The sequence below is a fragment of the Myxococcus sp. RHSTA-1-4 genome (genome assembly GCF_020037125.1).
Lineage (GTDB): Bacteria > Myxococcota > Myxococcia > Myxococcales > Myxococcaceae > Myxococcus.
In genome coordinates, this window is sequence record NZ_JAIQDG010000001.1 from 631,116 (window position 1) to 688,786 (window position 57,671).

Consider the following 57,671-nt stretch of genomic DNA (forward strand, 5'->3'; position numbering starts at 1 on the left):
GTTTGTTACGACCATGAAGCGCTGGAGGCGAGGAAGGAACACAAGCCGAAAAACAGCGCCGTAGATATGGCAACCGCCATGGGCATCGAGCTCTTGTCGGAAGAACAATATCGAGAATTGCAGACCCTGGACAGCTTCGATACGAAGACGTCGAGCTGGGTGAAAACGCCTTCCAATATCAGAAAGCTCGGCGGCGCTGTCTTTTGTGACCGCCGTTACGACCGTGTCTTTACGTATCACAACGGTGCCGAGTCTTACTATGCCGCCAGGGCGTTCCGTGGCTTGCTGAAGGTCTAGATTCGCTCCGCGCGGTCACCTCCGCTCCCCCTGCTGGACGCGGCGGGCCCCCTGCATGCTGGAGAAGGGCTCCACGAGGTTTCCCTCTGGATTCCGAGCCCTTCTCTTGGCGAGGAGTCCGGGACGTGAACCTGCTGTCCCTGACGCTCGCGCGTCACTCCTCGCGCGCCCGCCTCCGCCGGAGCGCCAGGGCGGCGAGCGCCAGCCACGCGAGCGGCGCCACCGGGGCCGCGCCGCAGCCGCAGCCGCTCTCGTCCTCCACGCCCATCGGCCCACCCGCTCCGGCATCCAGCCCGCCCGTCCCGGCGTCCGGCTGGAACAGCTCGCAGCTCCCATTCCCAACGCACACCGTCACCTCCGCCTGCGACTGCCGTCCCGCCGTGTCCACCACGACGAACCGGACCCGGTGCCCGCCCGGCGCCAGCCCCGTGGTGTCCCAGCGGTTGTGCTCACCACCGAAGTGGAAGTGATTGTCCGAGCGCGTGTCCGTGTATTGCAGCTCCCCGTCCACGTAGAACTCGGCGCGGGTGCAGCCCACGTCGTCCACGCAGTCGCCGAAGAACTCCGCCATCGTCCCCGACACGCGCTCCCCATCCTCTGGGCGCGTGAGGATGGCACGCGGCGGCGCATCCGCCTTCGTGGTGAGGGTGAAGGTCTGCGTCGCGTCCGGCGGGTTGCCGTTGGCCGCCACCACGCTCACCTCCGCCGAGCCCTCCACCGTGGGCGCCCAGGTGATGACGCCGGTGGCCGCGTTGATGCTCATGCCCTCCGGCACCGTGCCCACCAGCGAGTACGTGGGCGCCGGCCGGCCGCGCGCCTCCACGTCGTAGCCATACGGCGCCCCCACCACCGCGGTGGTGACAGCCGTGGAGATGATGGAGGGAGCCAGCGGCTCGTCATCCGCCTCGGTGGCCAGCACCGAGCGCGCGTCCAGGCCCGCGGCGGCCACGGTGATGGTGGCGGTGCCGTCCGCGCTGTCCGCGTCCGACGCGGCCCGCAGCGTCACGGCCCGCGGCGTGTTCCAGCTCACGGAGGTGAACTGGAGTGAGGCCCCGTCCTGCACGGTGATGTCACCATCCCCCTGCGTGCGCGCCACGGTGACGGTGACGTTGCCCGAGGGCCGCTGCGACAGCGACACGTCGAACGCGGCGGTGCCATTCTCGGGGACCACCACGTTGGAGGAGGACAGCACCAGCCTCGGGGTGTTGTCGTCGATGGTGGTGGCCACCACCTCCTCGGTGTCCAGCCCCTCCGCCGTCACCAGGAAGGTAGCAACGTCAGGAGCCGAGTCCGCGTCCAACGCCGCCGCGAGCGTCACCCCTTGCGGCACGCTCCAGTCCGCCGGAGTGAAGGTGAGCGACTCGCTGGAGACGACCAGGTCCTCGGAGCCGCCCAGGGCGCGTACCACGCGGACGGTGACGGGCGCGGTGGGGGCCCCGGACAGCCGCACGGTGAAGGCGGCGCGCCCGCCCTCCACCACGCGCAGGTGGCCCCCGGACACCACCAGCTTCCGCCCGGGCTGCGCCGGGGTGATGCGGCGCAGGACTCCGCCGGTGACGCCGATGGTGTAGAGCGCTCCATCCGGCCCCACGGACACGTCCACGTTGGCGCTGAAGCCCGTGCCCCACTCGTCCACCGTGGCCACCGAGTTGTCCGCCGCCAGCGTGACGCGCGTCACCTGTCCGGAGTTGTAGTCCCCGAAGAAGAAGTTGCCGCGGTACTCCGGGCCGAAGAGCGTGGAGTCAAAGAAGGTGCCCCCGGTGATGGAGCCGCCCAGCGCCTGCGTCGTCGCGGTGCCTCCGCCACTCGTCGCGTCCGGCAGTGCCGGCTGCGCCACGGTGAAGGTGGTGAGGCTGGGGACACTGGCGACGACCGGAGCCCCGTTGAAGCTCGTGTCCGTCACGCCGCTGAGGGTGAGCCGCTCCCCCTTCCGGAAGCCGTGCTCCGCGGTGGTGGTGAAGGTAGCGACACCACCTGAGCGCACCGCCCCGTTCGCGGCGATGGTGCGCGTGTCCACGCCGTTGGTGACGTACTTGACCACGGGCGTGATGAAGCCGGCGGGCTGATTGTTCTCGTAGCGGTTGTACCCGGCGTGGTTCCCCTTCCCCACCACGAAGATCTGCTCGTAGCTGGTGCCCACCGTGTTCACCCACAGCGCCCCGGTGGACGGCTGGAATGTGAGGGTGAACGGATTGCGGAAGCCCCTCGCCCAGATGTACTCGTTGTTGGGGCCGACTCCGTCGTTGTACGGGTTGTCGTTGGCGGGCGTGCCGTCCAGGTTGGCGCGCCCCACCTTGGCCGCGAGCGACGTCAGGTCCGCGTTCACCCCGGTGCCGTTACCCAGGTCGCCAATGGCCCAGTAGAGCTTCCCATCCGGCCCGAAGCCGAGCCCTCCGCCATCATGGTTCTGCCCCACCGTGGGCAGCCCGGAGATGACCACGGTGCGCGCGCTGCCCACGCTGTTGGCGTCCGTGTAGCGGACGATGCGCTGCTCGGAGGCGGAGACGGTGACGAAGACGTAGACGTAACGGTTGGCCACGTAGTTCGGGTCGAACGCGATGCCGATGAGGCCGCACTCGCTGTTCGTATGGACGGAGGGCTCCGTCGCGAACACCCGCGTCACCAGCGTGCCCCCCTGCTGCGTCTCCGGGACGCCATCCTTCAGCGACACGATGCGTATCTGACCGTTCTTCAGGGTGATGAACAGGCGGCCCGAGCCATCCGGCGCCCAGGCCATGCCCGTGGCCAGATTCAGCGCGCTGGAGGTGTAGCTCGTCTCCACGAACCCGGTGGGCACCGCTGCCCATACCGCCGTGGATGACAGCAGGAGCGAAGTCAGCAGGAGCGTACGCATAGGAACGGAGAAGCTAGCGCACCTGGAGCGTGGCTTCTGTCCGTCAACTGTCCGCGGCCACGAAGCTGTAACACTGTGACAGCACCAAACCCGGGGCCGGCTACCAGTCGCTCCGGGTGACGCGATACATCACCGCGTCACTGGCAGGGCAGGCGAAGAGCCGCTGGAAGGCACCGGACTGCCCGAGGAGGAGCCGCTCGGCGGGACTGTCCCTGCGCACGCTCACCCAGCGGGGCCGGAGGGCGCGGAGCTTGCGAAGGTAGGCGGCGGAGTCACCCTGGTGGCTGACGTACTCCACGCGGTTGCGCAAATCCCACGTCCAATACTCCCCGAGGAAGCTGGTGGAGCTGTCATAGGCCACCACGTCCCCGGGCTTCAGCTCCTGCTCCCGCAGGCGCACCGCCTCGCCCGGCCACAGCCAGTTCATCCGGGCGCGCAGCCGGTCATCGTCGCTGACTCCCGCCACCTCGGGCCGGCCCAGGGTGGGCAGCACCTGGTAGCCCACACTCGCCTTGGCGTAGGACGCCACGGAGAGGAAGGCCGCGGCGGCCGCCAGCAGCGTCTGGAGATAGGGCGTGCGGAGCTGGCGGTGCAGCACGGCGAGCGCCACCAGCCCCGCGGCGGGAAGTCCCAGCGTGAAGCGTCCCCACCACGCCGCGGGCACCAGCACCGCGAGCCCGGCGAGCAGCAGCAGCGATAGCCGGAGGAAGCGCTCCCGGAAGACACCACAGAGCCCCACCCACAGCAGCGCGGGCAGCAGCAGGTAGGGGAAGAGCCAGCCGAAGGCGCGCTCGCGCACGTCCGGCCAGTAGAGCCCCTCGGGCGCGAACCAGTTGCTCACCATCTTCGAGAAGGCGCCCTCCTCGCGGAAGAAGGCTGGAGTGCCGAGCTTCTCCACGGCGATGGGGCCCGCCAGCTCGCGCCCCAGCACCCTCATGCGCGCGGGCCACAGCGGATTGCCCGTGCGCGCCAGGTTCTCCACGTAGGTGGGCGCGCCCAGCCACACCAGCAGCACCACCGCGAGCGCCGTCTGCCCCAGCCGCCTCCGGCGCATCGCCGGCTCCCCCTTGAGGGCGAGCAACAGGCGCACGAGCAGCACCGGCGAGAGGAGCGCGAGATGGAACAGGCCCGTCACCTTGGTGCCCGCATACAGCCCGAGCGCCAGCAGCGTGAGGGCGCGCGCGGCGGGGCTCCAGGGCCGCTCGGTGAGGAAATAGAAGGCGGTGATGAAGAGGGCCCCGGCCGCGACGTCGGCGTGCGTGGTGTGGAGTTGCAGGGCCACCGCCGGCAGAGCCACCCACATCGCGCCCAGCGAGGCAGCCAGCGCCGCGCTCGCGCAGGCCCGGCGGCACAGCGCGGCCACAGCGAAGGCGCCGAGCAACGCGAAGGGAAGCTGCGACACGTCCTCCAGGCGCGTGTCCCTCGGAAGGAGCACGTTCCAGACGGACAGCAACTCCACGGCCTCGGGGTAGCCGTTGACGTACCAGATGGAGGTCTCCACCCAGAGGACGGAGCCCGTCTGCACCGCGTAGTTCGTCTTCGGCGTGTGGTACCAGACGACGTCCCATGCCCAGCTCGGGAAGCACCACGCGATGAGGCCGGAGACGAGCAGCCCCCAGACCGCCGGGAGCAGCGCCCAGGCGGCCAGCTCCCGGCGCTGGTGGATGTCCTTCAGCAGCCGCCAGGGCGCACCCAGGTCGGCACGAAGCTGAGAGCGCAGCCTCGCGACTCCGGCGCGTCGCACCGCCCACGCCAGCATCGCGCCGTGCAGCACCAGCCCCGCCAGGGCGAGGTGAAGCCGGGTGAGCTGCCCGATGAGCCCCAGCCCCTGCACGCAGGTGACGAGGCTCGCCGCGAAGAAGAGGAGCGCGGCCATCCAGCGCTCCAGGGTGGAGCGCTCACGCAGCAGCGCGGCGGAGAGGGCCCAGGCAGCCCCGGCCGCCAGCAGCGTCTCGAATGTCCAGAGCGCCCAGCCCATGTGAGGGGCGCCCTACCAGGTGACGAACCCCTCCAGGTACAGCGCCGCCTGCCCGGCGATGCTCACGCGCGAGCCACGCTCCTCGCAGCGCAGCTCCCCGCCGCGCGCGGACACCTGCCGTGCCAGCAGCGATGGCCGGCCCAGCCGCTTCGCCCAGTACGGAACCAGCGAGCAATGCGCGGAGCCCGTCACCGGGTCCTCCGGCACGCCCGCGCGCGGCGCGAAGAAGCGCGACACGAAGTCCGAGTCCTTCCCCTGCGCCGTCGGCACCACCGCGAAGGTATCCAGCGCCGCCAGCCGCGCCATGTCCGGCCGCAGCGCGCGCACCTGCTCCTCCGAGTCGAACACGGCCACCAGGTCCCTCGATGCGAGTGTCTCGCGAGGGGCCGCGCCCAGCGCCTCCACCAGCCCGGCGGGCACCGGGCACGGCGAGGGCGGCCGCGAGGGGAAGTCCATCGCCAGCCACCCGTCCGCCGCCTGCGTCACCACCAGCGGCCCGGAGCGCGAGGCGAACTCCACCCGCTCCAGCCCCACCTCCCAGCGGTTGAAGAGCACCCACGCGGCGGCGAGCGTGGCGTGGCCGCACAGGTCCACCTCCTGCGCCGGAGTGAACCAGCGCAGCCGGAAGCCTTCCGCCTCGCGGACGAAGAAGGCCGTCTCGGAGAGGTTGTTCTCCAGGGCGATGGCCTGCATGTCCGCGTCCGGCAGCCATGCGTCCAGCGGGCACACCGCGGCGGGGTTGCCGCCGAAGACGCGGGAAGTGAAGGCATCCACCTGGAAGAGGGGCAGGCGCATGGGACGTCCTTTCATTCACCGCCCCGCCGGCTCAGCCGGTGGCGGACAGGGTCTGCTCGTACAAGGAGCGTACCCGAGAGGACAGTGCCGCCGGGTCGGGGCCGAATGTCTCCGGCGGAAGCGGCGGCAGCACCCGCACCCGGATGGAGGCGCGCGGGCCCATCCACGGGCCGTCGCCCTCGAGCAACTGCGTCGTGCCCTCCACCACCACCGGCACCACCGGCACGTGCTCCTCCAGCGCGAGCTGGAAGGCGCCCCGCTTGAAGGGCAGCAGCTGGCCTCCCTTGGAGTAGGTGCCCTCCGGGAAGATGAGCACCGGCATGCCCCGGCGCAGCCACCGCCGGCACGGGTCCATCAACTGATGCAGGGCGGTGGAGGAGCCTCGGACGATGGGCACGTACGCCAGCAGCGTCATCATCCACCCCACGATGGGCAGGGAGAACAGCGACGCCTTGGCCACGAACTTGTACTGATAGCCCAGGCCCATGACGGCGAGGATGTCCATGGCGGACTGGTGATTGACGACCAGCACGCACGGCCCCTTCGGCAGCAGCTCGCGGCCCTCGATGCGCGTGCGCCAGCCGGGGGACAGGTGCAGCCAGAGCCAGTGACACCAGCCGCACACCAGCGTGTGCAGCATCCGCCGGTCCCGGTCGAACGGGTACGTGACGGCGAGCAGCAGCGCCCCCAGCGTGAAGAGCACGGGGGCGGTGAGCAGGAAGACGAGCCAGAACCAGAGTGTGACGGCGTACTTCATGTCGGGGCGGACTGGCATAGCACCTTCCCGGGCCTCCGTGCGCGGCGCTCGCCTCCCTCCCGGGTTCCGAACAGTGCACGTGGAGAAGTCACGCTCGGGTGTTCCCTCGGCGGCCGGGTGGAGGGGCGCTGGCGGCCATTGCCGGGAAAGCCTCCCGATGCCCTCCGCGCGCCTCCAAATCCGAAGTGAAGCGGCACGACGTCCCACGCTACTCTCCGCGCCTGCCGGGGCAGTAGGCGCCCAAGTCGCTGGATGAAAGGTCGTGGCATGCGTTTCCGCACCTGCGTCGCGCTTCTGCTCGTCCTCCCGGCCTGCGCCACGACGGAGCCGCACAAGCAGATGGCCCTTCCATGGACACCCCTGGTCGCGCCAAAGCCCCTCGCCCCCGTTCTTCCGGCACCGGTCGGCCTGACGCCGCCCGCCCCCGTCATGGTGGACCCCAACGCACAGCCACGGCAGGAGCCGGCAACGCAGCCACAGGGGGATGGTTCGCGGCGAGGCCCGCCGGCTCCAGTGACTTCGGGGCGCCGCCGCCCGGAGTGTGCGCCCATCCCGAAGCCCCATCTCGGCGGTGACGCCCTGCATGACTGGTGCGCTGATACGTTTCCGCCGAACCACTACCCAGGCATGGACGTGCTCGTTGACGGGAAGCGCTTCGACGCGCTTCAGGTCGGCGTCCCCGTGCTGTGGGAGATCAAGACCGACCGCTTCGACACGTACAATGCGTTCCTTCGAAATCAGGTGGTCATCAAACAACTGGATGAACTCCAACGCGAACGTGAGCTTGCGGAGGCATGTGGATATGGCTTCGTCGTCGGCGTGAGCAGCGCCGCGCACAGAACTGCCTTGCTGAAGCTGGACCCCACCCTCGATATCGTCGTCACGGGGTGCTGAATGGTGGACGCACGAAACTCTCTTATCCTCACCGTCTATGCGCCTGCGCTTATGGGCAATGACGGACGCACCCTTGCTGCCGTCCGCGGCCTGGAGCAGGCACTTCCCGGCGTGTGCATGGGATGGAGGATTTCCGACGAGGGGCAGCCCATCGCATTGCCACGACGCGACGAGTGGCTTGCTGAGGCTGCGACACGTGGGAAGTTCCCAATGCTATGCAATGGTGACGAGCGCGCTCCGGTGACGATCGCCGGGTTGCCGAGACCCGCCCGTCTGAGCCCGAACGGAGAGTCGCAGTTTGAAATCCATGCGGAGTTGCCGCTGGACGCGACCGTTATCGCGGCGGCAGCGGATGTGCTCGAAGTCCTCGGGGAGGGCGCACACGCGTTCTGGGGACGAGCCACGCCAGGCGGCGCCGCGTTGGAGATCGCGGAGCAGACGAGCCCTACTCTGGGGGGGCCACCTCGTCCGCCCAGGGGGTTGCCAGCGCTCAAACTCTTCAAGGACATCCGCGCGCCGGAGACTCCCTACTACCTCGGGTGGCTGAACTACTGGTCGGCCACCACCGCACGGGCCATCGGATTCCCGGACCCTACGCGCGACGCGGAGCTCCTCTCACGAGCGCGGCGCACGGCAACGGGAGGCTGGATCGTCCGGCTCACGGAGGCGCCGCTCGACCTCGACAACCCCGCCCACCTCGACGCGCTCCTGCGCGCCTATGAACGCTTCCCGGAGATTGGCGGGCGCGCTGCGCCTTGAGGCCCGCGCCGTTGTTGGTGTTCACGGCGTAGTGGACGCTTCAGGTAATGCCTGTTTGTAGCGATGGCCTTCCCGGAGCGAATCCGCTGAGGAGCAGACGCGTCCCCCGGGGCTCAGCCCGCGGCTCCAGGCTCGAAGCGCGCGAGGAAGACCTTGTACTGCAGCGAGACGAAGTGCGGACGCGGCGCCACCAATCCAGCCCGGGCGAGCATCGCGAACAGGGCGCCATCGGACTCGATGGGGCGCATCACCGCGAAGCGCTGGCGCCGGTGCTCCAGCTCGTCCGGGGGGATTCCATACGCCCGCCACCGCCGCAGCTCCACGTTCGTCAGCTCGGGGTCCTTGCCAACGCGACAACCCAGGACGAGGGGCGCTCCGGGCTTGAGCCGCCGGGTCACCTCTCGCAGCAGCTCGATGCGGGCCTCCTCTCCCTCCACATGGTGCAGGACCCCCATCATCTGCGCGCCATCGAACGGGGGGCAGGGAGGCAGGGTGTGCAGCTCGCCCACGTGCAGATGCGTGCGCGAGAGCAGTCCCTCGGCCTCCAGACGCTTGCGGGCGACGGCGAGCATGGCGACAGAGGGGTCCACACCCGTGAAGCGCCAGCCCGGCACGCCGAAGCGTGTGTAGGGCAGCTGCATGGCCTTCTTCGGGGGGCCAGGCTCCTCTGCGGAGCCTACACCGACCCGGGCACGTGGCGACGCGCCAGAGCAGCCCCTCTGTCTGGAGCCAGGCACCGCCCACGGGCCCGGGCCAGCAGCCGACCACCTCAGGGCAGCGTCTTGTACAGGTGGTTGTTCTGCTCGTTGGCCTCGAACACGTCGCCCGAGATGTCCACGGTGGCCCACATGCTCCCGGGCCAGCAGCCCGGCACACTGCAGGCGTCGCTTGCTGTCTGCGCGCACTCTCCGGGTGCCGGCACCGGAAGCGGCTGGTACGACGGCGTCTGGTACGGCCATCCCGTCGCGCGATTGATCAGCCGGACCTCGAAGCGCGTCGTGGACGTCCCCAGCCCCTGGTTGCAGTACGACACGACGTAGGTACTCCCCTGCCGCCAGACATCCGACACGACCAGGTCCGCCAGCGCGGTGGACGGCGTGAATCGGGCCACCGCGTCGTTGTTGACCTCGCTCCACTCGGAGATGACGTATGCGCCGTCCGCGGTGACGCGCACCTCGAGCGTGTCGACGCAGTTGCTTCCCACCGTCGAGCAGGGAATCCCGGGGGTCCAGGCGCAGGTTCCCTGGGCAGGCACCGCGAAGGTGTCCGCCGTCAGGTGCATCTGCCCCGTCGCGGTGTTGGTGAGTCGCATCGCGAAGGTGGACAAGGTGTCCGCGGTGCCATGGTTGCAGTACCTCGCATGCAGGTAGGCGCCGGTGCGGACGACCTCCTCCACCACCAGGTCTGGCAGGACGACGTGCTCGCGGAAGCTCACCGTCATCGTGTTGTTGTATTCGTAGGTCTCCGTCACGTTGCTCGTGTCATCCACCTGGGCCGTCAGCGTGACGAAGTCATTGCACGCGGCCCCCACCAGCCCGCAGCTGAAGCCGCCCGTCCAGATGCAGGTGCCCGGCGCCGGCACGGAATAGGGATACAGCGGGTTGCTCTGGAAGGACTGGCCGTTGAGCTCGTTCGTCAGCCGCACCGTGAAGGTGAGCTCCGAGCCGTAGGAGCTCCGGTTGCAGAACTTCACCTTGTAGGAGGTCGAGTCTCGCGAGAGCTCCTCCACCGTCAGGTCCGGCAGGAAGCCCCGGGTGGCCTGCTCCGCCTCGCCCACCCACGGCGACTCCGGCGCACCGTCCACCGCCCCGCAGCCCGCCTGGAACACCAGCGCCGCCCCCATCAGGAGCGCACGCATCGCCATCCAGGAACCCAGCCTGTCTTCGCTTCCAATGCGCATGTTTCCCCCTCGGAAAGTGGGCACACCCTAGCGCCGCGGACTGACATCTGGATGACAATGCAGCGGTGCTCACGACGACCGGAATCCGGCGCGATTTCCAAGAAATGTTTCATGAGATGTTTCACGACCACGGGCGACACGGACGCACGGAGAAGGCGATTTGACGTCAAGTGTGTCCCGCCTGGGGCAATGAGGGCATGCGGCCTGCCCTGGCTTCCCTCCCCCGAGGTCCATCCCGCTGGCTCGTGGGGCTGGGGACCTGGCTGTCCCTGGTGGCCTGTAGCGAAGGAAGCGCGCCCACCACTCCGCCGGAGGATGAGCCTGAGAACCCCCTGCCTCCGCCTCCCGAGGCCGTCACGTATCCGGAGTCGCTGCTCTGCCCCGAGTCTGCCGGTGCCGACGCCCGCTGTGGCACGCCCTACGTGCAGGCCAACGCGCTCCCCCAGGAGGCGCTGGCGGCGCGCATCGTCAACGAGCCCCGCATCGCCCGCCCCGTCCCCGGCGGTGAGGACGAGCTCAACGCGCTGCTGCCCGAGCGCTTCTTCGCGCTCCAGGACGAGGCGCGCAACCGCGCCCAGGCCGTGCAGGAGGCGGCACAGAAGCGCGACGACGCGGCGCTCGCGGAGAGCTTCGGCCGGCTGACGGAGACGTGCGTGAGCTGCCACTCCGTCTACACGAGCCACCGGAAGTAGCTCGACCGGCCGGAGCCCGAGGCAACCCAGACCGTGCGTCAAACTCCCTCATCGCCGTACGGCCCCTGCCCCCCCAGCGCGGGTTCGCCTCGCGCTGCGCCCCAAGCAGCCCCCTTCTCCGGCTTCACGGAGCTTCTCGCGACCAGCCGCCATGTGCGCGAATTTCCGGCGCGGCTCGCAGCATGCTCACCAGACCTGCGGTCAGCGTCAGCACGGCTCCGATGGCGAGGCCGATGCGCGGCGCAACGTCGATGGGGGTTCGCATGAACAGCAAGGCCATGACGACAGCGCCAGTCGTCTGGCCCGCCAGCCGCGCGGTGCCTTGCATGCCGCCCGCGGCGCCGCTCCGCGCGCGCGGCGCCGCGAGAAACATGTTGCGGTTGTTGGGCACCTGGAAGAGCCCGAAACCCGCGCCGCACAACACGACAAACGGGACCAGCGCGAGCGGTGTCCCGGGCAGCGGCCACAGCGCGGCCGCGGTGAGCCCGAGCGCGAGGCACAGACCGCCCGCCGCGCACAGCCAGGCAGTCGACACGCGGTTGGCGAGACGGCCCGCGATGGGCGCCACGATGGCCACGCTCAGCGGCCACGGAGTCATCATCAGCCCGGTGGTCAGGGCATCCTGGCCGAAGCCGTGCTGCAGGTAGAAAGGCAACGCCACCAGCGCCGATGCCTGCCCCGCGAAGCAAGCGGCCGAAGCGAGCACCGAGATGCGAAACGAGCGCGCGCGTAGCAGGTCGAGCGGGACCAAGGGGGCGTCCTTCGGCAGCTCGCGGCGGACCAGCGCCGTCACGGTCAGCGCGGAGGCGGCAAGCACCCCGGCGCCCAGCGCTGGCTTCGCCGGCATGAGCTCCGCGCCCACGAACAGCGAGCCGAAGGCGCCCGCATTCAGCGCCATGCTGATCGCGTCCGGCTCGCGCGCCGTGCCACGCACCTCGGGGAGTCCGCGCGTGGCGACCAGCACCGCCACCCCGATGGGGAGGTTGACGGCGAACAGCCAGGACCAGCTCGCGCCCGAAAGCAGCAGCGCGCCGACTGTAGGTCCCGCGGCGGAGGACAATGCCACGGTGAGCGCGTTCCATCCGATGGCGGCAGCGAGCTGCTCCTGCTGAACGACGAAGCGCAGAAGCGCGACGCCGAGCGCCATCACAGCCGCGCCACCGAGCCCCTGCACGAAACGCGCTGCCACCAGCCAGTGCAGCGAAGGCGCCAGCACACACAGCACGGACGCGCCTGTGAACAGCCCGACACCTGTCGTGAACACAGGGCGGTAACCGAGGCTCTCGCCGAGCGCGGCGCAAGGCAAGAGCGCCATGACCAGCCCGAGCTGATAGGCGGTGACGACGCGCACCGACACGCCGGGCGTCACCTGGAACGCGTGAGCGAGCGCGGGCAGCGCCACGTTGGCGGTGGCCGCGGAGAGCACCACGAGCACCATCGCCGCGAGCACGCACGCAATCGCGACCACGCGCCGCGGGCCTTGCAGCCCCGAAGCCGCATCGTCCGAGGCCTGCATCACCCTCATGGCGCCACCGTCCAGACGCCGTCCCGCTCGACGTAGCGAGTCACGCGTCGCGCGACCAGGTCCTCCTGCTTGAGGTCGCGCTCAGTGAAGCGGAACAGCAGCGCTGGACCGGTCACGCAGCGCGTGTCGTGAATATCTCCCGGCAAGAACAGCCGTGCTTGCCCAGCCCGCAGGAGCGTCTCGTCGCGTTTGACCAGCCGAATGCCCTCCGCGGCTTCGACGCGCGCGTACGTCGACATCGCGATCTCCCCGCATTGGAGGGCGTAGATCACCCATCCGCGCCCGTGATCATGCGGCGGGCGATAGAGCCCGGCGTGCTCCGTGTGGGCCTGGAGCACGAAGCCGTGCTTCGCATCGCGGTAGAGCTCCTTGGACGCTGGCGCTTCCTCTCGCAGCGCCGAGAGCCAGCGCTCCGTGGCGGGCGCCTTCACGAGTTCCTCCAAGTGACGGAGGCCGCTGGCGACCAGGTCGCTGGTGAGCGGTCCCCAGATGGACCGGGTCCGCTGGATGAAGAGTTCAAGGGCGTTGTCAGTCATGCGCTCTGCCTCCGGTTTGGCTCGGATCCACGTGATTCGAGCTTCGATGTCCAAGCTAGGGCGCACGCGTGGGTTGCGGAACGCGCAACGGTTGCAAGGTATCCGTGCGTTTGACGCCATGTCGCGCCGCGACCTCTGCTAGGCTCGTCGCATGGCGCTGCCCGACCTGAATCTGCTCGTGACGCTCGATGTACTGCTCGCGGAGGGCAGCGTCGCCGGCGCGGCGCGACGGCTACGCCTGAGCCCCTCGGCGATGAGCCGGGCGCTCTCGCGCTTGCGGGAGACCCTCGGCGACCCCTTGTTGGTGCGCGCCGGACGCGGCCTTGTGCCAACCCCGCGTGCACTCGAGCTTCGCGAGCGCGTCAGCCAGCTCGTGCAGAACGCCGAGGCGGTCCTGCGCCCTGCGGAGACGCTCGACCTCAAGCGATTGGTTCGCACCTTCACGCTGCGCACCAGCGAAGGCTTCGTGGAGAGCTTCGGTCCAGGCCTGATCGCGCGCAGCGGCGCAGAAGCGCCGGGCGTACAACTGCGCTTCGTGCCCAAGCCCGACAAGGACAGCACGTCTCTGCGCGACGGCACGGTCGATCTGGAGACGGGAGTCGTCGACAAGGACACGGGCCCCGAGCTCCGTACCCAGGTTCTGTTCCGCGATCGCTTCATCGGCGTCGTGCGCAGCGGACACGCGCTCAGTCGCGCAAGAATCACTCCGGCGAGCTACGCCGCTGGACGGCATGTCGTGTTCTCGCGGCGCGGCATCGCCAAGGGGCGCATCGACGAGACCCTGGCCACGCTCGGCGTCGCGCGCGAGGTGGTGACGATAGTCGGGGGGTTCGCCACCGCCATCGCGCTCGCGCGCGCGACCGAGCTCATCGCCACGGTGCCCGAACGTCATACGCAGAGTCTGCGTGCCGGCATGTTCAGCTTCGCGCTGCCGTTCGCGGCGCCCGAGCTCACCGTCTCGTTGCTTTGGCACCCGCGGCTGGACGCAGATCCTGCCCACCGCTGGCTGCGCGACTGCGTTCGCGACGTCGTCGCAACCGGCGGAGTGGCGCCACGTTCGCTCCAACGCTCCGGGGAGGCACGGCGCTCCTCGCGGACCAGGCGAAAGGGCTGAGCCACCCCCACCCGGCCTGCGCTACGCAGAGCAGCCCCTGGCGGCCGGCGGGACGTCCGGCACTCGCGGGTTGTTACTCCCTCTCTCTACTGAGCGTGCGCAAACTCCTGCGCCATCATCGGCGCCACCCGCCCGGAGCAGGTGCATGACAACGTGAAGGCCGCGGGCGTGAAGCTGGAGGCGGCGCTGCTGGGCCGCATCGACTCGGTGCTGTCCTCCTGCGCAACTCTGCCCAGTCCACTCGCGGTGTCCTCTCCTTCATCCGCTCCTTCCTGGCCGCTGCCTCAAACCCCGCGCTCCCCTCCTCCGCACCTGCTTGAGGGAACTCGATGGCCTTCGTGGCGTCGTTCAGCGCGAGGTACGGCGCGAGGGAGTAATAGCCGTCGGGAATCGCCTTGGGCACGGCTGCTCCTGGGTGTGGGCCCGCTCCATGCGGGGGGCGGGGGATTGCGCGCAACGGGCGTCTGGCTGCAAGGCCGTTCAGTCTCTCGCGGCAAGGAAATGACACCATGGCGCCCGGCACGGCAGCACGGCTCGCATGGCGTTGGTGGCTCGTTGGGGACGTGAACTCCGTTCGCGACCGCGCACATCGCACCCCTTCGCGGCGGGGGGCGCGAAGGAGTGCGTTGACCTGAAGGATTGCGCTGACACGCACCTACTCCGGGAGTAGCCTCCTGGCGGGTGGAGCGAACCGCGCATCTGCTCGCGAGGCACTCATGCAGCTCGGCCATTTGAATCCGGCACGCCTTCCCCCGGGGACAAGGGTGGGGCCTTGGCGCGTGCTGGAGCGGCGCGGGCTGGGGGCCCACGGAGCCGTCTACCGTGCCATCGGCGCGGAGGCACCCCGCGGCTTCGTGGCCCTCAAGCTGGCCCTGCACCCTCGCAACGCGCGCTTCGCGCGAGAGGTGGAGCTGCTCTCCCGCCTCCGTCATCCCAACGTCCCACGCCTCGTGGACCATGGCGTCTGGCAACAGTTCCCGTACTTCGCGATGGAGCTGGTGAACGGCGTGTCGCTGTATGACTGGGCGATGGAGCGCGTGCCCACCTCGCGGCAGGTGCTCCACGTCCTCGCCGGCCTCGCGCGGGCCCTGGAGGCGACACATTCAGCGGGCGGCGTTCACCGCGACGTGAAGGGCGACAACACGCTCGTCAGAGAGGCCGATGGCCGGGTCTTCCTCACCGACTTCAGCTCCGGGCACTACATCGGCGCCGCCACGCTGACGCAACCACCGTTTCCGCCCGGGACGCCGCCCTACCGTTCGCCGGAGGCGTGGCGCTCCGTGCAGTTGCCCATGCGCGAGCCCATCGTGCCCTACGCCCCCGGGCCGGCGGATGATGTCTTCGCGCTGGGCGTCACCGCGTTCCGGCTCGTGACGGGCGAGTACCCATTCCCGCCGGCTCCCGCGCCCCATGCCGGGCCCATGGAGGAAGGCGCGCCTCCGTCCGTGCGAGCGGTCAACGCCCGCTGCTGCGAGGAGTTGAGTGCGCTGGCGTCCCAGATGCTCGCCGTGAGTCCCGAGGCACGCGGAGGTGCGCGCGAGCTGGCCGAGGCGCTGGAGCACGCCGCGCGCGAGGCGGGGCCGGAGGCGGATGTGCCCCTCTTCATTCGGGAGGTGTCTCGGCCCGTGGAGGCCAGGGCCGCTCCTCGGCACGTCCAGCATCACGCTCCCAGTCGCTCCAGGTGGTCCTGGCTCACGGCGGCCAGCGTCGGAGGCGCGCTCGCGCTGGGAGCCGGGTGGATGCTGAGCACGCATCCTGGAGGGGAGGCCGAGACGATGCAGGCTTCGGCACCCGAGGAGTCCAGGGATGGCGGTACCGTCGCCGTCGGAGACTCGGTGCTGACGGCCCCGGTGCCTCTCAGCCGGGCCCCCTCTGCGTGGTCCACCATCGCCGTGGACCTGCCACCCAGGCCCCTCCCAGGACAGCGGCGGCCGGATGCCAACGGCCGCTGCCCCAGGAAGCCGCAGGTGCCCATCAACGGAGGCTGCTGGATCAAGCTGACCGTGGAGCTGAAGGACTGTGGCGAGGACACCTATGTGTACAAAGGAGCGTGTTACACGCCCGCCTTCCCTCCGGCGCGCCCACCCACCTCGAGTCCCACGGGTGGCCTTGAGGACGCCCCATAGTTGAGGGGACTGTTGCTCGAGCATCCGAAATCCGGAACACCCCTGCCCGACGGAACCGATTGTCAGTCCGCCACACCCGCGTGAGCTTGAGCCCACCGTCAACCAGGGGGGGATATGGCCACACGCGGCGAGGGGCGGCCGGGAAGAGCGGGGATGAGGTGGGTCGGAGTGCTGGGCGCGCTGCTGATCGCCTGTGAGCCGGCCCCCCAATGGGTTGGAGAAGCCGAGGAGCCGCTCGCCCCCTCCACCCAGACCGGAGAGCTTCGGAAGCCGGAGCCTCGGGAGGGCCCTGTCGGTCCGGAGTTCCGCGTGAACACGCCCGACCTGCGCATGTTGGAGACCTTGTCGCGACTGGCGGTTGGCCACGGGCCCGCGGTGGCATTCGATGGGGAGCTGTACCTCGTCGTCTGGGTCGACGACCGCCGTGGCGTCAACAACATCTTCGGCGCGAGGGTGAAGCGTGATGGCACCCTGCTGGACCCGGCCGGCTTCATCATCGCGGAGTACCGCCGCGATGAGATCGAGGACATCTTCGCCTCCACCCCGTCCGTGGCCTTCGATGGCGAGCAGTTCGTCGTCGCCTGGGTGGGAGGAGATGAGGAGCATCGGAAGGTCTTCGTCACCCGTGTGCGGCGGGACAGGACGGTGGTGGACCCCGGCGGCATCCGGCTTCCCGATACGCCCTTCGACGCCCCGGGCCTGGCCGCCGACATCGCCTGTGACAGCACCGACGGGACGTGCCTGGTCATCCGCACCATCTTCTCCGAGGACGACGAGCCGCCACCCGAGGAGGCATCGCGCATCGGCGCCGTGCTGCTGCGCGACGGAGACGTGGTGGGGACGGGCTTCCGCGTCGAAGGTCCGGCGGGTCGTCCCCTTGCCTCGACGGTGGCCTGGTCGGGCCGCGAGTTCCTCGTCGTCTGGGAGGACCGCCGCGCCAGCACGGAGGAGGCCGAGGACCGCGACATCTTCGGGGCCCGGGTGCTCCCGGACGGCACCGTGCTGGACGCCGGAGGAGGATTTCCCATCGTCACCGGGCCCGCCTTGCAGACGAATCCCGACGTGGCCTGGACGGGGGAGGATTTCCAGGTCGTCTGGGAGGAGCGGACAGCGTCCGACGCGGAGAGCGACGTGCGTGGCGCCCGGGTGAGCGAGGACGGCACCGTGGTGGATGCGGGTGGCTTTCCCATCTCCACCGCGGCGGGAGACCAGCTTCAGCCCCGGGTGAGCGCGGGAGGTGGGACGACGCTCGTCGTGTGGACGGACCTGCGCACGGGACGCTCGCGCATTCGCGGAGCGCGGCTGGAAGGGGATGACGTGCTGGACCCGACTGGCTTCGCCGTGTCCCGCTCCCTTTTCACGCAGGACTTCCCGGCGCTGGCTTTCGGAACTGGGCGCTTCCTCGTCACCTTCGGGGCGGCGCGCGAGGGCGCCGAGACGCGCACGGTGCTGGCGACGCGCGTGGACGCGGACGGAGACACCCTGGACACTCCGGCCCTGCGCGTACTGCGCGGGGCTCCGGCGCAGCGCACGCCCGCGACGGCATACGGCGGGGGTGTTTACCTGGTGGCGTGGCAGGACGAGCGCGATGACGCGGGCTCGCACATCCGCGCGGCCCGGGTGCGGCCCGACGGCACCGTCCTCGACCCGAGCGGCATCCGGCTTCCCAGCGCCCCGGGAGCTTCCGCGCCGGCGGTGGCCTTCAATGGCCGCGACTTCCTGGTGACGTGGCTGGAGCCCACCGGCCCCGACACGCTGGAGGTCCGAGCGGCGCGCGTGAGTCCCCGAGGCAGCCGGCTCGACTCCACCAGCCTCTTCATTGGCACGGCGCCGGCCACCCCCACCACCGAGGTGGACGTGGCGGGAGGTAGCGGCCGTTTCCTCGTTGTGTGGACGGATTCGATGGACGTCCGTGGCGCACGGGTGGGGGCCGATGGCGCGGTGCTGGACCCGGGTGGATTCTTCATCTCGCCCACCGGGGACGGTCGGGATCAGTTCGATCTGACCGTGGCCTTCATGCGGACCCACTTCCTGGTCGTGTACCGGGAGACGCGCTTCACCTTCCCCTTCCCTATCATCGACCAGCTTCTCGCCGCGAGGGTGACCTTCGAGGGCACCGTCCTGGACCCCGAGGGCCGCTTCATCACGGGCACCGGAGCAGGCGAGCCGGACCTCGCCCCGGATGGGACGGGGACCGAGGCCCTGCTGGTGTGGACCTCGCGCGTGGGACCGGCCGCCCCCGATATCCTCGGGGCCCGGCTGGGAGCGGATGGGAGTGTGCTGGCCCCGGGCATCTTCACTGTCTCCGAGGCGCCCATGGCGCAGCGAAGGCCCACGGCCACCTTCGATGGCACCCGCTATTGGGTGGCCTGGGAGGACGACCGCGCCGGAGAAGGCGTCTTCGCCGTCACCCCGTTCTTCCTGCCGGACCTCTTCGGCGCCCGCGTGAGCCGTGACGGCACGGTGCTGGACCTGGAGGGCGTGCCCATTGCCACGCTGCGACGGACCGAGGAGCTCGGCCCCGCGCTCGTCTCCAATGGACGGGGGGACTCCGCGGTCTTCTACTGGCGCTTCGTGCGCGGCCGGGAGCTGAACAACTTCCGCATCAAGGGACGGCTGCTCAACTGAGCAAGTCGCTTCGCCAGGGCTGACGGAGCCACGGGTCGGGTGGTGCGAATGCAGGTGTCGCCGCGTCCGACCCACGCAGCAGATATCATCCGGAACGCCCCCGTCCGTCGGGGCGGCTGTACTCAGAGGGGTAGGGCTCATGGCCCCGCCCAGAGAACGGGGAGGCCCTCCGAGCAATCCATGGAGTAGGACTCCCAGTCTCCAACCTGACAGAGCAGCGGGGAAGCTAGGCGCCAGGGCGGACGCAAGCTACATCTTGGGCCTCCTCACTCCTGCTCAACACCCTCTCAGCATAATCCTTTCACGCGTCGCCTACATTGATACTCACCGCTTGAGCCCCCTTGGGGGACACGCCTGCCCAGGCCTCGCTCCCATCAGATGCGTGGCAGCGGCCGCCGGCCTGTTGGCGCCTCTTGTGCCTCAACACCCTGCGGCCTGGGGGCCCTCGTGCCGCGGACAACCTCGCACAGGCCGTGGGCATGCCCAGGTGCTTCAGATTCGCCCGCACCCCGGGGGCCCCCTTCACGTACGCCAAGAGGAGGTGCGTAGTGCCGTCCGGCAGCGGGCGCTTCATCCGATAGGCGATGCGGCCGTCCTCCGCTCGTGACAGCCGCTCCAGCGCCAGCGCACCGCGCGCCCCGTAGCGGCATCGCCGTTCCAGTCCCTGCCTGTCGTTGGCATGCAGGTGCGTGTTGGCGTGCAGGGAGAAACCCTCCAGCAAGGCGCACCGCGGCTGCTTGTTGGGCGGGGGCCGGACGTCCACCTCCGTCCAGCGCAGCCGTTGCTGCAGGGAGTGCGCCGGGTACGCCTGCAGCGCGTCCTCAGGCCCTTGCGCGGGCAGGGCCCCTCTTTTCTCCAGCAGGCGCAGCACCCGGTGACGCACCACCCTCAGCAGCCGCTCCACCTCACCTTGCGTGGGCGGCGGCAACGCCTCGAAGCGCACGCCGCCCTCCCCCGGCACGAAGACGCCTTCCGGCATCAACGCATGCAAGATTCTCCCTCACCGCCTCGTACAGCACCGTCCCCTCCGGCTGCCTCCGCCGGTACGCCCACCCCCGCTCCTCCACCTGCCCCTCCCCAGCTCCACCTCGCCAGGGCACACGCGACAGTCAGCCTCCCACGGGCTTCCCGTGAGCCCTGCGAGACTGGGGAGCTCGGGCCGCTCGCGTCCGTGAGCGGGTTGACCCTGTTGCCGGGGACGCGTGATTCGGCGGCCTCCTCGTGCTCCGGGCCGTGGCCATCCTCACCCCATGCGCTCCTGGCTCGTGCTGCTGTGCTGCTGGCTGCTGGTGGGAGTATCCGGCCGCGCGGCGGCAGGGACGCCCCCATCCTTCGAGGCCGAGGTGCGCGCCCAGGCGAGGCAGGAGCCGAAGGAGACGGGCAGGGCCCTGCTGCGCTTCTACGAGGCCCGGGAGTTCCAGCCCGCGTGGTTCTCCGAGGATGGCCGGGCGCGGCTCCGGGCGCACGAGTACCTGGATGCGCTCGGCAACGCGGAAGCGGAGGGATTGTCTCCAGAGCGCTACCACCGCTCCGAGCTCGACTCCGCCCTGCAGGCCCTGGAGCAGGGGGACTCCGGGGAGGACGCCTGGAGGCGGGTGGAGCTGCGGCTCACGTCGAGCTTCCTCACCTATGCGTCGCACCTCGCCTCCGGGCAGGTCTCCTCACGGAGGGTCCGGTGGCAGCTGGGCAGGCCGGAGCCGGTGGACCTGCCGGCCGTGCTGGAAGGCGCGCTCGCCAGCGGCGACCTGGCGGGAACACTGCGGAGCCTCTCTCCGCGCATGGAAGGCTTCGTGCGGCTCCGGGAGGCGCTCGCGCGCTACCGCGCCATCGCCGCGACCGGAGGCTGGCCGCTGGTGCCCAGGGGCGCGCTGCTGGCACCGGGAGCGCTCGGCCCGCGCGTGGCGGTGCTGCGAGAGCGCCTGCGCGTCACGGGAGACCTGGCTCCGGCGCCAACCCGCACAGGGCCTCCGGGCGTGGGCACCGAGGCGGCGGAGGACTTCTTCGACGCGGAACTGGAGACGGCGGTGCGGCACTTCCAGCAGCGGCACGGGCTGGAGGTGGACGGGAAGGTGGGCCGGGACACGCTGGCGGCGCTGCGCGTGCCGGTGGAGGCGCGCATCACCCAGCTGCGGGTGAACCTGGAGCGCTGGCGCTGGCTGCCGGATGAGCTGGAGCCGCTGCACGTGGCCGTGAACCTGCCGGCATTCGAGCTGGTGGCGGTGGCAGAAGGGCGGGCCGTGCTGTGGATGCCGGTCGTCATTGGCAGGCAGGACTGGAGCACCCCCGTCTTCACCGCGAGGCTCCAGTCCCTGGTCCTCAACCCGTCGTGGCACGTGCCCCGGGACATCACGGCGGAGGAGGTGCTGCCCAGGCTCCAGGAGGACCCGGGCGCGGCCGAGAGGCTCGGGCTGACGGTGCTGGACCGGGCCACGGGAGTAGAGGTGGCGCCGTGGACGGTGGACTGGCGTGGGCTGGGCGATGGGGCGCTCCCGTACCGCTTCATGCAGCTCCCCGGCGCGTCCAACCCCATGGGGAGCATCAAGTTCGTCCTGCCCAACCCCCACGGCATCTACCTGCACGGCACGCCCGAGCCGTCCCTCTTCACGCAGGTGAGCCGCGTCTTCAGCCATGGCTGCATCCGGGTGGCCGAGCCGCTGCTGCTCGCGGACTTCCTGCTGCGAGGCCACGGGGGCTGGACACTGGAGGCCCTGGCGGCGACAGGCGCCAGCGGCATGCCGCTGCGCGGCGACCTGCGGGTGGAACTGCCGGAGCCCGTGCCGGTGTACCTGCTCTACTGGACGGCCTTCATGGGCCCGGCCGGACAGGTGGAGTTCCGGCCGGACATCTACGGGCGGGACCGGGAGGTGCGGCGGGCACTGCCAGCTTCCGACCGCCGCGCGAGGTAGAGGGCCCCGCGGCGCGACGCGAGTCCGGCTCACTTCCCGGCCGGCGGAGAGAACGGCGGAGGCCAGCCGCCGAAGCCACGAGGCACCTGCAGGGGTTTGCCGGGTTGTCCCGGCGGCCCCTCGTCGGGGTTGAGCGCCTGGTTCCACTTCTGGCACTCCTTCAGGAACCGGGTGGCCGCATCCCCGGCGGCGGGCAGGTTGTACAGCATGATGCCGATGCGGTTCGGACGCAGCACGTCGCGGCACAGCTTCTCCGTGCCGCCATCGACCTTGTCCGTCCAGATGCCGAACTGCACCTGCGACGGGTGAAGCCCGGCGCCGCCCTTGTCGCCCGCGGGCCGCAGCGCGCAGGCGATGGACTCCTTGATGAGCGAAAGCGGCGTGCTGGCCGTGCCGTCGAAGCACATCGGCCGCGCGAGCAGGTTGAGCCCGGTGGCCGCCACGGCGAACGGTTGAATCTTCATGAACCCGTGCTGGTTGTCTCCGTCCTGCTTGAAGGGCGCGTTGGCGTAGCTCACGAGCCCATTCCGGTGCGCCACCGCCTCGGAGGTCTTCCGGTACAACAGCGCCAGGTTGTCCCGGTGCTTCTCGGTCAGCTCGTCGAACTCGAAGTCGAACCCGATTCCATCCACGTCCAGCCCGCGCGAGCTGAAGTGCGCGTAGATGGAAGCGGCGTACGCCTCGATTTCGGAGGGTGACGCCTTCTCCAGCCAGCTGGCGAAGTCGCGGCAGAGGTCGATGAGGGCCTGCTGCTTCTTCGTCGGCACCTGGCCCTTCTTCAGCGTCCCCCGGACGATTTCGAAGCCCGGGATGACCTGCACGCCCATCTTGTGGAGTGCGTCGATGAGCACGCGAAGGTACTGGGTGCGGTGCTGCTCGGACGTCTGGCCCGCTGGCGCGTGCCCGCCGTGCCAGCGCGGCGGGAGGGCCGGCCCCTTGGGGTCCGCCCTCGTCTGCCAGGTGACGGTGTGGACGAGGGACAGGTCGTCCACCCCGGCCCGCTCGAACAGTCCCAGCAGCGCCGGGTCCAGCGCCACGCCGTCCTTGCCGAGCCCCTTCGTGAACGGCGGGGTGAAGGCCCACATCGAGACGCGCAGCCGCGTCGACACGACCAGCGGGTGCGTGGTGCCGGGCGTGAGCACGGCCCCCGTCCCCCCGCTGACCATCCGCCACAGGGTGGCCGAGCGATGGGTGCCCACGCGGGAGGCGTTCGTCACCGTGGCCTGGCCGGCGCTCCCCGAGGGAATCTCGAACGCGCCGCCGGTGCCCACCTCCTGCCGCACCCGCGTCGTGCCGTCGTCGAGCGCCAGCTCGATGCGGTCGCCCTTCCAGCCGTAGCTGCTCTCGCGCGCCGCTGGAGTGAGGACCGGCGGGTCGTCCAGCCGCACCTTGAAGGGGGGCGCCGCCATGTCACGCGAGCTCGGGCAGCGAGGTGTTGAGCGAGACGTCGAGCGCGCTCGTGGGGGTGTACTCCCACCACGTCGCCTGCAGCAGGCCCCGCTCGGCCGCGTTCACCTCCTCCTCTTTGGGAGGGTTGGCCGGATTGGCCGGCGGAATCCCCGGGTAGTTCGTCTTCGCGTAGTTCTGGATCTCCTCGGCGATGCTCACATACGGATGGTCGCCGGGAAGGCTCCCGAACGAGCCGCTCTCGACGAGCTGGGCGAAGCTCTTCTCGAACCCCGGGCGAATCGTGATGACCACCCGGGCGCAGCCGGCGCGCAGGAAGGTCCGGTGCAGCGCGTCCGGGTGCTGGAGGAACTGCTTGAGGCTCCAGTTCGCGGGCGTGTCCCAGAAGTACGGGTAGGTGAAGTAGAGGACGTTCTCCCACTCGATGGCCTGCTGCACGTACTTGATGAACTCTCCGAACTCGAGCATCCGCTGCCACTGCTGATGGCTCAGCGTGGAGGTGTCCAGCGCGTCGTTCTTCAGCGGGTCGTTCGCCGCCATCTGGTTGAGAATCTTCTGGATGTCCGCGGGCGTCATGTTGAAGGACGGGCCGAAGAGCCAGCGCAGCACGCCCTTCTCGATTTCCTCCAGCTCCATGCGCCGCAAGGTGAGCGCGTCGAAGGGAGCAATCTCCGTCGCCAGGGAGGCACGCTGGTCTCGCAGGCGCTGCCGGCTCTCCTGGTATTGCTCCCAGGCGCCCTGCCGGAGCGCCGACCAGGCGCGGAACCTCCAGGCCTGGAAGACCTCGGAGCGCAGGGTGAGCTTGCAGCGCACCGTGACGCCGCCCGCGTTGACGCCCACGTGCGCGAACGGGATGCTCATGCGCCCGTTGCGGTTCAGGAGGCCCCACACGGAGCCGTAGTAGCTCGCCGTGCGGAAGAGCGGCGAGCTCTGGGGCGCGACGTCGTCGAAGAGGACGTCGAAGAAGTAGGGCGGCTCCGGCTCACCGTCGAAGTACTTGAGCCCCGTCACCTCGGCGCTCGTCACCTCGTAGTCGGTGTCCACATCCAGCTCCACCGTCCCGATGGCGACGCGCTTCACCTCGTCCTCGCCGCGCTGGAACGTGGTCGTCTGCATGATCCACTTCTCGGCCGGCGGTGGCACCTCGTGGAAGGTGGCCTGGTACGCCGCCGCCAGTTTGGTCCAGTTCTGGCGGGTGACGTGCTCCGGCTTCAGGGCGAACTCGAAAGGGGCGTCGATGCGGGCATCGAGCGCGCGCAGCTCTTCGACCTTCCGGATGAGGTCCGCCCCGGGGCTCGGGATGACGATGTCGTAGGTCATCCGCAGCCCGTAGCGGTACAGGTCGACGCGCCACTTGCGCATCAGCTGGTAGTAGTCGACACGCATGGCCTTGGTGTCGCTCGGGTTGGTGATGACGCGGACGGCGGCGTCCTCGGTGCCCACGACCGAGGACACGCGGAAGCTCACCTTCTTGTCCTTCCGGGTGCGCGCCGAGGCGCGGCGCGTGGCGGCGACGCTGTGGTTGCGGCTGTCCTTGCGCGCCGTCTCGTCGTTGGAGCCGGCGTTGTAGCCGAACGACGAGCTCAGCGTGACGCCCAGGTAGCTGGCGGACGCGGCGGCCCCGAAGCTGAGCGTGCTCGTGTGCCGGCTCTGGTTCTCCGTGGACTGGGCGACGTCGGTCTTCTCCGCGACGCCCTGCTCGCTGTACCCCTCGAAGTAGTCCTTGACGATGGACTCGTACTCCTCCGCAGTGATGGACCACTCGCGGTGGGTGATGTTCACCGTCTCCTTGGGCGTGAGCGGAATGGAGCTGACCAGCTCGCCGCGCTCCACGCCCACCGGCGTCATCTCCAGGCGCTCCAGGTGCAGCCGTCCCACCGGCTCCACCTTCATGTTCTCCTTGAAGGCATGCAGCGCCGCCTTCGCCATCCCGACGGAGCCCGCCACCTTCGGGAGGACGTGCGACAGCACCTGGGGGAGACCGGCGTTGGTATAGGCCAGCGGCGCAGGCGCGTGCGCGACGGTGAGCGCGTGCAGCTCGGAGAAGGTGTCCGGCTGGTTCCGGGCCGCCCAGGCCACGGCGTCCTCGATGGAGGGCGAGATGGTGAGTGGCTCCTCCACTTCCTCGGCGCGGTTCTCGACCAGCTCCACCTGGAGGGTGAAGCCTGCCATGCCCGAGGTGTCGCGCGCCGGCTCGGGGCGGGTGAGGCGCGCGCGGCGGCCGCGCCCGTCGCGCCCCTCAATCGTCATCGTTCCCGGGCGCGTCGCGAGGGAGACGGCCGTCTCCCCTCCGGAAGCCGGCTCGGGGGACGCCGCGGAGAGTGCGGGCGCCGACAGCACCAGGCGGTAGGCGTCGCGGAGCTGTCCGACCTTCGTCGCGAGCTGGGCGGCGGCCTGCTGCCGCACCTCGATGAGGGCCAGAGCAAAGCGCTCCAGGGTCTCGGCCTCGACCTCCGCCAGCAGTGGGGCCTGGCGAAGCGAAGCGCCGGGTGAGTCGTCGCGCACCAGGGCTTCGATGACGTCCAGCGCGGCCACCAGCGCGGTGTCCTTCGGGTCCGAGAGCCGTCGCACGGACTGGAGCTCGTGCTGCCTCACGGCCATTGCCGCGACGAAGGAGGCCTTGGTCAGTCCACGGCGTGTCGGAGCCCGCCCGTCGGGAACCGTTGCCGCGTAGGTGGCCTTGTAGAGTCGCCGCTGAGAATTGGTCAAATCAGGCATGGGTCCCCCGGGGAAGGGCCGGCGGATGTGGAGTGCCGCGGCTGCTTCGCCTGGCAGGCCCTTCTGTCTCCCAAACGAGACCCGGCCCATTTCTTCCCTGGTCCTCACTGGCGCACGTCAGCGCGAGCTTCGGCGGCCTCCCACCGCTGGCACATCAAGCGCCCGAAACCACTGGAAAGTCCCCCCAGTCGAACGTCCTCCTGAGCGACTCCGCGAAAGTCCACTCGCGGCGTCCTCTCCTTCATCCGCTCCTTCCTGGCCGCTGCCTCAAGCCCCGCGCTCCCCTCCTCCGCTCCATTCGGGCGGCCCGGGATTCCCGCGGGCCCCCGGGCCGAGAGCCGGCCGCGCCAGCGACTCGGGCGCGGCCGGTTCTGTCCATTCAGGGGTAGAGCTTCTCGTGCCGGGCGAGCATCTCCACGAACTGGGCGATTCGCCGGGCCCGGGTCTCCGCCTTCTTCGCGGTGTGGGTGCGGTGCAGCACGGCGTAGCGGTTGGTGGCGTCCAGGGTGGCGAAGAACGCCGCGGCGCGGGGGTTGGCGGCGAGGGCCGCGGCCAGGTCCTCGGGCACGGAGGCCCTGCTCGGTGAGTCGTAGGCCGCCTCCCAGCGGCCGTCCTTCTTCGCGGCCTCCACGGCCGCGAGCCCCGAGGGCTTCATCTTCCCTGCGTCGATGAGCGCCTGCGCCTTTCCGCGGTTCACCTTGGACCAGATGCTCTTCGACCCGCGTGGGGTGAACTTCTGGAGCCACCACGCGTCGTCGAAGCTCCCCTTCTGACCGTCGATCCACCCCCACGCGAGCGCCACCTCCAGCGCCTCCGGATAGGTGACCGACGCAACACCCGCCCCCTTCTTGGCGAGCTTGAGCCACACACCGCGCGACGACGCATGATTCTCGGCGAGCCAGGTGTCCCAGGCGCGCGGGCTGTCGAAGGGCATGACGGGGGGCTCACCCGCGGGCGCGGCCTTCACCGCGCTATTTCGTGCTGGCGCCTCCTTCGCGGCGGCGCGGCCGGTCGTCGCACGCCCGCCCACCACGTTCTTTCGCGCTGGCGACTGCTTCGCGGTGGTGCGCCTGTCCGTAGCGCCCCGACCCATGGTGCCCCTGGTCGCGGCCTTCTTCACGGCGGTCTTCTTCGTCGCGGGCGTCTTCGTCGGGCTCATGACGGAGCCCGGATAACACGACGCCCCGTCGCGCGCATGGTGACGCGGCTACTTCGGGCCACGCTTAGCGGTGGTTCAGGCGGCTCTACTCGAGCGCCTGCGCCTGCGCGTGGCGGGAGTCCTTCGGCCTGCCCAACGCATAAGAGGGATGGGGCCCTGAAGGGGCCCATGGGGCAGGCCATTTCCTACGCCCTGAAGCAGTGGGACGCGATGAGCCGCTTCGCCTCGGACTGCTCGTGCAGACGCACCCCAACTCGCGCATCGGTGAGTTGCTGCCTCACGAGAGGAAGCGACGGCGCGCCGTCGACTCCTCCTGAGCACCGTCGCGCGGGCTCCTCCCCTCCACCTGCTCACGCCCGGGCTCGCGACCACCGCCGAGCCCAGCCCCGGTCCGTCTTCAAGCGGCCGGTACGGCGTTCACCGGACGGATACGAGGGATGGCCCGCCCCGCTCAGCTCCGCAATGCCCCGCGGACGTCGCTCGCCGGACAGCTACGCCACTTCTCGCGCCTCACGTCCGGAGCCGTGACCTGCCATCGCCTCCGGGCCCGTATACGAGCGGGGAGCGGAGCCTCCGATTTCCGGGCAGTCCCCAGGAGGTGGGATGTCCGCCTCCCTTTGAAGCGGAACTCTCGTGGTGTCGGCGCCCGGGAGCGGACGGAGGGATGCATGGCGCGCGGCGCCCGAGCACTGATGGATACGGCCGAGCCCGCCTACGCCCCTCGTGGGCAGGACGACGCGGCATGGGTGCGCTCGGTGGTGGCCGCCGTGCGCCCCGCCCTGGACGCCGGAGAAGGCGTCCTGGGCTGGCTGTATGACGCGCGAGATACCACGCACGTCCGCCTGTCACACCTGACGCAGCTCGGGGTGCGTGCCACGGTCCTGGAGGCCTTCGAGCAGGTGGCGGCCCACCCTGCCACGATGACGGGGCTGATGGCGCTGTACGAGCGAACCCCGGCGGGCTCCTTCAGCGGCAGCCTCGGTGCCCACCTCGACCACCACCGGCCATGGCACCGGAACATGGTGCCTACCGGCGTGCGCGACCTGGTGGTGGTCAACGTGCTGGACGACAGCCACAGGGGGCTGGTCGTGTGCGCCCCCCGGCGCGCGCGGCTGGAGCTGTCCCCGGCGCGCGCCGCGTTGCTGCAGCGGGCGGCGGCACACCTGGCCGAGGCGCACCGGCTGCGCCAGCGCTCGGTGGAGGGGGCGCGCGCCGAAGCCTGGCTGTCCCCCGCGGGCTGGGGGGAGCACGCCGAGGAGCACGCGCGCTCCGCCCAGATGCGCGCCGAACTGGCGCGCGCGGTGCGCAGCCTGGAGCTGGCGCGCGGGCGGCTTCGACGCACCTCACCCGAGGAGGCGCTGGAGCTGTGGCGTACCATGGCCGCCGGGCACTGGACGCTCGTGGACGAGGTGGAGCGCGATGGCAGACGGTACGTGCTCGCGCGGGTGAACGCGCCCGAGCCGCCAACGCTCACGGCCCTGTCCGCGCGCGAGCGCACCGTGGCGGAACTCGTCGCGCTCGGGCACTCCAACAAGCACATCGCCTACGAGCTGGGCGTCTCCCTCTCGAGTGTTGCCACACACCTGCGCCGCGCGAAGGCCAAGCTTCAGGTGACGAGCAGCGCGGCCCTGGCCCGCCTCATGCTGCGCAACACGGGCGCGCGGCCGGAGGACGGCGGGTTGGACTGAGCGGCGAGCTCCCTCAGGAGCCCGAGCGCGCCGGGCCCGCACGCCCCGGCAACGCCAGCAGCTCGCGACGCGAGCGCGCGCCCAGCTTCGTGTAGATGGACGTCAACTGCCTGGCCACGGTGCGAGGTGAGGTGCCGCGGCGCTCGGCGATGGCACGCGTGCTCAACCCACTCTCCGCGAGCGTCGCGACCTCGCGCTCGGCGGCCGTGAGGCTCCGCCAGGCGTGCGCCGCGGTCATCTCCGGGACAGCGCGCGCCGCGGGAGCGTCCTGCTCGATGAGGACGTAGCGCTCGTCCTTCATGTCCAGCACGAGGAAACGGGCGTCGAACGGGGTGGGAGGCGAGCGTCGTGACGTCACGGCCGCACCATCGCATGCACCTCGTGCTGTCACCAAACGTCCCATGGAACGCGCGGGCCGAGGGGCGCTATCCGCATGTCTCGCAGGGGCCCTGCACCCGTAACGGAGTACACGTGTTTCGCATCGGAAAGCAGGACGCGCCGGGGGGATGGCGCGGTGGAAGCTGGCGGGGGCTCCGGGCCGCCGTCGTCGGGCTGTGGCTCGCTGCTTGCGGCGGGGTCGAGACGGAAGAGCCCGTCAATCCGCAGCCGCGGCTGGCCTCGCAGGAGCAGCACTTCGAGCCGATAAGCCATGCCATCCCCAACCTGATGGCGCATGTCTATGAGCCCATCCGGGTCAAGACGAACTTCGACCCGTCCACGCCCCAGGCGGAGCGCGACCGCCTCAACGGGCTGGTGCGGGACGCCGTCCTGCAGTGGCTCGAGCCGCTGCGCTACATGCCTGGCCTCGCCGTCACGCGCCAGGTGGACATCGTGCAGGACTCGTCCCATATCGACGTGACGTTCCCCGCCGAAACGGGCCGCTCGTTCTACTCCGGCAACTGCTTCGTGTTCTGCACGCACCCGGTCATCACCATCTACTCGGATGACCGCGACCTCGACACCATCCTCCACGAGTTCGGACACGCCTTCGGTCTCGGTGACGTGTACGTGGAGGACGTCTGGACCTGCAAGGACAACCAGTACCCGCAGTCCGTGATGTGCAACGAGGGGACCACCCTGACGGCCGATGACATCCGCGGCATCCGTTACCAGTACTGCCGCGAGCACGGGCAGTGTGACAGCCAGCATTACGAGGACATGTACGGAGGCACGGGTGGCACCTCCGACCGCTTCCAGTGCAGCGGCGGGAGCTCGGTCAGCGCGCTCACGGTGCGCAGCGGCTCATGGATGGACCAGCTGCAGGTGGGTTGCTGGAACGGCGATGGCAGGACCTTCGGCGGTTGGGGAGGCGGTCCGGCCGGGACCAGCTCATGCCCGTCCGGAACGGTGATGTGGGGCGTGCGGATGTGGACCGGTAGCAACGTGCACGCCGTGCAGGCCGTGTGCTCGGGCGGCGCCGAGGGTGCCAAGGTGGGCGCCAGCGGCGGCGACTTCTCCACCACCTATTACTGCCCCGCGCAGTATCCCGTGGTGCTGGGGGTGCGCGTGCAGTCGGGGACGTACATGGACCGTCTGGGCCTCATCTGCGGCACCGCGACCGGCCAGCTGCGCACCGCCTGGTACCCGCCGCCCCCTCCGCCTCCGCCTCCGCCTCCGCCGGACGAGGAGTGCCCGTCGGGTCGCATCTTCTGCGACTGCACGCAGACGTGCACGACCACGACCATCTGCGATCACGCCTGCTGAGCCATCCGGGGGGGTGACGGGCCGCTCCATTGGAGCGCTCGCGGGTCACCCCCTCGGACCGTGGTTTCGCGCATGCCGTGGGCAAGCCCAGGTGCTGCCCGGGGTCAAGGCGTCGGCGGTGATGGAGACGGCAGGTCTTTCAGCTCGGCACGCGCATAGGCCGCGTCCAGGTAGATGAGCCTCTCGATGCGCTGGGGGAAGTGGATGCCCACCCAGGTGAGCTCCGTCCCCGCGATGGAGTGGCCGACGAGCGCCGCCTTCTCGATTCCCAGCGCGTCGAGCGCATGCACGACATCCAAGCCCAGGGTGGCGGTGTCGTAGCCCTGCTCGGGCCAGCTCGAAGCGCCGACCCCTCTCCGGGTCAGGGCCCAGACGTGCCGGTGCGTGGTGAACCGAGGCGCGAGCTCGTCGAAGACATGCCCGGTGTTGCCCATCCCCGCCAGGAACACGAGCGCTGGCCCGTGTCCGCCATGGTCGAGAACCTCGAGCTCCACGCCGTCAGCAACGGTGACCCGCCTCACCTGGTGCACGGCCCCGGAGGGAGCCGCACCGGAGCCGGGTGTCGTTGCCGCACAGGCGGCCAGCCACAGAACTCCGAGGAGCACGAGCGGGCGCAAGAACATCGCTCGAGCCTACCCGATGGAGCCGCGGCCTCCTCCCCCTCCCGCCAACGCCCCGGAATTCAGGCGCCGTCAGCGCGCGGCGCGCGAGGCGGCGGCGGGCGCTCTCGTGCTGGGTGGCCGTACGGCGGGAGCAGGGAGCGGAAACCACGCGGGAGCCTGGCACCCAGGGCCAGCGGCACCACGAGCAAAGGAGTGGGGAAGACGACGCGCGAGGACTCCGGCAGCTCGGGCGCGGAGGCGCTCGAAAAGCTTCTGCTGTGGTGAGCCGAACTGTTGCAACAGGATTGCTGAAGCGTTGGGGTAATATCTTGGGACCGTGCCAACGTCGGCACCGGCGATCCTGCCTGGTGGGTGCCATTGGACGGCTGGGGGACATATTATGCCAACCTCGCGTTTGCTATTGCTTCCGCTGTTGTTGTGCACCACGTGGCTGGGCTGCTCCGACGACCCCGGGCCGGCTCCGGACGCCGGAACGACGGTGGACGGAGGACAGACCCGGGACTCGGGCACGGACCCTGACCCGGTCGACTCGGGCACGAGCCCGGTCGACTCAGGCACGGACGCGGGAACGGACCCGGTCGACTCGGGCACGGACGGCGGCCTCGTCGACGGCGGTACCGATGCGGGCCCTCCGGACAACACGGTGCGCATCAAGCGGTTCATGCGCTACCGCACGGCGAGCGGCGTCGAGGAGCTGCCGGAGGACTTCACGCGCAACCCCGTCGAGCTCCTCCTCAGGGACGGAGAGACCTTCGTCTCCGTGGCCGGCGCGGCCGGTGGGCCCGGCGAGTACGCCTTTCCGGACGTGCCTCACTCCACCACCTACTACCTGAAGATGGGCACCCTCTACGTCGTCACCGATGCACGCACTCTGGACCTGAGCATCAACTTCCTGGGCCGGCCCGATGCCGGTGTCCTCGAGAACCGGGAAGAGGGGCATCTGGCGAACCTGGAGGTGGACGGGCTCGAGCCCTGGATCGATTTCTCCGAGTTCCAGCTCGTCTCCGAAGAGGTAGACCTCGTGGCGACCCTGTTCCCCGCCACGGCGCGGGCGGGCGACGTCTCGGTGGCGGAGCAGGGAGTGTTCATCGCTCACGTGTCGGATCGGATGCCCGTATTCGACCAGGCGCGTGGGGACCGGGCCTGGCTGATGCAGATGTCTGCGCAGGACCTTGGGACGCTGCCTGATGGAGGCGTCCAGCGCTACAGCACGGCCGTCCGTGCCACGCATCTGCCTCCGCTCTCCTATGACGGCACCGCCCCCATGGACATCCGCGCAACGCTCGAAGCGCTGCCGATGAATGAGCTGCCGCTCGACTGGAGGGTCTCCGAATTCGCCGCGCTCGCCGCCGAGGTGCATCCGGAGGCCACCTTCTCCACGGCCAGCTTCTATCTGCAGCCGGCCGCGCACGGGCCGCCCGAAGGCTGGGTGGGGTGGTCGGGCGATCTGCTCACGCTCTCCCGTTCTCGGGGACTGACCGCCGACGTTCAGGGCACCCTTGTCTACGGCAATCCCTTTCCTGCTCACTGGGGCATGGTGGGCACGGCGTCCGCACGCTTCACGCTGCCCTTCGTATTTCCCGGGGAGCGGGTCATCCCGCTCTCCGCCAGAATCCTCGTCAATGACCGGCCCTCCGGATTGTCGGCAGGTCCCCTCACGCCGCGCATCCGGCCGCCTCGCGCGCTTACCCTGGATGGAACGGCGGCGTATGGGCCACGCTCTCTTTCCGTGGGGCCGCACGTCATCGCGTGGCAGCCGCCCTCCAGCGGGGCCGCGGACGCCTACTGGGTGAAACTGCGGCAGTTCACCCAGCGTTCGGAGAACTCCGTGGTGATTGACTCAGCGGCCTCCTTCCTCGTGGATGGAAGCACCACCTCGCTCCTGGTGCCCTCCGGAGTCCTGGAGCCGGGCAGGCACTACTACCTCGAGGTGCAGGCCGTCCGCGCCGAGGGGTTCGACGTGTCGGACAGGCCGCTGATGCTCGTCGACCGGGCCGTTCAGAGCTTGGCTATCACGACCAGCGGGCTGCTCAGCGTTCCGGCCGCCACGCCCTGAGTCGCCAGGGGCCGGTGGGCATCGCGTCCCACCGGCCCCGTCAAGATGCCTCGATTCAGTACGCATGAGAGGGATGGAGCCCTGTTGAGGGGGAGGGAGGGTGCAGCGGGGCCGAGGCGGGACGCTGACGGGGCCCACCTCGCACATGCCGTGGGCAAGCCCAGGTGCTCCAGAGTCGCCCGCTCCCGGGGTGCTCCCTTCACGTACGCCAAGCGCCGCCGCCTGCCTCCACACCTCACTCAGGCAAACACGCCGCAGTCGAACGTCCTCCTCAGCAACTCTTCCCAGTCCACTCGCGGCGTCCTCTCCTTCATCCGCACCTTCCTGGCCGCTGCCTCAAGCCCCGCGCTCCCCTCCTCCGCACCTGCTTGGGGGACCAGAAATGGCCGCAGTTCGGCGCCTGGAACGAGCGGGGCGCGCATCCGTGCTGGGACAGGCTCCTCGGGTGTTGCGTCTAGAAGTTCCGCGGCTCCACCTCAAGAATGCTCCGCACCCTCCACGCCATGAACCGCAGGGGGATTGACGTCCGAGCGGCGAACCTGTTCACCTGAGCGGGAGCGCTGACCCAGCGCCTCAAGCCTTGTCTTGGAACTGCGATATCGGCGTTCTGCGCAACCCGCCCGCTCGCCTCGCGGAACCAACGCCTGAGCCTGCCCCGATTCCGTGGACACCCGAGATGTGATGGAAAGGGTGTCCAATGTCGGCGAGTGACGTGAAGCAGAAGAAGCCCCGAAGGGCGCGCCGGAAGTTCACGCAGGAGTTCAAGGACGGCGCGGTGAAGATGGTGTTGGACGAGGGCAAGGGCATCCCGGAGGTGGCCGAGGACCTGGACCTCACCGAGTCGGCCCTGCGGACGTCGGTGGAGCGGGCGAAGGAGAAACGCGGCGAGGGAAGGCCGGGGGCGCTCATTCAGGAGGAGAGGGAGGAGCTTGCCCGGCTGCGAGCGGAGAACCGCCAGCTGCGGATGGAGCGAGAGCTACTAAAAAAGCGGCGGCCTTCTTCGCGAAGGAGACGACGTGAAGTTCGCGTTCATCCACGTGCAGAAGGCCCACTTCCCGATTGCCTTCATGTGTAAGCAGTTGGAGGTGTCCCGCAGCGGCTACTACGCCTGGGCCCGCCGGCCGGAGTCCGCGCGCAAGACGAAGGACCGGGAGCTGACCGAGGTCGTTGCCGACGTCCACGAGGAGAGCCGGCGTCGGTACGGCAGCCCGCGCGTGTTCCGGGAGCTCAAGGCCCGAGGCTACCGCGTCAGCAGGAAGCGTGTGGCCCGACTGATGCGGCAGACGGGGCTGCGCGCCCGAACTCGCCGCCGCTTCGTCAAGACGACGGACTCGGCTCACAGCCACCCCGTGGCGCCCAACGTGCTCGAGCGCGACTTCTCCCCCGAGGAGCCCAATAGCAAATGGGCGGGCGATATCACCTACGTCTGGACCGCCGAGGGGTGGCTGTACCTGGCCGTCGTGCTGGACCTCTTCAGTCGCAAGGTGGTGGGCTGGGCGATGAGCGACACCATCGACCGTCAGCTCGTGCTGTCCGCGCTCAACATGGCCCTGCTCAACCGCCCCGCGCCGGACCTCCACCATTCGGACCGCGGCAGCCAGTACGCGAGCGAGGACTACCGCGAGCTGCTGAAGCAGCAGGGAATCGAGGCGTGGTACAACCGCCGTCGCAGGCACTCCGCTCTCGGCTATGTCAGCCCCGAGGCGTACGAGCGGAACGCCTCAACCCGAAGTGCGGCAGCTTAACGAACCTGTCCACGAAATCGGGGCAAGCCCAGCCCGAAGTGGGCCCTGGCTAAGGGGGGACAATCAATATGTCATTGCCAAAGAATCCGCTGCATGAAAGCAGTGCGACGCCATTGTGGGAGAGCCGGGAGGGGTGCATCACGGGCACTGATGGAGAAGGAAGGGTCCTCGTGGACTTCGAGGGAAACCCGACTGGTCCCAGCGTGGCGCTCAGCACGGTTCCACTGGAGGGCTCGCTCCAGGATGAGGCGCTCACGGTCCGTCAGCGCGTCAAGCTCCGCTTCCACGACGGCGATATCCGCCGCCCCGTCATCATCGGGCTTTCACAGGATGAGCCGGAAAGAACCGCCCCCGGGAGCCCGCTCACTCCAAGCGGTACAGGGTTGGAGGTTCAAGAGGACGCTGACGGCGTCACTCTTCGCGTTGGCAAGTCCAGCATCAAGCTGCTGCGTGACGGGAAGATCATCATCAAGGGCACGTACATCGAGACATGCGCCGAGGGTCTCAACCGGATCAAGGGCGGCACGGTGGATATCGGATGAGAACTGCACCGCAAGGACACTCGATGTCCCAGAGGGGGAAACTCCGTGGGTAGCAACCAACAGGCCCCTCCATTCCGTCCTGAAGGTCCCCACGTTCGACGGTGGAGGGGCTTCGCGCCGGGCGAGGTCTCCGCGCTCCACAACGAGGAGGTGCTGGAGCAGCATGCCAGTGAGGCGGCCTTCCTCTGGACGCAGCGCGCTCGCGCCGTCGATGCCCCGCACTACCGGCTGAAGGACCTGGTTCGCCTGGACGGAAGACTGGAGGCTCACCTGGACGGCCTCCGGACGGCAGGCACGAAGGGCTGGGAGAAATGCCTCGGAGCCCTCGAAGCCCCTGGCCCTGGAGAGGTCTTCGTCGCCATGCTGATCGCCGGCGAGCGCCATGACGGTGACCACATCACCGAGCTGATCAAGCTGGCCCTGGAGGACGCGGCATGGCAGCGCGCGCTGATATCCGCCCTTGGCTGGCTGCCGTTCGCCAGGGCCGTTCCGGTGCTGGAAGCGCTGCTGGAAGAGGAGCATCCAGCCGTGCGCCGGCTGGGCCTCGCAGGCGCCGCTGTGCAGCGCTGGGATGCGGGCCCCTTTCTGGCTCCCCTCCTGACATCGACTGACCCCGCCCTGCGGGCATGCGCACTGGAAACCGCGGGGCTCCTGGGCCGCATGGATGTGCTCCCGGAGGTGCAGCGTGCATTGACGGACGATGACGAGGCCTGCCGCTTCGCCGCGGCATGGACCCTGGTGCGCCTGGGCCATCGTTCAGGGCCCGCCATCTCACTGCTGCGGGGCTTCGGCGACACCCCCGGTCCTCTTGCCCGGCGCGCGCTCGCCATGGCGATGCGGTGCATGCCCTCGGGACAAGCCCGGGACTGGTATTCCAAGCTCCGCGAGTCTCCCGAGAAGTACCATCTCGCGGCCATGGCGGCGGGAGCCCTGGGTGACGCCGCGTGCGTCGAGGATCTGCTGAACTGGATGGCGCTCCCCTGGGTGGCACGGCTGGCGGGTGAGGCCTTCTCCTTCATCACCGGCGTGGATCTACCATGGGAGGACTTGGACGGGGATGCGCCAGAGGAAGAAGGGGAAGCCGAGAGCCAGGAGGCCACGTCTGACACAGAGGGCCTGCCCTGGCCGGTGGCCGAGAAGGTAGCGGCCTGGTGGCGGCAACACCATGGGAGTTTCCAGCGCGGCACCCGTTACCTGGCGGGTAGAACTCTTTCGGAAGCAGGCCTTCTCGAAGTGCTGCGGCAGGGGACACAGCGCCAGCGTGCCGCGGCCGCATTGGAGTGGGGGCTCCGCAAGCCCCAGAGTCCACTCTTCGAGGTGCGTGCGGCGGGGCATGTGCAAACACGGAGGCTGGCGTCGTGGACTTCGTAAACGAGATACCACTGGAAGCGGGATGGACCGTGGGATTCCAACCGGACGGACGCGAGGTTCTGGTGGTGGTGGCCAAAGCCACCTTCACGCTTCCGACAGAGGACACGGTCGCGCCTCTTGCGCCAGAACAGGTCCCCCTCACAGAAGCCGATACCTTCACGGGCGAGCCGGGCTTCTCCGCGCCCCTCCATGAGACCGACTTCGCGCACCGCAAGCCTCGCTGCGACGTGCTGCTCAATGGGAGCGCCTGGGCTCCCGGAGGACGACCTGCCCGGGTTGTTCCCGTCTCCCTATCGCTGGGAGGCATGAAGAAGAGCTTCGCCGTGCACGGCCCACGCGTGTGGCGCAAGACACTGGTAGGCGGCATCCAGCCCTCCGAGGCGCAGGCATTCACCTCCCAGTCCATCAGCTATGACCATGCCTTCGGCGGGGTGGACACCGGCCCGAAAGATGCCTCCAAGCACCAGACCTTCCTTCCCAACCCGGTAGGAAAGGGCTTCCACCACTTCCTGGCCGAGGTGGACGGACGGCCCATGCCCAACACGGAGGAGATCCGCGCGCCCATCACCTCCCCTCGCGGCCCCTACCGGCCCATGGCATTCGGTGCGCTTGGCCGTAACTGGCAACCACGCGCCTCCTACGCGGGCACATACGACGCGAGGTGGATGGACGAGTGCCTGCCCTTCTTCCCCAAGGATTTCGACGACAAGTACTTCCAGGCCGCGCCCGAGGACCAGCAGGTTCCCTACCCACGCGGTGGCGAAGCCGTCACGCTCGTCAACCTCAGCCCACAGGGCATGCTACGATTCCGCCTTCCCCATCTGCGAGTGCCCATCGCCTTCATTCCCCATCAAGGTCGGGCGACTCAGCAGGACGCAGTGCTGGACACGGTGCTCCTAGAGCCCGACGCGAACCGTCTCCTGCTGACGTGGCGCATCGCTTGGCCCTTGCGACGCAACGCCTTCGAAATGAAGCAGGTGGTGGTAGGAGGAAGAACGCCCGGGTGGATGCGCGCCCATGCCGTTGGCAAGAAGTACTACCCCGGCCTGAACGAGCTGATCCAGGCAGACCGCGCCCGGAAGGGAGGCCGTCATGGCTGAGCTCGCCATCAAGGCTGCAGGGCTGGTGACAGCCGTGGGCTTCAATGCTCCAGCCTCTCTGGCGGCCATGCGCGCGGGGGTGAGTGGAGTCAAGCAATCTCACCTGTGGCACGCCCCTTCCGGGAAGCACCTGAAGGCGGCCAAGGTGAACCTGCCCCAATGGTGGGAAGGGCTCGGGAAGCTGGCGGAACTGGTGGCTCCGGCCATTGGCGAGTGCCTGGCAGCCGCCGCTCCGGCCCGAGCGGACGGCATTCCCCTCCTGCTCTGCGTGCCCGAGCCCAGCCGGCCCTTCCGCCCTCAAGGACTGGAAGAAGCACTGGTGGCCGAGGTCGAGGGCCGGCTGGAAGCCCGCTTCCACCCCTCCACGCGGGTGGTTGCGCACGGGCAGGTATCCGTGGCACGCGCCCTGCGCGAGGCGCAGCGCCTCCTTTCCACGCAGCGGGTGACGTGCTGCATCGTCGCCGGAGTGGACAGCCTGCTCAACCCCAGGATGGTGAAGGCGTTCGTCGACAAGCGCCGCGTGCTGGCTCCGGACAACTCCAATGGCTTCATCCCCGGAGAGGCTGCGGGTGCCCTCCTGGTTGCGCCCGCCGGGAGACAGTCCGAAGGAGAGCTGCGCCTGCTGGGACTGGGCCTCGCACACGAGGAGGCGGGTGTCGACTCCGAAGACCCACTCAGAGGCGACGGACTGACCAATGCCATCAAGCGGGCCCTCGCCGAGGCCCGGCTCTCGCTCTTCGACGTCGCCTGGCGCATCACGGACCTGAATGGCGAGCACTACAAATTCAAGGAGTCCGCCTTCGCCGCCGCGCGCCTGCAGCGTAGACCCAAGGACGTCCTCTTCGACTTGTGGCACCCCATCGAGTACATCGGTGAAGTCGGGGCAGCCATCGGCCCATGCGTGCTGGCCTGGGCGCTCCACGCCGGTCAGAAGGGCTATGCTCCTGGCGACGTAGCGCTCTGCCACTTCGGTAGCGACGAGGGCGAGCGGGCAGCACTGGTCGTGAAGTACGAGGAAAGGAGCAGCCCTCGATGAGCACCAAGGTGTATGCCAACGGTCGCGAACTCTCTGGGAAGTCCACGTCCAACAAGTCAGTGGCCGCCATGCCTGACGTGTGCCTCTCCCCTCCCGGACCACCCGCGGGCCCCATCCCCATCCCGTACCCCAACACGTCGCAGGCAACGAAATCCGCGGATGGCAGCAAGAGCGTCCTGGTCAACGGCAAGGAAATCGGGCTCAAGAACCAGTCCGTCTACAAGTCCAGCAACGGCAACGAGGCAGCCACCCGCAACTTCGGCGCCGGCGTCATCACCCACACCATCACCGGCAAGACAAAGTTCGCGGCCTGGTCCTTCGACGTCAAGGTGGAGGGGCAGAACGTCGTCAGGCACATGGATTTGACGACCCACAACCACCAGAACCCCAGCAATGGCGCCATCACCCTCAATGCGGGCAGCATGTTCTTCGACGAGGGCGAGTCTCCCGAGAAGAGCTGCGCCGACCTCCAGAAAGATAACCAGGAGCTTCGGAAGACCACCGACTCGAGTACAGGCCCCAGCGAGCGACAACTCGAGGAAGCCACGACATTGACCACGGCGCAGTTCGTCAACGCCAAGGATGGGAAGCGCTATGGCACGAAGGGCTTCAGCCGCCAGCTGGACAAGGACGGATGGGCTCAGGGGGTTGGGACCCTCCAGTACTCAGAGGTGGCCACCAGGAAACGCGTCATCACGTCCTACGAGTCCAACATTCCAGGCTTCAAGTACAAGCCAACGTCGAACATGCCCTTCTCAAGTCACACGGAGGCGCGCATCATCGAAGACATCTTCGCCGCAACCGATGGAAAGCCGCAGGGGAAGGTGCGAATGCGCATCCAGTGGAACCAGAAGTCCAAGAAGGTCATGTCGTGCGAAGCCTGCCCCGAGTGCAGGCGCATCATCTGCGCGGCGATGAACAACGGCCTCGAAATCGAGCTCTGCGACGACAGCGGCAAGCCCACCACCCCTGACTGGTGCGACGAGTACTCCGAGTAGCCCCCCTGGACATTCCCCAATGACCATGACCTTTCCGCACTACATCCGAGCCGGGGTCGATCCCCAGGCTCCCATCACCTTCGAGTGGGACGACGAGACCACCAACGTCTTCCTCGAAGACGCCCGGCTCGCCCAGCGCGTGGGTGCCAGCACCGCACGGGGCATCGCCGCCCTGTCCATCGGAATCACCGAGTGGATTGTCTACAGGTTCAGCACGCTTTCGGACGACCCCATGCCCTCCACGTATCTCGAGGCCGCCTGGGTGGGGCTCATCAACTGGGACTACATGAATGTCAAACATGGGACAAAGCTGAAGGACTGGAAGGGCCCGGTCCGTCGTCCCCTCTTCCTCGCGATTCGCACGCTCAAGGAGAGCCTCGAAATGGCGAGCAAGGGCAGCTTCCCCGCGGAATGGACCGTCTATCTCTACTTCCTGACGCTCCATGTCCTGCCCGACCCCAAGCCGTTCCGCAGATGGCTCGACTTCGCGCTGACCCGGATGGCAACGCACTTCGCGGGCGATGACATGGGGACCCCAGTGCCGCGCGAGGCGCTCGACCCGGACTTCGATTTCAAGCCAGAGCAGGCCAGCGCGCTGCTGGACAACTACCTGCGGAAGGTGGCGGCCACCAAGAACCCCTACCTCACGCTCCCCGCGGCTCCATGACCCTTCCCGTCCCAGCCTACCTGCAACGGGCCGGCATCCAGGACCGGACCCTGCGCTTCACGTGGGACGATCAGGCCTACGAGAGGGCCTATGAGCCTCTCGACAAGGACGTACGGACCCGGATGAGCCACCTCTCCCAGCGCGCGAACCTCGCGTTCGCAATCGCCTGCGCGGAGTGGCTCTTCCACCGCTTCAAGCTCATCTCGGATGTACCCCTCATCGAGGACTACATCGAAGCAGCGTGGGCGGCCGTCGTGGATGCCCGGTACGCCAACTACTACCTTGAGCCTCGCGGAGACGACTGGCAGGGGCCTGACCGCAAGCCCCTCGCAGTGACACTCATGCTCCTGGTGGACACGATTGTCCGGGTGGAGAACGACGACCACCCCGACATCGGCGCCGTGTCCCTGGCCAATCTGGCCGAGCACGTCATGACCCACCCCAAGCCCTTCCAGGAGTGGCGCGAGCGTGTCGTCACGAGACTGGAGCGCCTCTACCCGCTGAATCCACGCGACACCCGTGGGGAGCCCGTGCCGCGCGAGGCGCTGGACCCCGACTTCGACTTCCAGCCCGAACAGGCGCCAGCGCTCATTGGCGGGTTCCTGAAGCGCCTGTCCCCCCAGGCGAACCCGTTCCTTCGCTCTCCAGAGGACATGCGCAAGCTGTACTTCGAGGGCACTCCCTACGAGCTGCCCTGACCCCAGAAAGGACTCAGCCTGCGGCTCCAGGCTCGAAGCGCGCGAGGAAGACCTTGTATTGCAGCGAGACGAAGAGCGGACGCGGCGCCACCAGTCCGGTCAGGGCGAACAGCGCGAACAGCGCGGCATCGGACTCGATGGGCCGCATCACCGCGAAGAGCTGGCGCCGACGCTCCAACTCGTCCGGAGGGATTCCATACGCCCGCAACCGCCGCAGCTCCACGTTCGTCAGCTCGGGGTCCTTGCCGACGCGGCAGCCCAGGACGAGGGGCGCTCCGGGCTTGAGCCGCCGGGTCACCTCTCGCAGCAACTCGATGCGGGCCTCCTCTCCCTCCACATGGTGCAGGACCCCCATCATCTGCGCGCCGTCGAACGGGGGGCCGGGAGGCAGGGTGTGCAGCTCGCCCACGTGCAGATGCGTGCGCGAGAGCAGTCCTTCGGCCTCCAGACGCTTGCGGGCGACGGCGAGCATGGCTTCAGAGGGGTCCACACCCGTGAAGCGCCAGCCCGGCACGTCGAAGCGGGTGTAGGGCATCAACTCCGCGCCCGTGCCCAGCCCCACGAAGAGTAGCGATGCCTCGTCCTGACCGTCGAGACAGGCGGTCAGCGCGCTGACACCGAGTTCGTACGCCGCCTGGAAACCGGCGAGGCTGACGGACGCCTGGGTGTCGTAGTGGGCGGCGCGGTCGGCGCCAAAGCCCGGCACGATGTGGTGGGCGGAGGGGGCGGGGTGTTCGTGAGCCATGACGTGTCCTCGGGAGGCCCGCGGGAGGCGGGCGATTGGACCAGAGGATGCGTGGGGCCCCCGATGAATGGGAGAGCGGGGATTCAGGCTGGATCGGCGGAAACTCCGGTCCCGCCAGTTCGTGCGCATGGGGGCCGCTCAAGCATTGCGGCGCACCCTGCCCGCGTCGTCGTGGCGCCCGGTGCGCCCTCCCGTGGCGGACGAGCCCGACCGGTGATGGTACGGCAAGGCGCCCTTCCAGGAGTGAACCCCGGCCCCTCCCACCTGAGAGGGGCCCTCGGGGGCCGGCTTCAAGGAGCCAGGGGCTGGAGAGGGCGCGGCCCAGGAGCGCGAGCTTGTCGGAGGCCATGCCTCGCGCTCTTGGCGCGCCACAAGGGCTGGATCTCGCTGACACCAATCCACATGTGCCTCGAACGAAAGAGCATTGCTTCCCGCATCGGCGTGGCGCCCCCGGTGCCTCCTGGTTAGACCAGCGGGCGAAAACACGCGTGGAAGCGCCGCGCGGTGGACGTCCGGCCACCTCCGGGGAGGAGCAGACGTTGCGCCCACGTCACTGCACGCACTCGCACTTGCCCGGGAATGACGGAGGCGGCGTAAGGTGCCCGCCCGAGTCGACACCGGAGGAGGCAGCGGCATGGACGCGCAGGGCCTGCACATCGAGACCCACCCCCGTGAAGGAGAACCGGTGCTGCGCGCCGGGCGCCCGGACCCGTGCACGGTGGTGCTCTTCGGCGCCACCGGAGACCTGGCCGAGCGCAAGCTGTTCCCCGCCCTCTTCGAGCTGGCCCGCGCCAACCTCCTCCCGGAGCGCTTCGCCGTCGTCGCATACAGCCGCTCCACGCTGCACGCGGACGCCTTCCGGAACGACGTGAAGGCGGGCCTCCAGAAGTTCGCCCGCACGCAGCCGCTGGACGAGGACACCTGGAAGCGCTTCGCCCCGCGCCTGGAGGTTGTCTCCGGCGCCTATGACGACCCGGCCTCCTTCGCCCGCCTGAGGGAGAAGCTGGACGAGGTCTCCCGCCACCACGGCACCGAGGGCAACCAGCTCTACTACCTGGCCACCCCCGCCTCCACCTTCCCGCAAATCCTCCACGGGCTCGCCGGCGCCGGCCTGCTGCCGCGGCAGGAGGAGCCCCACCAGAAGCCCTGGCGGCGCATCGTCATCGAGAAGCCCTTCGGGCATGACCTGGAGAGCGCGCGCGAGCTCAACCGCGAGCTGTCGTCGGTGCTGGACGAGCGGCAGGTGTTCCGCATCGACCACTACCTGGGCAAGGAGACGGTGCAGAACATCCTCGTCTTCCGCTTCGCCAACGCCATCTTCGAGCCGCTGTGGAACCGGCAGCACATCGACCACGTGGAAATCACCGCGGCGGAGAAGATTGGCGTGGAGGGCCGCGGCGGCTTCTACGACGAGACGGGCGTCATCCGGGACATGGTGCAGAACCACCTGCTCCAGGTGCTCGCACTGTGCGCCATGGAGCCACCGGTGTCCTTCGGCGCGGAGGACATCCGCGACGAGAAGAACAAGGTCTTCCGCGCGCTGCGCACCCTGGAGGGCCGCGAGGTGTCGCAGGCCGTGGTGGTGGGCCAGTACGAGGGCTACCGCCAGGAGAAGGGCGTGAAGCCCGGCTCGCGCACGCCCACGTACGTGGCCATGAAGATGAACGTGGACTCCTGGCGCTGGCAGGGCGTGCCCTTCTACCTGCGCGCGGGCAAGCACCTGAAGGAGCGCGTGACGGAGGTGTCCATCCACTTCAAGGCGGTGCCGGTGGGCCTCTTCGCGGGCGAGGGCGCCACCTGCCAGCGCCTGCAGCCCAACGTGCTCACCCTGCGCATCCAGCCGAAGGAAGGCATCGCCCTCTCCTTCGAGTCCAAGGTGCCCGGAGAGGACGTCAGCATCGCGGGCGTCACCATGGACTTCAACTACGCGGAGAGCTTCCACAAGCCGGTGCCGGAGGCGTACGAGCGGCTGCTCCTGGACTGCATGCGCGGCAACGCCACCCTCTTCGCGCGGCAGGACAGCGTGGAGCAGGCGTGGTCCTACGTGACGCCCATCCTCCAGGCGCTGGAGTCCGGCGAGGGCGGCGAGGTGCACTCCTACGCGCAGGGCAGCACCGGCCCGGACGCCGCCGCCGCGCTGCTGGCCCGCGACGGCCGGAGGTGGACACGGCTATGAGCTTCGCGCCTCCCCGAGTCGTCCCCTCGGAGTCCCTGGCCCAGGAGGCCGCCGCGTGGATGGCGCGCTCGCTCCAGGACGCGCTCGCCACGCGCCCGCGCGCGAGCCTGGCCCTGTCCGGCGGCGGCACGCCGGGCCCCGCGTACCGGGCGCTGGCGGACATGAAGCTCCCCTGGGAGCGGGTGGACGTCTTCTTCGTGGACGAGCGCTTCGTGCCGCCGGACCACGCGGAGAGCAACTACCGGCTGGTGGAGGACACGCTGCTCAAGCCGCTGCGGCTTCCCTCCTCGCAGGTGTTCCGCATGGAGGGCGAGCGCGAGGACCGCGACGCCGCCGCGCGCGACTACGAGGCGAAGCTGCCCCCGGTGCTGGACGTGGTGCTGCTGGGCATGGGCCCGGACGGGCACACGGCCAGCCTCTTTCCCGGCCACCCCGCGCTGGAGGAGCGCGAGCGGCGGGTGCTGGCGGTGGTGGGCCCCAAGCCGCCGCCCTGGCGGATGACGTTGACGCTGCCGGTGCTGCTGTCGGCGCGCGCGGTGCTGAACCTGGTGGCGGGCGCGGGCAAGGCGGACGCGGTGCGAAGGGCGCTCGCGGGTGACGTGAGCCTGCCGGCGGCCCGGGTGACGAATACGCAGTGGATGCTGGACCCCTCCGCCGCCGGACGGTGAGCGGACCGTGACAGGACTTCGGGAGGAAACATGAGTGAGGCAGCGGGCGCGCAGTTCGGCGTGGCGGGCATGGGTGTCATGGGGGCGGCCCTCGCCCTCAACATCGCGGACCACGGCTTCCGGGTGACGGTGTGGGACCGGCACATCGAGCGCGTCGACGAGATGCACACGAAGTACGGCCACCCGGAGGTGAAGGGCACCGCGTCGCTGGAGGAGTTCGTCCAGCGGCTGGAGCGCCCGCGCCGGGTGCTGCTGATGGTGACGGCGGGCGCGGCGGTGGACCAGATGATGGAGCGCCTGTTCCCCCTGCTGTCGCCGGGCGACGTCATCATGGACGCGGGCAACTCCTGGTTCCATGACACGCGCCGCCGCGAGGAGCTGTGCAAGTCGAAGGGGCTGCACTTCCTGGGCGTCGGCGTGTCCGGTGGCGAGGAGGGCGCGCGCAACGGCCCGTCCATCATGCCGGGCGGCCCGCCGGAGGCGTACGCGCTGGTGCGTCCCGTGCTGGAGGCCATCGCCGCTCGCGCGGAGTCGGGCCTGTGCGTCACCCACGTGGGCGCGGACGGCGCGGGCCACTTCGTGAAGATGGTGCACAACGGCATCGAGTACGCCGACATGCAGCTGCTGGCGGAGACGTACGACGTGCTGCGCCGGGGCCTGGGGCTGGGCGCGGACGCGCTGGCGGAGCTGTTCTCCAGGTGGAACGAGGGCATCGCCGAGTCCTTCCTGCTGGAGACCACCATCCAGGTGCTGCGCAAGAAGGACCCGGAGACGGGCAAGCCGCTGGTGGACCTGGTGCTGGACAAGGCGGGCCAGAAGGGCACCGGCAAGTGGACGGTGCAGGTGGCTTTGGACCTGGGCGTCCCGGTGCCCTCCATCGCGGCGGCGCTGGACGCGCGCAACCTGTCCTCCATGAAGGACGAGCGCGTGGCGGCGAGCGCGAAGCTGAGGGGCCCGTCCGAGCAGCTCTCCCCGGAGGAGAAGGCGCAGCTCGCGGCGTGGGCGCATGACGCGCTCTACGCGGCGCGGGTGGTGACGTACGCGCAGGGCATGCGGCTCATCCAGGCGGCGTCCAACGAGTACCAGTGGGGCATCTCCCTGGCGGAGATGGCGCGCATCTGGCGGGGCGGCTGCATCATCCGCGCGAAGCTGCTCACCCCGCTGCGCGAGTCCTTCGAGAAGCAGCCGGCCCTGCCCAACCTCGTGGTGTCGGACGCCTTCGCGCCGGTGCTGGAGCGCATGGCCCCCGCATGGCGCAAGCTGGTGGCGGTGGCCACGAAGGTGGGCATCCCCGTGCCGGTGTTCAGCGCCTCGCTGGCGTACCTGGACAGCTACCGCAGCCCGGAGCTGCCGCAGAACCTCACCCAGGCCCAGCGCGACGCCTTCGGCGCACACACGTACCAGCGCCGGGACAGGCCGGAAGCGGGCTTCGTCCACACGGAGTGGGGTAGGTAGCGCCCCCCTCCCGACACAGACACGTCCAGCCTTCCGCTCCCGCAAGGCATCGTGCATGGTTATGGGGGTCCCCACCACAGAGCCCCCCAACATGACATTGGATGCTGGAGCGAAGCTGCTGCAAGCGGTGCGAGAGCTGGCCCCCACCCTCACGGCACGGAGCGCTGAGATTGAGAAGGCGGGAGAGCTCCCCGAGGACCTCGTCGCCCTGCTGAAGGACCTCGGCTGTTACCGGATGTTCGTGCCGCGCAGCCACGGCGGCCTGGAGCTGGACCTGGTGACGGGGCTGGAGGTGCTGGCCGAGCTGGCCCGCGCGGACGCCTCCACCGGGTGGACGATGATGATTACCTCGGAGAGCCCCCAGCTCTTCTCCCTGCTCCCTCGCGAGGAGTTCGACGCCCTCTACGCCAACGGCCCGGACATCACCGGGGGCGGCGCCTTCAACGCCCAGGGCCTGGCCATGCAGGTGGACGGCGGCTACCGCGTCACCGGCCGCTGGAACTTCGCCAGCAACTGCCGGCGGACGGACTGGCTCTTCGGCAACTGCGTCGTCCTGGGCCCGGACGGCCAGCCCCGCCCCGGCCCCGTCGAGGGCCTGCCGGAGACACGCGCCATGGTGGTCCCCGCCCGCGACGTGCGCATCGAGGAGCACTGGGACGTGCTCGGCATGCGGGGCACGGGCAGCCACGACATCCTCATCGACACCTTCGTCCCCCAGCAGCGCACCTTCGACATCTTCACCGGCCAGCCCGCCGTGCCCGGCCCCTGCTACATGGTGCCGGTGCTGCACTACGCGCTGCACATCGGCGCGGTGGCGGCCGGCATCGCCCAGGGCGCGGTGGACGACCTGCTCGTCCTCGCCCGCTCCGGCAAGCGCCGGCTGTACGCGCGCACCTCGCTCATCGACTCGCCCGTGTTCCGCAACCGGCTCGGCCGCGCGGAGACGGGCGCCCGAGCCGCGCACGACACCCTGCGCCGCATGGGCGAGGTCTTCTGGGAGGCCTGCAAGCACTCTCCCCAGGCCGCCTTCGCCATGGCCCCGCAGGTGTCCGCCACGCTGGCGTGGGTGGCGGAGACGGCCGCGGAGGTGGTGACGGCCTGCTACCACGCGGGCGGCGGCACCACCGTGCGCGACGGCACGTCCCTCCAGCGGCGCTTCCGCGACATCCACACCCTCACCCAGCACGCCGCCGTCGCGGAGGGCTGGTTCACCCAGGAGGGCAGCGCGCTGCTCGGCTTCCCCGTCCTCTTCGAGGCGTAGCCGGCGGGCCTACCGCTTCGGCGCCGTGCCCCGCAGCTCCGCGCGGCGAATCTTCCCGCTCACCGTCTTGGGCAGCTCGGTGACGAACTCGATGTCGCGCGGGTACTTGTACGGCGCCGTCGTGTGCTTCACGTGCTCCTGCAATTCCTTCGCGAGCGCGCCGGACGCGGTGTGCCCCGGCGCCAGCACCACGAAGGCCTTGATGCGCTGGCCAATCTTGTCGTCCGGCACGCCGATGACGGCCGACTCCGCCACGGCCGCGTGCTCCAGCAGCGCGGACTCCACCTCGAAGGGGCCCACCCGGTAGCCGGACGTCTTGATGACGTCGTCCGCGCGGCCCACGAACCAGAAGTACCCTTCCGCGTCCCGCACCGCCCGGTCCCCCGTCACGTACCAGTCTCCCCGGCGGCAGGCCGCGTTGGCGCCCTCGTCGTCGAGGTAGCCCTGGAACAGCCCCACCGGCCGCTCCGGCGCCACGCGCACGGCGATGTCCCCCTCCTGCCCGTCCGCCACCTCGCGGCCCTGGTCGTCGATGACGCCCACGGTGAAGCCCGGGGACGGCTTGCCCATGGAGCCCACGCGCGGCTCCACGCCCGGGTACATGCCCACCAGCACCACCGTCTCCGTCTGCCCGTAGCCCTCGCGGATGTGCAGCCCCGTGGCCTCCTTCCACGTGTCGATGACCTCGGGGTTGAGCGGCTCGCCCGCGCTCACCGTGTGCCGCAGCGAGGACAGGTCAAAGCCCTTCAAGTCCTGGAGCACCATGGCCCGCCACGCGGTGGGCGGCGCGCAGAAGGTGGTGACGCGCTGGGACTCCAGCACCTTGAGCAGCTTCGCCGGCTCGAAGCGGCCCCGGAAGTCGTAGACGACGTTGCACGCGCCCTGGCTCCACGGCCCGAAGAGCTTGCCCCACGCGCACTTCGCCCAGCCGGTGTCGCTCAGCGTCAGGTGCCGGTCCTCCGGCGTGAGGTCCAGCCAGTAGCGCCCGGTAATCACGTGCCCCAGGCCGTAGCTGGCCTGCGTGTGCAGCACCATCTTCGGCATGCCGGTGGTGCCGGAGGTGAAGTAGATGAGCAGCGGGTCGTCCGCGCGCGTGGGCGGGAAGGTGGCCTCGTGCGCGCCCGTGCCCGCCGCCCCGGCCTCGTAGCGCACCCAGGGCGAGGGAGCGCCCTCGCCCACCGCCACCCAGGTCTCCACCCGGCCCGTGCCGGCGAGCCCCTCGAAGCGGTCCAGGCAGCTCGTGTCCGCGATGACGGCGTTGGCATCCGCGGCCACCAGCCGGTAGCGGATGTCCTTGACGGTGAGCATGGGCGTGCCGGGCATGAAGACGATGCCGGCGCGGATGCAGCCCAGCACCAGGAACCACCACTCCGGCACGCGCGGCATCATGATGAAGACGCGGTCCCCCCGGTGCAGGCCCAGCCCGGCGAGGAAGCTCGCGGCGTGTTGCGAGTGCCGCCGCACGTCCTCCCAGGTGAAGCGCCGCTCGCGCCCCGCCTCGTCGGACCAGAGCAGCGCCAGCGCGTCCGGGCGCTCGGAGGCGTGCCGGTCCACGACGTCGGCGGCGAAGTTGAAGTGCTCGGGGCGCTCCCACCGGAAGGCCCGGCGCGTGGCCTCGTAGTCACTCATGTTGCGCGGTGCGGAAGGGGGCATCGGTCTCTCCTGGAGAGAGGGGAGCTTAAACGCGAAGAGGCCCGTCCTCCCGGACAGGCCTCCGCGGATGAAGCAGTTTGCTTCAGTGCTTCAGTTGATTTGCGTGCAGTTGAACAGCCGGGTGTACGCCTCGCAGGTGCGCAGCGTGTTCAGCAGGAGCTGCTCCGCGCTGGCGCGGCCCCGCATGTCCTCGCTCCAGGCCCGCTCGCGGTCCGCCAGCAGCGTCAGCCACGGGTCTCGGGAGGCGTGGGCGAAGCGCGCGAGCGCCTTGAGCGCCTCGGCGTCCTTCGCCGCCGCGCCCGTGTGCACCAGCGCGCCGAAGTAGAGGTCCCACTCCTGCGAGCGGCGCAGCGAGTCCAGCAGGCCCGGCGTCAGCGCGCCGTCCAGCAGCTTCGCGTAGTCGCGCGCCAGCGGGGCACGCACGGCGAAGTCCCGCGCCGCCATGTCCCGGACGTAGTCCTGCAGCACCGAGCCACCGCCCACGCGGTCCAGCTCCTTCGCGAGCGGCGCCAGCGCCGTCACCGCGCCGGGCGTGGTGGCCGTGCGCACCGCCTCGTAGAAGGCCTCGCGCGCGAGCGCCGGCTGCTGCATCAGCTCCTTCAGGTCCGCCGTGCCCGCGGAGAGCCGCCTGCTCGTCTCGCGCACCTGCGTCCGCCACCGCGCCTCTTCCAGCTCCAGGGAGTCGCGCAGCTCGTTGGCGCGGGTCTCCGCCTCCTTCGCCCAGCCCTCCTCCTGCGCCGGCAGCGCCGCCGCGTCCCGGAAGGACACCTCCGCCAGCTTCTTCAGCCCGCGGCCCTGCAGCGCCAGCCCGCGGTTCCACAGCGCCTGCGCGTGCCTCGGCTCCCGGCGCAGCGCGCCGCCGAGCAGCCCCAGCGCGTCCTCCCAGCGGCCGCGGCTGAGGGCCACCACCGCGAGGTCGTTGTCCTTGTCCGGCGAGTCCGGAGCCCGCAGCAGGAAGGCCTCCGCCTGCTGCCAGTCCCCGCGCAGCGCGTACGCCGCGGCGATGCCCCGGAAGTCCTGGCGCTCCTCCAACTCCGCCAGCGGCCGCAGCGGCAGCACGTCCGCGGTCTGCGCCGTGCCCCGGTACGGCACGTAGGGCCGGAACGGGTCCGCCTTCGGGTGGCTCAGCCGCGCGTCCAGCTTCCGCTCCGTCGCGCTCGCCAGCCATACCTCGCCCGGCATCTCCGGCTCCGACTGAAGGCGGAACACCCCCACCGCCGCCATCCCCGCCGCCAGCGCCACCGGCACCGCCGTCCGGTACGCGCGGTGCAGCCAGGGCCGCAGCGGCGTCACCTTCCGGGAGTGCTCGGCCTGCTCGCCGCCGGTGCCCGCGCCCGCCAGGGCCCGCGAGGCCAGCATCTCCAGCTGGAGCAAATCCCTCAGTCCGACCTCGCACTCAGCACAACGCGTCAGATGGTGACGGAAGGCCTCCGCCTCGGTGGCGGACAGCTCTCCGTCCACGAAGAGGTGCAGCTTGGTGCATGGCGTGTTCATGAGCTTCGTGCCCCCTGCTCCCGGGCCACCGCCACCTGGGGCAGCAGCAGTTCCTTCAAATCCCGCCGCGCCAGGGTGAGCCAACTGCCCACCGTGCCCACGGGAACGTTGAAATGCTCGGCGATGGCCGTGTAGCGCCTGCCCTCCGCGTGGAGCCGGTAGGCGTCCCGCAGGTGGGGCTTCAGCCGCTCGATGGCCTTCTGGAACTCGTCGGTGTTCACCAGCTCCCAGTTCTCCTGGGAGTCCTCCGGCGACACCGCCGCGTCCTGCACCAGCGCCAGGTGGGGCAGTCCCCGGACTTCCGTCCGCTGGCGGCGGCAGTAGTCCAGGAACCGGTTCGTCATGGTGGTGCACAGCCAGGCCGCCGCCGCCGAGTCCGTCCTGTCCTTCAACTGGGAGAACTCGGGCATTGCCCGCTCGAACGTCTCCTGGACCAGGTCCTCCGGTTCCAGGCTGGAGCGGGCACACAACCGGCGCGCCAGGCCCAGGAGGGCCGGACGATGCTGGCGGATGAACGCTTCAAAGCGCCGCCGCTCCCGGTTGAAGAGGTCTGCCATTGATGCCCCACGCTTGTGCTGCTGGTGGTTTCCCACCAAAGACGCGCGGCGGCCCAATCCTTGAGAAGAAAAAAGCAGCCGCCCGGCGGAAAATGCCCGGGAGGGTGGAAATTGCCCTCTCCGGGCGGGGATCAGCGGCCCTGCGACGTGCTGGCCGCGCCCATCAGGGCGGGCCCCACCGGCGGCGGCAGGGGCCGGCGCTGGCGCTGGACGTCCACGTTGGTGGCGCAGTCCACGTAGTTGTTCTTGACGTTGGCCTCCCTGGCGACACTCTCCTGGAGGTCGGCCTTCACCGACTCATTGGCACCGGGCGTCATCACGCTCGCTCCTCGTGCTGGGATACAGGCAGCACGGACAAGTTGCTGATGGATGAAAAACGAGAACGGTTGTGCTCCTTACCACGCCGGTTCCATTTCCGTGAGTAGCCCCGGGTCGGATTGGCGCCAGGAATTCAGGGAGTTCTAAATGTCCAAGGAAAATTCGCGTCTGACGCCCGAGTGGCAGGGGTGGCTGGTGGAGAACCTCGCGCTGGGCGTGAGCGAGGAAGAGGCGCGGCAGGTCCTTCAGGGTGCCGGCGTGAGCGAGGACGTGGCGCGGGAAGAGGTGGCCGGCGTGCTGGCACATCCCTACTACCAGGCCGCCTGGCGCCTGGGACGCCGGTACAGCTGGATGGAGTCCGTGATGGACGTCTACAGCGCGCTGCTGCGGCAGGCGGGCCAGCACCAGACGCTTGAGCGGCGCGAGGACCTGGCGCCGGAGGAGTTCTTCACGCGCTACTACTTCGGGCACCGGCCGGTGGTGCTGACGGGGATGATGCGGGACTGGCCCGCGCTGGGCCGCTGGTCGCTGAAGTCCCTGGCCGAGCGCGCGGGGGAGGTGGAGGTGGAGGTGATGACGGGGCGCAACGCCAACCCGGACCACTCTCCCCAGTACGAGAAGCACCGCACCTCCATGCGCTTCCGGGACTACCTGCACATGGTGGAGACGGGCGGCGAGACGAACGACTACTACATGGTGCCGCGCAACGAGAACTGGACGCGGGACGGCTTCCGCCCGCTGCGCGAGGACGTGCGCGCGCCCAGGGGCATCATCGACGCGGAGCTGCGGCCGGACATGATGACGCTGCTGCTGGGCCCGGCGGGCACCGTCACCCCGCTGCACCACGACAACATGAACGTGCTGCTGGCGCAGGTGATGGGGCGCAAGCACGTGAAGCTCATCCCCTCCTTCCAGCGGCACCTGATGTACCCGCGCTACGGCACCTTCAGCGAGGTGGACGCGGAGCGCCCGGACCCGGAGCGCTTCCCCCTCTACGCGGAGGCGGACGTGGTGGAGGCGGTGCTGGAGCCGGGGGAGATGGTCTTCATCCCCGTGGGCTGGTGGCACTGGGTGCGCGCGCTGGACGTGAGCGCCTCGGTGACGTTCCACCACTTCCGGGTGCCCAAGGGGAACACGTACCTGCCCACGCCTCCCTGAGGGCGCCGGGGGCCGGCCGCGCTACTCGGACGTCTCCACGAGCAGCACGTGCTGCGTCCAGCCGTTGCGCGAGTCGCGCTCGAGCCACTTGCGCCGCTCGTCGCGCAGGGCCTCGGCGGGTGAGGTGCCCGCGCGGATGCGCTGGCGCACCCCGTCGAAGAACCGGCCGGCGGCGTCGGGGATGTCCACGGTGGAGGCGAGCACCGCCCGGGCGCCCGCGTCGATGAAGGCGGCCGGCAGGCTGAAGGGCTCGTGGGTGGTGGAGGAGGCCAGGCGGCCCGCGCTGCACGCGGCGAGGTAGACGAGCGGCGAGCCCATCAGCCGCTGCTGCCGGACGACGTCCGCGGTGAGGGCGTAGCGCCCGTTGCCCTCCGGAGAGAGCACCACCAGTGACGCGTCCGACAGGGCGGGGTCGCTGATGCCGTGTGCGTGAATCTCGATTTCGGTGGCGTCCGACATGCTGGAGAGCACGCGCGAGGGCGTCGCCTCCGAGCCGGACAGCAGCTCCAGCGGCGTGGGCCCCGGCTCCGGCGGAGGCGTCCAGGCGGGCAGCCGCGGCAACTGCAGCAGCGACGGAGCCTCCACGCTGGAGACGACGAGCCGGCGTCCCCCGGACGCGGTGCGCGGCTGGGCCGTGCGGCCCATGCGGAAGCTCCAGGCCATGTCCGGCGGCAGCAGGTCCGTGCGGCCGAAGACGGGCGCCCAGGCCAGCACGTCCACGCGCTCGCAGCCCCGCAGCTTCTGCCGCAGCCCCTCGGGGACGAGCCTGGAGGTGGGGCTGCGGGAGAAGGGCTCCTCGCGGTTCTCGTCGTAGTGCCCCTCCACCCTTCCATCGGCACCGCGAGCGACCACCACCGCGCGCTCGTGGTGCACCGCCGCGGCCAGCGCGCACCGCGAGGGCACGGACGTCCCCAGTTGCGCGGCCATCAACTCCAGCACCCGGACATAGTCGCCCGTGCGCCCCGCGTCGGTGATGAGCGACGAATAGCTCAGCGTCCAGGCCTCGCGCGCCAGCGTGTCCGCGCGCGGCAGCTTCTCCGCCTCGTCGATGGCACGCCGCAGCAGGGCCTGGCCCTGTTCACGCTCGCGGTCCAGCATGAAGCGCCCCTCGATGTAGCGCGTGTAGACGGCGTCACCGGGCATGGGGTTGGAGGCGCGTGCGGCGAGCGTGCGGCGGAGCAGCTCCGCGTCACCCGAGGCCGGATGGGTGCGGGCCATCTCCGCGAAGGTGGCGCCGAACATATGGTCCAGCGGCGCGGTGGGGCACGCCGCGGCGGCCTCCAGCGCGCGGCGCGCGTCCTCCGGGCGCATGTCCAGGAAGTGGATGTGCGCCAGGTTGACCTGGGGCCAGTAGCAGGTGTTGAACCGCCCGCCTCGCGCGGACCACTCCTCGACGTAGGCCCGGGCGCTCGAGAAGTCACCGCGGTCCCGGGAGATGTGGGCCAGCATCTCCAGCGAGGTCAGCTCCAGCTCCCACTCGCGGAGCTGGCGCGCCCACGTCCAGGCAGTGTGGGCGTGGCGCTCGGCCTCGGTGAGGCGCCGCAGCTCGGCATAGAGGATGCCCAGGCGAAGCTCCAGCTCCACGCAGCGCGCGGACAGGGCGCCCTCGCGGCAGCGCTGGAGCGCACTGAAGAGCCGCTGCTCGGCCTTCCACCACTCCCCGTCCGCCATTTCCTTCCGGGCCTGCTCGCGCTCCAGATAGAAGTGGAACCAGGGGTCCTGCTGGCGCCTGCCGCGCTCCACCGCGTCCGCCAGGTAGCCCAGCGCGCCGCGGGTGCGGAGGACCGCCCCCAGGAAGAGGTCGTCCTCGCCGGAGGCCCGCAGCGTGTCCAGCATCGACTCCGACGCCTGGGTCCGAGAGCGCACCAGCTCCGCGTAGCCGCGCGCCAGGCCGCCGCGCCGGGCGAAGTCCCGGGCCGCCACGCGCCGCACGTAGTCGCCCAGCGCGGTGCCGCCCTGGAGCCGGTCCAGCTCCTGCGCGAGCGGGAGCAGCCCCATCGCGCGCTCCTTGGAGGAAGCGGAGCGGACCACCTCGTAGAAGTGCTGCCGGACCACGCCGGGGTGCTGCCGGGCCTCGTCCAGGGGCAGCGGCGCCTGGGCGTCATCCATGAGCGCCAGGGTGGCGTCCCGCGCGCCCTTCCACTTCCGGGCGCGCTCCAGCGTCTCCTCGCGCAGGGTGAGCGCGTGCGCATGGGCCTCGCGGCCCCAGCCCGGCTCGTTCAGGGAGGCCACCTGCTCGTAGGTCTCCGCCGCTTTCATGGTGAGCCCCATCTCCTGGAGCACCAGCGCGCGGTTCCACAGCGCCTGCGGGTGCTTCGGGTGGGAGGCCAGCACCGCGTCCAGCAGCCGCAGGGCCTTCTCGTGGGCGCCCCGGGCCAGGTGCACCGCGGCCAGGTCCGTGTCCCGGTCCGGCGACGCGGGCATCCGCTCCAGGAAGGAGGCCGCCTGGTTCCACTCGCCCTGGAGGGCATAGGCGGCGGCGATGCCCCCCCAGTCCCCGGCCTCCTCCAGCCGGGCCAGCTCCCTCAGGGGGATGGGCTCGGGGGGAACGGGACATCCCCCGGACGACACGCGGGGCCGGTGCCTGTCCGCCTCGGGGTGGGTGAGCCGGGCCTCGATGCGCGCCGCGGCCCGGCGCTCCGCCCAGAACTGGGGCGTGACGCCCGCGTCTGCCCCCTTGGATGGGGAGCACGCGAGCATCGTGGTCAGCACGAGCACGGGCGTCGCCAGCGCCAGGACCAGGACCTTGTCGTACGCCGGCTTCAACATACTGCCCCCTCGGGCGCCACCCCCAAGCAGTCGCCCACCTGTTGCGTTCTACACCAACATGCCCCGTCCGCCGACTTCACCCCGGCGGGCGGCCCGGGACTCCGGGGCGCGCGGACGTTCCGCACTCCACGAAACCCCTGACCGCCCGGGCATGCCATTGTCCGGTTCCGGGCCTCTTCCCCGCGCCGCTCCATCCCCTTCCGAGACCCCTTCCCCCTCTGACGGGCCGCGCGACGCCGCGCGGTCAGGCCGGGAACCGGGCGGCCTGGATTAGAGACGGACGGGGTCGGAATCCTTGAGTGGAACCCCCTACGCATCCCGCCGGAATCATTGCTTTCGGGGTGCTCCTGGCGGCGGCGGAAGCCGGGGCTCGCGGGGCTGACCGCCCTCCGGCCGGAGCGGCGGGGGTACGGAGGACCGGGGGTTGGCAGGCGGGCGTTGACGGGAAGCGTCTCGCCCGCCCGGGTGTCCCATTGCGCCAACCCGGAACGAAAGGACCTCAGTTGACGCATCTCCTTCGACTCGTCGCCCTGGTGTTGCTGCTTCCCGCAATCGCGTCCGCGGACGTGCAGTGGAAGGGCGACTTCGAGACGGGAAACATCTCTCAGTGGACCCGCTCGCAGAGCGTCGCCAACAGCCGCCTCCAGGTGGTGACGGACGTCGTTCGCGAGGGGCGCTATGCGCTGAAGGCCACCGTGCGGCAGGGCGATGACCCCATCAACGCCAGCGGCAACCGCAACGAGCTGCTCTACATCAGCCAGGAGAAGACGGGCTCCACGTGGTTCTACAAGTGGAGCACGCTGTTCCCGAAGGGCTACCCCAGCGCGGACACGTGGCAGGTCTTCGCCCAGTGGCACCAGGCGGGCGACTCGGGCTCGCCGCCGCTGGAGTTCTTCGTGCGCGGCGAGCAGATGAACCTGCGCGTGGGCGGCTCCAGCGGCGACGTGGTGTGGCAGGCGCCGTTGAATCGCGGCGAGTGGCACGACTTCATCCTGCAGGTGAAGTGGTCGTCCAACCCGAAGACGGGCTTCGTGCAGCTGTGGCACAACGGAAAGCTCGTGCTGCCGAAGACCTTCGGGCCCACGCAGTACGGCACGGAGCTGAACTACCTCAAGCTCGGACTGTACCGGGACGACACCATCAGCCCCGAGGCGAGCGTGTACCACGACGGCTTCACCATGGCCTCCACGCTGGGGGACGTGATGCCCCCCGCGGCCGAGCCCGAGCCGACGGCGCCGGTGGTGGCCACGCCCGAGCCGGCGCCCACGCCCTCCGAGCCGGAGACCCCGGTGGTGGAGGAGCCCGAGGCCCCCGAGGTGGAGGCCCCGCTGCTGACCCACGCGCCGGACCTGGGCGTCCTGCCCGGTGACGAGACGCCCGGCGCCCCGGACACCGCCTCGAGCGCCCCCGGCTCCGCGCCCCAGGGCTGCGGCGCCTCGGCCACGGGGACGGGCGGTGTGCCGCTCGCCGCCGCCGGGCTGCTCGGCCTGGCCGCCGTGTTCCGCCGCCGGCGGCAACACGCCCGGGCGTTCGCCCGCTCGCGGCGCTGAGCGGGTGGACCGGAAGCCCTGACGTCCCGCGGTCTCCGGCGGGCCCATCCGAAGAGGGTGGGCCCGCCTGTTCGTTTCCGGGCCGTGGTGCCCTCTGGCACCCGAGGGCCGGAAAATGTCGGCGAGCTTCGTGTCGATCTCCCGTGCCGTCGTTCGTCGCCGGGTTGGAGGCAGGATTTCCCCCTTCCCAACCCACCAGGAGCGACGCCCATGGCGACCAGGATTTTCGTGAACCTTCCCGTGCAGTCCCTCGGCCGGTCCGTCGAGTTCTTCAAGCAGCTCGGCTACACGTTCAATGCCCAGTTCACGGACCAGAACGCCACGTGCATGGTCATCAGCGAGGACATCTACGTGATGCTGCTGGTGAAGGACTTCTTCAAGGGCTTCATCAAGAAGGAAATCGCGGACTCCACCAAGGTGACCGAGGCCATCATCGCCCTCACCGCGGAGAGCCGGAGCGCCGTCGACGAGCACCTGAAGAAGGCCCTGGCGGCCGGCGCCCAGGAGACGAAGGAGCCGATGGACCACGGCTTCATGTACCAGCGGAGCTTCCAGGACCTCGACGGGCACCAGTGGGAAATCTTCTGGATGGAC

At 69.9% G+C, this 57,671-nt stretch carries 46 protein-coding genes and 1 pseudogene (2 of these 47 cut by a window edge); 27 read left to right on the top strand and 20 right to left on the bottom strand.

Going from position 1 to position 57,671, the window contains the following annotated elements:
• Positions 1-297: the final stretch of a DUF4256 domain-containing protein gene (locus K8638_RS02565; RefSeq protein WP_223752762.1), read on the top strand. 306 nt of this gene lie to the left of the window's left edge; only the last 297 of its 603 coding nucleotides appear in the window; its start codon lies beyond the left edge, outside the window; the stop codon is at positions 295-297.
• A gap of 154 nt (positions 298-451) precedes the next feature.
• Here the strand turns inward: K8638_RS02565 and K8638_RS02570 are convergent, their stop codons facing one another.
• The 4 genes from K8638_RS02570 to K8638_RS02585 form a co-directional block, all read right to left on the bottom strand.
• Positions 452-3,151, bottom strand: coding sequence for a PQQ-dependent sugar dehydrogenase (locus K8638_RS02570; RefSeq protein WP_223752763.1), 2,700 nt, complete (start codon positions 3,149-3,151; stop codon positions 452-454).
• Positions 3,152-3,251: 100 nt separating this feature from the next.
• A complete protein-coding gene (locus tag K8638_RS02575; protein ID WP_223752764.1) occupies positions 3,252-5,129 on the bottom strand; it encodes a hypothetical protein in 1,878 nt (625 codons plus the stop codon).
• A 12-nt stretch (positions 5,130-5,141) separates the two neighbouring features.
• Positions 5,142-5,924, bottom strand: a complete 783-nt coding sequence (locus K8638_RS02580; protein WP_223752765.1) for a PhzF family phenazine biosynthesis protein — start codon at positions 5,922-5,924, stop codon at positions 5,142-5,144.
• Between the two features lie 31 nt (positions 5,925-5,955).
• Entirely contained in the window at positions 5,956-6,681 is a 726-nt protein-coding gene (locus tag K8638_RS02585) for a lysophospholipid acyltransferase family protein (RefSeq protein WP_223752943.1), read from the bottom strand.
• A gap of 267 nt (positions 6,682-6,948) precedes the next feature.
• Here K8638_RS02585 and K8638_RS02590 point away from each other — a divergent pair, with 267 nt between their 5' ends.
• Together K8638_RS02590 and K8638_RS02595 are read left to right on the top strand one after the other, a co-directional pair.
• Positions 6,949-7,575, top strand: coding sequence for a DUF6310 domain-containing protein (locus tag K8638_RS02590; protein ID WP_223752766.1), 627 nt, complete (start codon positions 6,949-6,951; stop codon positions 7,573-7,575).
• Between the two features lie 3 nt (positions 7,576-7,578).
• The gene (locus tag K8638_RS02595; RefSeq protein ID WP_370643907.1) at positions 7,579-8,334 is read left to right on the top strand and encodes a DUF5953 family protein; all 756 of its coding nucleotides are present in this window, start codon (positions 7,579-7,581) and stop codon (positions 8,332-8,334) included.
• Between the two features lie 113 nt (positions 8,335-8,447).
• Here the strand turns inward: K8638_RS02595 and K8638_RS02600 are convergent, their stop codons facing one another.
• Positions 8,448-8,975, bottom strand: coding sequence for a class I SAM-dependent methyltransferase (locus K8638_RS02600; RefSeq protein ID WP_370643897.1), 528 nt, complete (start codon positions 8,973-8,975; stop codon positions 8,448-8,450).
• A gap of 128 nt (positions 8,976-9,103) precedes the next feature.
• Positions 9,104-10,192, bottom strand: coding sequence for a hypothetical protein (locus K8638_RS02605; RefSeq protein WP_223752768.1), 1,089 nt, complete (start codon positions 10,190-10,192; stop codon positions 9,104-9,106).
• A 239-nt stretch (positions 10,193-10,431) separates the two neighbouring features.
• On the opposite strand from K8638_RS02605, the gene K8638_RS02610 reads away from it, so the two are divergent.
• Positions 10,432-10,926: a cytochrome c gene (locus K8638_RS02610; protein ID WP_223752769.1), complete on the top strand. Its 495-nt coding sequence runs from the start codon at positions 10,432-10,434 to the stop codon at positions 10,924-10,926.
• A 124-nt stretch (positions 10,927-11,050) separates the two neighbouring features.
• Here K8638_RS02610 and K8638_RS02615 read toward each other — a convergent pair whose 3' ends face one another.
• Together K8638_RS02615 and K8638_RS02620 are read right to left on the bottom strand one after the other, a co-directional pair.
• Positions 11,051-12,451: an MFS transporter gene (locus K8638_RS02615; protein ID WP_223752770.1), complete on the bottom strand. Its 1,401-nt coding sequence runs from the start codon at positions 12,449-12,451 to the stop codon at positions 11,051-11,053.
• Positions 12,448-12,987: a hypothetical protein gene (locus K8638_RS02620; RefSeq protein WP_223752771.1), complete on the bottom strand. Its 540-nt coding sequence runs from the start codon at positions 12,985-12,987 to the stop codon at positions 12,448-12,450. Before K8638_RS02620 ends, K8638_RS02615 begins: the two co-directional genes overlap by 4 nt.
• 151 nt (positions 12,988-13,138) lie before the next feature.
• On the opposite strand from K8638_RS02620, the gene K8638_RS02625 reads away from it, so the two are divergent.
• The 4 genes and pseudogenes from K8638_RS02625 to K8638_RS02645 all read left to right on the top strand — a co-directional run bounded on the left by K8638_RS02625 (position 13,139) and on the right by K8638_RS02645 (position 18,855).
• The gene (locus K8638_RS02625) at positions 13,139-14,101 is read left to right on the top strand and encodes a LysR family transcriptional regulator (protein ID WP_223752772.1); all 963 of its coding nucleotides are present in this window, start codon (positions 13,139-13,141) and stop codon (positions 14,099-14,101) included.
• Between the two features lie 105 nt (positions 14,102-14,206).
• Positions 14,207-14,314, top strand: a pseudogene (locus K8638_RS02630) (aldo/keto reductase); the annotation flags it as partial.
• 551 nt (positions 14,315-14,865) lie between these two features.
• Complete coding sequence (locus K8638_RS02640) at positions 14,866-16,227, top strand: serine/threonine-protein kinase (RefSeq protein ID WP_370643898.1); 1,362 nt, start codon at positions 14,866-14,868, stop codon at positions 16,225-16,227.
• Positions 16,228-16,380: 153 nt separating this feature from the next.
• Positions 16,381-18,855: a hypothetical protein gene (locus tag K8638_RS02645; RefSeq protein WP_223752773.1), complete on the top strand. Its 2,475-nt coding sequence runs from the start codon at positions 16,381-16,383 to the stop codon at positions 18,853-18,855.
• A gap of 301 nt (positions 18,856-19,156) precedes the next feature.
• Here the strand turns inward: K8638_RS02645 and K8638_RS02650 are convergent, their stop codons facing one another.
• The gene (locus tag K8638_RS02650; RefSeq protein ID WP_223752774.1) at positions 19,157-19,834 is read right to left on the bottom strand and encodes a transposase; all 678 of its coding nucleotides are present in this window, start codon (positions 19,832-19,834) and stop codon (positions 19,157-19,159) included.
• A gap of 271 nt (positions 19,835-20,105) precedes the next feature.
• Here K8638_RS02650 and K8638_RS02655 point away from each other — a divergent pair, with 271 nt between their 5' ends.
• Complete coding sequence (locus K8638_RS02655) at positions 20,106-21,761, top strand: murein L,D-transpeptidase (RefSeq protein ID WP_223752775.1); 1,656 nt, start codon at positions 20,106-20,108, stop codon at positions 21,759-21,761.
• Positions 21,762-21,790: 29 nt separating this feature from the next.
• On the opposite strand, the gene K8638_RS02660 is transcribed toward K8638_RS02655, so the two are convergent.
• The 3 genes from K8638_RS02660 to K8638_RS02670 all read right to left on the bottom strand — a co-directional run bounded on the left by K8638_RS02660 (position 21,791) and on the right by K8638_RS02670 (position 26,820).
• Positions 21,791-23,170: a hypothetical protein gene (locus K8638_RS02660; RefSeq protein ID WP_223752776.1), complete on the bottom strand. Its 1,380-nt coding sequence runs from the start codon at positions 23,168-23,170 to the stop codon at positions 21,791-21,793.
• Position 23,171: 1 nt separating this feature from the next.
• Complete coding sequence (locus tag K8638_RS02665; RefSeq protein WP_223752777.1) at positions 23,172-25,739, bottom strand: hypothetical protein; 2,568 nt, start codon at positions 25,737-25,739, stop codon at positions 23,172-23,174.
• Between the two features lie 526 nt (positions 25,740-26,265).
• Positions 26,266-26,820 (bottom strand): YdeI family protein, encoded by a 555-nt coding sequence (locus K8638_RS02670; RefSeq protein WP_370643908.1) that lies wholly within the window; start codon positions 26,818-26,820, stop codon positions 26,266-26,268.
• 893 nt (positions 26,821-27,713) lie between these two features.
• Between K8638_RS02670 and K8638_RS02675 the strand changes: the two genes are divergently transcribed.
• Positions 27,714-28,733, top strand: coding sequence for a LuxR C-terminal-related transcriptional regulator (locus tag K8638_RS02675; RefSeq protein ID WP_223752779.1), 1,020 nt, complete (start codon positions 27,714-27,716; stop codon positions 28,731-28,733).
• 13 nt (positions 28,734-28,746) lie between these two features.
• Here K8638_RS02675 and K8638_RS02680 read toward each other — a convergent pair whose 3' ends face one another.
• The gene (locus K8638_RS02680) at positions 28,747-29,091 is read right to left on the bottom strand and encodes a helix-turn-helix transcriptional regulator (protein ID WP_223752780.1); all 345 of its coding nucleotides are present in this window, start codon (positions 29,089-29,091) and stop codon (positions 28,747-28,749) included.
• 113 nt (positions 29,092-29,204) lie between these two features.
• On the opposite strand from K8638_RS02680, the gene K8638_RS02685 reads away from it, so the two are divergent.
• A complete protein-coding gene (locus K8638_RS02685; RefSeq protein ID WP_223752781.1) occupies positions 29,205-30,437 on the top strand; it encodes a hypothetical protein in 1,233 nt (410 codons plus the stop codon).
• Positions 30,438-30,541: 104 nt separating this feature from the next.
• Here K8638_RS02685 and K8638_RS02690 read toward each other — a convergent pair whose 3' ends face one another.
• Positions 30,542-30,931 (bottom strand): alpha/beta fold hydrolase, encoded by a 390-nt coding sequence (locus tag K8638_RS02690; RefSeq protein WP_223752782.1) that lies wholly within the window; start codon positions 30,929-30,931, stop codon positions 30,542-30,544.
• A gap of 508 nt (positions 30,932-31,439) precedes the next feature.
• Between K8638_RS02690 and K8638_RS02695 the strand changes: the two genes are divergently transcribed.
• The 9 genes from K8638_RS02695 to K8638_RS02735 all read left to right on the top strand — a co-directional run bounded on the left by K8638_RS02695 (position 31,440) and on the right by K8638_RS02735 (position 41,273).
• Entirely contained in the window at positions 31,440-33,116 is a 1,677-nt protein-coding gene (locus K8638_RS02695; protein ID WP_223752783.1) for a fibronectin type III domain-containing protein, read from the top strand.
• A 697-nt stretch (positions 33,117-33,813) separates the two neighbouring features.
• Positions 33,814-34,861, top strand: a protein-coding gene (locus K8638_RS02700; RefSeq protein ID WP_370643899.1) for an IS3 family transposase whose coding sequence is annotated in 2 segments (ribosomal slippage) — positions 33,814-34,106 and positions 34,105-34,861 — 1,050 coding nt in all. Because the reading frame shifts where the segments join, the coding sequence is not laid out codon by codon here.
• 68 nt (positions 34,862-34,929) lie between these two features.
• Positions 34,930-35,403, top strand: a complete 474-nt coding sequence (locus K8638_RS02705) for a DUF6484 domain-containing protein (RefSeq protein WP_223752785.1) — start codon at positions 34,930-34,932, stop codon at positions 35,401-35,403.
• Positions 35,404-35,553: 150 nt separating this feature from the next.
• The gene (locus K8638_RS02710; RefSeq protein WP_223752786.1) at positions 35,554-36,774 is read left to right on the top strand and encodes a TIGR02270 family protein; all 1,221 of its coding nucleotides are present in this window, start codon (positions 35,554-35,556) and stop codon (positions 36,772-36,774) included.
• 29 nt (positions 36,775-36,803) lie between these two features.
• Complete coding sequence (locus tag K8638_RS02715; RefSeq protein ID WP_223752787.1) at positions 36,804-37,874, top strand: DUF2169 domain-containing protein; 1,071 nt, start codon at positions 36,804-36,806, stop codon at positions 37,872-37,874.
• Positions 37,867-38,910 (top strand): beta-ketoacyl synthase N-terminal-like domain-containing protein, encoded by a 1,044-nt coding sequence (locus K8638_RS02720; RefSeq protein ID WP_223752788.1) that lies wholly within the window; start codon positions 37,867-37,869, stop codon positions 38,908-38,910. Before K8638_RS02715 ends, K8638_RS02720 begins: the two co-directional genes overlap by 8 nt.
• Positions 38,907-39,908, top strand: a complete 1,002-nt coding sequence (locus K8638_RS02725) for a DUF4150 domain-containing protein (RefSeq protein WP_223752789.1) — start codon at positions 38,907-38,909, stop codon at positions 39,906-39,908. Before K8638_RS02720 ends, K8638_RS02725 begins: the two co-directional genes overlap by 4 nt.
• A gap of 19 nt (positions 39,909-39,927) precedes the next feature.
• Positions 39,928-40,575 (top strand): hypothetical protein, encoded by a 648-nt coding sequence (locus tag K8638_RS02730; protein ID WP_223752790.1) that lies wholly within the window; start codon positions 39,928-39,930, stop codon positions 40,573-40,575.
• Positions 40,572-41,273: a hypothetical protein gene (locus K8638_RS02735; protein WP_223752791.1), complete on the top strand. Its 702-nt coding sequence runs from the start codon at positions 40,572-40,574 to the stop codon at positions 41,271-41,273. The genes K8638_RS02730 and K8638_RS02735 overlap by 4 nt, the downstream gene beginning before the upstream one ends.
• A gap of 13 nt (positions 41,274-41,286) precedes the next feature.
• Here K8638_RS02735 and K8638_RS02740 read toward each other — a convergent pair whose 3' ends face one another.
• Entirely contained in the window at positions 41,287-42,018 is a 732-nt protein-coding gene (locus tag K8638_RS02740) for a class I SAM-dependent methyltransferase (RefSeq protein WP_223752792.1), read from the bottom strand.
• Positions 42,019-42,652: 634 nt separating this feature from the next.
• On the opposite strand from K8638_RS02740, the gene zwf reads away from it, so the two are divergent.
• From zwf to K8638_RS02760, 4 genes are all read left to right on the top strand, one after another.
• On the top strand, positions 42,653-44,194 hold the full coding sequence (zwf, locus tag K8638_RS02745; protein ID WP_223752793.1) for a glucose-6-phosphate dehydrogenase: 1,542 nt from the start codon (positions 42,653-42,655) through the stop codon (positions 44,192-44,194).
• Entirely contained in the window at positions 44,191-44,862 is a 672-nt protein-coding gene (gene pgl / locus K8638_RS02750; RefSeq protein WP_223752794.1) for a 6-phosphogluconolactonase, read from the top strand. Before zwf ends, pgl begins: the two co-directional genes overlap by 4 nt.
• Before the next feature lie 30 nt (positions 44,863-44,892).
• Entirely contained in the window at positions 44,893-46,317 is a 1,425-nt protein-coding gene (gene gndA / locus K8638_RS02755; protein WP_223752795.1) for an NADP-dependent phosphogluconate dehydrogenase, read from the top strand.
• 91 nt (positions 46,318-46,408) lie between these two features.
• The gene (locus K8638_RS02760; protein ID WP_223752796.1) at positions 46,409-47,578 is read left to right on the top strand and encodes an acyl-CoA dehydrogenase family protein; all 1,170 of its coding nucleotides are present in this window, start codon (positions 46,409-46,411) and stop codon (positions 47,576-47,578) included.
• Between the two features lie 9 nt (positions 47,579-47,587).
• Here the strand turns inward: K8638_RS02760 and K8638_RS02765 are convergent, their stop codons facing one another.
• The 4 genes from K8638_RS02765 to K8638_RS02780 all read right to left on the bottom strand — a co-directional run bounded on the left by K8638_RS02765 (position 47,588) and on the right by K8638_RS02780 (position 51,602).
• Complete coding sequence (locus K8638_RS02765) at positions 47,588-49,231, bottom strand: acyl-CoA synthetase (RefSeq protein WP_223752797.1); 1,644 nt, start codon at positions 49,229-49,231, stop codon at positions 47,588-47,590.
• A 90-nt stretch (positions 49,232-49,321) separates the two neighbouring features.
• Positions 49,322-50,725, bottom strand: coding sequence for a zf-HC2 domain-containing protein (locus tag K8638_RS02770; protein ID WP_223752798.1), 1,404 nt, complete (start codon positions 50,723-50,725; stop codon positions 49,322-49,324).
• Positions 50,722-51,282, bottom strand: coding sequence for an RNA polymerase sigma factor (locus tag K8638_RS02775; protein ID WP_223752799.1), 561 nt, complete (start codon positions 51,280-51,282; stop codon positions 50,722-50,724). Before K8638_RS02775 ends, K8638_RS02770 begins: the two co-directional genes overlap by 4 nt.
• Before the next feature lie 131 nt (positions 51,283-51,413).
• A complete protein-coding gene (locus K8638_RS02780; protein ID WP_223752800.1) occupies positions 51,414-51,602 on the bottom strand; it encodes a hypothetical protein in 189 nt (62 codons plus the stop codon).
• 145 nt (positions 51,603-51,747) lie between these two features.
• On the opposite strand from K8638_RS02780, the gene K8638_RS02785 reads away from it, so the two are divergent.
• Positions 51,748-52,758 carry a cupin-like domain-containing protein gene (locus K8638_RS02785; RefSeq protein ID WP_223752801.1) on the top strand — a complete coding sequence of 337 codons (1,011 nt, stop codon included), beginning with the start codon at positions 51,748-51,750 and terminating at the stop codon, positions 52,756-52,758.
• A 21-nt stretch (positions 52,759-52,779) separates the two neighbouring features.
• Here the strand turns inward: K8638_RS02785 and K8638_RS02790 are convergent, their stop codons facing one another.
• Complete coding sequence (locus K8638_RS02790; RefSeq protein ID WP_223752802.1) at positions 52,780-55,527, bottom strand: CHAT domain-containing protein; 2,748 nt, start codon at positions 55,525-55,527, stop codon at positions 52,780-52,782.
• A 503-nt stretch (positions 55,528-56,030) separates the two neighbouring features.
• On the opposite strand from K8638_RS02790, the gene K8638_RS02795 reads away from it, so the two are divergent.
• Together K8638_RS02795 and K8638_RS02800 are read left to right on the top strand one after the other, a co-directional pair.
• Positions 56,031-57,077, top strand: coding sequence for a polysaccharide lyase (locus K8638_RS02795; RefSeq protein WP_223752803.1), 1,047 nt, complete (start codon positions 56,031-56,033; stop codon positions 57,075-57,077).
• Between the two features lie 210 nt (positions 57,078-57,287).
• Positions 57,288-57,671, top strand: partial view of a VOC family protein gene (locus tag K8638_RS02800; RefSeq protein ID WP_223752804.1) — the 5' portion only. 18 nt of this gene lie beyond the right edge of the window; the window shows 384 of its 402 coding nt (coding positions 1-384); the start codon lies at positions 57,288-57,290; its stop codon lies off the right edge, out of view.

Bases quoted from the DNA above. Each gene is read 5' to 3' on its own strand.
- K8638_RS02675 (WP_223752779.1), top strand. From the start codon at position 27,714: ATGGCGCGCGGCGCCCGAGCACTGATGGATACGGCCGAGCCCGCCTAC.
- K8638_RS02730 (WP_223752790.1), top strand. From the start codon at position 39,928: ATGACCATGACCTTTCCGCACTACATCCGAGCCGGGGTCGATCCCCAG.
- K8638_RS02775 (WP_223752799.1), bottom strand. From the start codon at position 51,282: ATGGCAGACCTCTTCAACCGGGAGCGGCGGCGCTTTGAAGCGTTCATC.
- K8638_RS02735 (WP_223752791.1), top strand. From the start codon at position 40,572: ATGACCCTTCCCGTCCCAGCCTACCTGCAACGGGCCGGCATCCAGGAC.
- K8638_RS02590 (WP_223752766.1), top strand. From the start codon at position 6,949: ATGCGTTTCCGCACCTGCGTCGCGCTTCTGCTCGTCCTCCCGGCCTGC.
- pgl (WP_223752794.1), top strand. From the start codon at position 44,191: ATGAGCTTCGCGCCTCCCCGAGTCGTCCCCTCGGAGTCCCTGGCCCAG.
- K8638_RS02650 (WP_223752774.1), bottom strand. From the start codon at position 19,834: ATGCCGGAAGGCGTCTTCGTGCCGGGGGAGGGCGGCGTGCGCTTCGAG.
- zwf (WP_223752793.1), top strand. From the start codon at position 42,653: ATGGACGCGCAGGGCCTGCACATCGAGACCCACCCCCGTGAAGGAGAA.
- K8638_RS02575 (WP_223752764.1), bottom strand. From the start codon at position 5,129: ATGGGCTGGGCGCTCTGGACATTCGAGACGCTGCTGGCGGCCGGGGCT.
- K8638_RS02620 (WP_223752771.1), bottom strand. From the start codon at position 12,987: ATGACTGACAACGCCCTTGAACTCTTCATCCAGCGGACCCGGTCCATC.
- K8638_RS02725 (WP_223752789.1), top strand. From the start codon at position 38,907: ATGAGCACCAAGGTGTATGCCAACGGTCGCGAACTCTCTGGGAAGTCC.
- K8638_RS02740 (WP_223752792.1), bottom strand. From the start codon at position 42,018: ATGGCTCACGAACACCCCGCCCCCTCCGCCCACCACATCGTGCCGGGC.
- K8638_RS02660 (WP_223752776.1), bottom strand. From the start codon at position 23,170: ATGGCGGCGCCCCCCTTCAAGGTGCGGCTGGACGACCCGCCGGTCCTC.
- K8638_RS02670 (WP_370643908.1), bottom strand. From the start codon at position 26,820: ATGCCCTTCGACAGCCCGCGCGCCTGGGACACCTGGCTCGCCGAGAAT.
- gndA (WP_223752795.1), top strand. From the start codon at position 44,893: ATGAGTGAGGCAGCGGGCGCGCAGTTCGGCGTGGCGGGCATGGGTGTC.
- K8638_RS02705 (WP_223752785.1), top strand. From the start codon at position 34,930: ATGTCATTGCCAAAGAATCCGCTGCATGAAAGCAGTGCGACGCCATTG.
- K8638_RS02655 (WP_223752775.1), top strand. From the start codon at position 20,106: ATGCGCTCCTGGCTCGTGCTGCTGTGCTGCTGGCTGCTGGTGGGAGTA.
- K8638_RS02605 (WP_223752768.1), bottom strand. From the start codon at position 10,192: ATGCGTGCGCTCCTGATGGGGGCGGCGCTGGTGTTCCAGGCGGGCTGC.
- K8638_RS02765 (WP_223752797.1), bottom strand. From the start codon at position 49,231: ATGCCCCCTTCCGCACCGCGCAACATGAGTGACTACGAGGCCACGCGC.
- K8638_RS02570 (WP_223752763.1), bottom strand. From the start codon at position 3,151: ATGCGTACGCTCCTGCTGACTTCGCTCCTGCTGTCATCCACGGCGGTA.
- K8638_RS02600 (WP_370643897.1), bottom strand. From the start codon at position 8,975: ATGCAGCTGCCCTACACACGCTTCGGCGTGCCGGGCTGGCGCTTCACG.
- K8638_RS02785 (WP_223752801.1), top strand. From the start codon at position 51,748: ATGTCCAAGGAAAATTCGCGTCTGACGCCCGAGTGGCAGGGGTGGCTG.
- K8638_RS02610 (WP_223752769.1), top strand. From the start codon at position 10,432: ATGCGGCCTGCCCTGGCTTCCCTCCCCCGAGGTCCATCCCGCTGGCTC.
- K8638_RS02645 (WP_223752773.1), top strand. From the start codon at position 16,381: ATGAGGTGGGTCGGAGTGCTGGGCGCGCTGCTGATCGCCTGTGAGCCG.
- K8638_RS02770 (WP_223752798.1), bottom strand. From the start codon at position 50,725: ATGAACACGCCATGCACCAAGCTGCACCTCTTCGTGGACGGAGAGCTG.
- K8638_RS02585 (WP_223752943.1), bottom strand. From the start codon at position 6,681: ATGAAGTACGCCGTCACACTCTGGTTCTGGCTCGTCTTCCTGCTCACC.
- K8638_RS02695 (WP_223752783.1), top strand. From the start codon at position 31,440: ATGCCAACCTCGCGTTTGCTATTGCTTCCGCTGTTGTTGTGCACCACG.
- K8638_RS02720 (WP_223752788.1), top strand. From the start codon at position 37,867: ATGGCTGAGCTCGCCATCAAGGCTGCAGGGCTGGTGACAGCCGTGGGC.
- K8638_RS02625 (WP_223752772.1), top strand. From the start codon at position 13,139: ATGGCGCTGCCCGACCTGAATCTGCTCGTGACGCTCGATGTACTGCTC.
- K8638_RS02580 (WP_223752765.1), bottom strand. From the start codon at position 5,924: ATGCGCCTGCCCCTCTTCCAGGTGGATGCCTTCACTTCCCGCGTCTTC.
- K8638_RS02760 (WP_223752796.1), top strand. From the start codon at position 46,409: ATGACATTGGATGCTGGAGCGAAGCTGCTGCAAGCGGTGCGAGAGCTG.
- K8638_RS02615 (WP_223752770.1), bottom strand. From the start codon at position 12,451: ATGAGGGTGATGCAGGCCTCGGACGATGCGGCTTCGGGGCTGCAAGGC.
- K8638_RS02790 (WP_223752802.1), bottom strand. From the start codon at position 55,527: ATGTTGAAGCCGGCGTACGACAAGGTCCTGGTCCTGGCGCTGGCGACG.